We start from the raw sequence: 56,275 nt of genomic DNA, 5'->3' as shown, positions 1-56,275 counted from the left end.
GTAATCGGCTGGGGTGCAGTCGAATTCGCCGTTGACGCGTGTGGGCGGCGGCGGGTGCGCAGGAGTTCGTCGAGGGTGCGTTCGACCGCGACGCGTGGGGCCTGCGGGAGGATCTTCTGGCGCGGATTCTCGCCGGTCATGATCATTTCCAACTGGGCGGCACGGGCGGCGCGCAGCAGCAGCGGTTCGTTGAGGGTGGCGCCGCGGAAGCGGGCCAGGTCGAGGGTGATCTGGCGGGTGGTGAACAGGCCGTGGCGCAGGTGCAGGGTGGTGCCGTTGTCGAGCACGCGCAGGCCGAACCAGGTGGCGAGGTAGTGCGCGCACGCGGCCAGGCTCACCAACACCAGCGACAGCGCGGTCAGGCCGACGATGACGATGGCTACTCCGGCCACGCTGTTGTCGCCGAGGCCTTGCACCGCAGAGCTTTTCGAGATCATCTCGATGAACCCGTACTGTGCGGCCAGGCCCACGATCGGCGCGAAGATCGCCAGACCGGTCAGCGATAGCGGCGCGTATCGCACCCATGCCGCCTGCCAGTGCCCGATCTCGACACCGGTTTCTGTATTCGAATCATGAGGCATCCCAACAGATTCGACAGACTCGGGGCGGTGCTCGCTTGTGTGCGAGAGTAATTCGGATCGCAGCGCCGGGATGCGACTCTTGTCGAGCGCGTCGAGTTTGAATTCTTCCCCCTTGGCCGCCTGATTCCCGGTCCCGATCGCCAACACCGCCAACCCCAGAACCCGGTGCAGCACATCGGCTTCCACATCCACCGACCGAATGCGCGGCCGCGGCACCGACAGCGTCCGCCGCTGCACGATCCCGCTGCGCAACTGCACATGATCGGCGTCGATCCGATACGTCGTGGTGAACCAGCGCGCCACACCGAACGCCGCGACCAGCGTCACCGGGATCAGACTCCACAGCGGGTTACCGCTGGTCGTGCCGACGATGACTGTGCCGAGCAGCACCGGAATGTATTTCACGATCTCGGTGACCGGATACACCAGCAACATGCGCGGATCCAGACGCTGCCATTCCACGGGCTGGGTCACGTCGTGGGGCTGGGTCACGTCGCGTCCCCACGGTGCTGCGCCGCGATCGCGGTCAACCGCACCACCGTCTCCTCGGCGACCGGGCGATCCAGCGCACTGATCTTCACCGCCCCCGCCGACGACGCGGTGGTCACCGTGACCGTCGCCAATCCCAGCATCCGTTCCAACGGTCCACGCTCGGTGTCCACGGTCTGCACCCGCGAGATCGGCGCGACCCGCGACTCCTGATCCAGCCACCCCACCCGCGTGTACACGGCCTCATCGGTGACCTCCCAGCGATGCACAGCGAACCGCCACGCGGGAATCACGACCACGGCCACCACCGCCAGCGCCGCGGCAGCCAGCCCCGCGACCACCTGCCATTCACGGTGCGTGTCATCCAGCACCGCCCACACCGCCAGCGCCACGAACGCGATGACCACCCCGATCGCGTTCTCCAGCGCCCACAGCAGCTTGGCCTTGGAACTGGGACGCCAGGCCGGTTCGGCCAGGATGGTGGAGCGCGGCAACGACATGTGCCCATGGTTCCACGAGCGGGCGTGCGGTTCACGCTGTCGGGAATATGCGCGCTCGCGTGCGAGGTTGTGGTCGACGAGGACGCGCGCGACCAGCCGACCACACGTCCCGGGAAGAAGTAGCGCATGATCGACGGGGTGACCGACTTGCCGAAGCCGAGCGTTCCGATGCCGCCGCCGAATCCCGCCGCGATGCGTCGGGCCCTGCGCCGGGCCCGCGACGGCGTCACGTTGAATGTCGACGAGGCCACCGTGCTGCTGCACGCCACCGGCGACGACCTGGTCGATCTGTGCGCCAGCGCCGCCAGGGTGCGCGACGCCGGCCTGGAATCGGCGGGGCGCCCACGCACGATCAGCTACTCGCGCAATGTGTTCATCCCGCTGACCAAGCTGTGCCGGGACAAGTGCCACTACTGCACGTTCGTGACGGTGCCGGGCAAGCTGCGCGCCGACGGCAAGGGCATGTTCCTCGAACCCGACGAGGTGCTGGACATCGCCCGTCAGGGTGCCGCGCTGGGCTGCAAGGAGGCCCTGTTCACCCTCGGTGACCGGCCCGAAGACCGTTGGCCCGAGGCCGCGCAGTGGCTCGACGAACGCGGCTACGACTCCACTCTGGACTACCTGCGTGCCGTGTCCATCCTCGTGCTCGAGGAAACCGGCCTGCTGCCGCATCTGAACCCCGGCGTGATGAGCTGGAACGAGATCTCCCGGCTCAAGCCGGTCGCCCAGTCCATGGGCATGATGCTGGAAACCACCGCGACCCGGCTGTTCACCGACAAGGGCGAATGCCATTACGGCAGTCCCGACAAGGATCCGGCGGTGCGGCTGCGGTCGATCACCGACGCGGGCCGACTCTCGGTGCCGTACACCACCGGCATCCTGGTCGGCATCGGCGAGAATCTCACCGAACGTGCCGAGTCGATCATGGCGATTCGCAAGCAGCACAGGGAGTTCGGTCACATCCAGGAAGTGATCGTGCAGAACTTCCGGGCCAAGGACGACACCGCCATGCGCGATGTTCCCGACGCCGATGTCGCGGAGTTCTTGGCGACCGTGGCGGTGACGAGATTGCTTCTCGGACCCGATGTTCCGGTGCAGGCGCCGCCGAACCTGGTGTCGCACAGCGATTGCCGTGCGTTGATCGACGCGGGTATCGATGACTGGGGCGGGGTGTCGCCGGTGACGGTGGATCACGTCAATCCCGAACGGCCGTGGCCGAACCTGGACACCTTGCGTGAGATCACCGAGGCAGCCGGATTCGCCCTGGTGGAACGCACCTCCGCGCACCCGAAATACGTTCGCGCGGGCCATCCTTGGATCGACCCGCGGATCGGCGCCCACGTCGACGCGCTCACCGATCCCGCGACCGGTCTGGCCCGGCCGGACGCGATGCCGGTCGGCCTGCCGTGGCAGGAACCCGACGAGTCGTGGGACTCGGTCGGCCGCGTCGACCTCAACACCGCCATCGACACCGAGGGCCGAAACACCGACAGCCGCAGCGATTCCGGCCTCGGCCAGGAAGTAGTCGGCGCGTTCGGTGACTGGGAAACCATCCGCGAACACGCCCGCGACCTGGCCGTCGTCGCACCCGAGCGCCTGGATTCCGAAGTCCTCGACGCCCTGCGCGCCGCGGAAAAAGACCCGGCGGGCCTGTCCGACGACCAGTATCTCGCCCTGGCGACCGCCGACGGCGCGAACATGGAAGCCGTTGCGGCGCTGGCGGATTCACTGCGTCGCGAGGTCTCCGGCGACGACGTCACCTACGTGATCAACCGGAACATCAACTTCACCAACATCTGCTACACCGGATGCCGGTTCTGCGCCTTCGCCCAACGCAAGGGCGACGCCGACGCGTTCACCCTGAGCACCGACGAGGTCGCCGACCGGGCGTGGGAAGCCCACGTCGACGGCGCCACCGAGATCTGTATGCAGGGCGGCATCGACCCCGAACTGCCGGTCACCGGCTACGCCGACCTGGTCCGCGCCATCAAGGCCCGGGTCCCGGACATGCACGTGCACGCGTTCAGCCCGATGGAGATCGTCAACGGCGCCTCGCGCGGCGGTCAGAGCATCCACGAGTGGCTGTCGGCGCTGAAAGAAGCCGGACTGGGCTCGATCCCCGGCACCGCCGCGGAAATCCTCGACGACGAGGTCCGCTGGGTGCTCACCAAGGGCAAACTGCCCACCTCGGCCTGGATCGAGGTCATCACCACCGCGCACAAACTGGGCATCCCGTCGAGTTCGACGATGATGTACGGCCACGTCGACAACCCGAAACACTGGGTCGGTCACCTGCGCGTGCTGCGCGGAATCCAGGACGAGACAGGCGGTTTCACCGAATTCGTGCCGCTGCCGTTCGTGCACCAGAGCGCGCCGCTGTACCTGGCGGGCGCCGCGCGACCGGGCCCGACCAACCGCGACAACCGCGCCGTGCACGCCCTGGCCCGCATCATGCTGCACGGCCGCATCCACAACATCCAGACCAGCTGGGTGAAACTGGGAACCCTGGGTACCCAGGCCATGCTCACCGGCGGCGCCAACGACCTGGGCGGCACCCTGATGGAGGAAACCATCTCCCGCATGGCCGGATCCCAACACGGCTCCGCCAAAACCGTCGCCGAACTCACCGACATCGCCGCGGGCATCAACCGCCCGGTCCGCGAGCGCACGACCACCTACGGAGTGGTGGAATCCAGGCCCGCGCCACTGCCCTTGACGATCGGATGAGTTAGGGCAGGCTGACCTGGGAGTAATGTGGGCGGTCGGGATACTGTTTCGGGGGCGGAGTTACCCCGCAGGTGAGGACAGACTAGGAGAACGGCAGTGCCGTACATCATCGCTGAACCGTGCGTTGACGTGAAGGACAAGGCGTGCATCGAGGAATGCCCCGTGGATTGCATCTACGAGGGCGGTCGCATGCTCTACATCCAACCCGACGAGTGCGTGGACTGTGGTGCGTGTGAGCCGGTCTGCCCCGTGGAGGCGATCTTCTACGAGGACGACACTCCGGACCAGTGGAGCGGTTACATCAACGCCAACGTCGACTTCTTCAACGAACTGGGATCCCCCGGTGGCGCGACCAAGGTCGGTGTGGTCGATTTCGATCCCGCCTTCATCAAGGCGCTGCCCCCGATGGCCGAAGAGTGAGCGCGGGGGTGCCCACGCGTGGTCGTGTGAGCGGTCTGCTGCCTGATTTTCCGTGGGACACGATCGCCGCGGTGAAGCAGAAGGCGGCCGCGCATCCGGGTGGCCTGGTCGACCTGTCCGTCGGTACGCCGGTGGACCCGGTCGATCCGGTGATCCGGGCCGCCCTGAGTTCGGTGGCGGCTGTTCCCGGCTATCCGACCACGCACGGCACCCCTGAGCTGCGCGCCGCCGCCGTCGCCGCACTGGCGCGTCGGTTCGGCGTCACCGGCGTCGACCCGGCGGCCGTGCTGCCGGTGATCGGCACCAAAGAGCTGATCGCCGGACTGCCGCGGCTGCTGGGTCTGGGCCCCGACGATCTGGTGGTGATCCCCGAGATCGCCTACCCGACTTACGAAGTCGGCGCGCTGCTGGCGGGCGCGAAGCCTTGGCGCGCAGACGGTCTCACCCAGATCGGCCCGCAGAACCCGGCCCTGATCTTCGTGAACTCCCCGTCCAACCCCACCGGCAAGGTGCTGCCCATCGAGCACCTGCGCAAGGTGGTGGCGTTCGCCCGCGAGCGCGGCGCGATCATCGCCTCCGACGAGTGCTACCTGGGCCTGACCTGGGAAGGCGAGGCCGTCTCGATCCTGGACCCGCGCGTGAGCGACGGCGACCACACGGGACTGTTGGCCATCCACTCCCTGTCGAAGACCTCGAGCCTGGCCAGCTACCGCGCCGGCTTCGTCGCCGGTGATCCCGCGCTGGTCGCGGAACTCCTCGAGGTGCGCAAACACTCCGGCATGATCATGCCGTTCCCGATCCAGGCCGCCATGACCGCCGCCCTGAGCGACGACGTCCACGAGGCCGAACAGCGCGAGCGTTACCGCGCCCGCCGCGACATCCTGCGAAAAGCCTTGCAGCAGGCAGGTTTCCGCATCGACTTCTCCGAAGCCGGCCTCTACCTGTGGGCCACCCGCGGCGAACCCTGCCGCATCACCCTCGACTGGCTCGCCGAACGCGGAATCCTCGCCGCCCCAGGAGATTTCTACGGTCCGCGCTCGCCCGAACACGTCCGCATCGCACTGACCGCCACCGACGAACGCATCGCCGAGGCCGTCGAGCGGCTGTCCTGAGCTGCGCGTACTGTTGTCGCCCACCCGAACAGAGCCGTGGTGAGGGCCGTTAGTGCACATGACCGACCGTGCGGGCGCGTGCGGTGGTGCGGGTGATCAGGGGTAGGTAGCCGAGGTGCCCCGAACTGGAGCGGTGGCACGGCTTCGGCGCTGCGTAGCGCGGCCCAGGGGTGTAGCAGGCGCTGTGCGAGCTCGGTGTGCCGCGACGTCGTGTACTGACAGCTCGACCCGCCACAGTATCCGCGGCGCCCGGCCCGGTTAGGGTCATGCGATCGGCGCGAAATCGAAAGGCTGGCAACGCATGCACGGGGTGGAGTTCGCAGCGGGCACGGTGTTCGCCGGGTATCGGATCGACCGGCTGCTCGGCCGCGGCGGAATGGGCACCGTGTACTTGGCGGCGCACCCCCGCCTGCCGCGACGGGTCGCGCTGAAACTGCTGAACCGGGAACTGTATTCGGACCCGGAGGTGCGCGGCCGATTCGAGCGCGAGGCCGACGTCTCGGCGCACCTGGACCATCCCGGCATCGTGTCGGTGCTCGATCGCGGGGTCGAAGACGGCCTGATGTGGATCTCCATGCAGTACGTCGACGGCACCGACGCCTCGGTATTCCGCAGGGAGCCGATGGATCCCGCCCGCGCGATCGGCATCATCGCCCACACCGCCGAAGCACTCGACTACGCCCACGAACGCGGCGTCCTACACCGAGATGTGAAGCCCGCCAACATCTTGCTGGCCCCCGCCCGCACCGGTGACCGCGTGCTACTCACCGACTTCGGCATCGCCCGCCTGCGCGGCGACGCCCGCCAACTCACCCGCACCGGCGCCTTCCTCGCCACCCTGGCTTACGCGTCCCCCGAACAACTTTCGGGCACCGCCGTCGATCACCGCTCCGACCAGTACTCCCTCGCCTGCACCCTGTTCACCCTCCTCACCGGCGAAAGCCCTTTCCCCGCAGACAATCCCGGCGCAGTCGTCGCCGCCCACCTGACCAAACCCGTCCCGCGCGCATCGGCGACGATCAACAATCTGCCACCCGGAGTCGACGAGGTCATCGCTCGAGCAATGGCGAAGGATCCCGCCGAAAGATTCGACAGCTGTGCGGAATTCGCCCACGCGGCGATGACAGCCGCAGGACCTGCCTCGCGCGTTATCGCCAGTGGCCGGGTGACCCCACTGTCTCAGGGGCGGGCCGACATCGACGCTGCGGCAAGCGAATCCGGGCCTGTCGTTCAGGAACGCTGGTCGGCGCGCACGGAGGTCAGCGCACCCGGCCACACGCTCATTCGATCCGAACCGCTCGGCTCGGCCCATCGACCACAGCCTGCTGTTTCCTCGCGATGGCGGGTGCTCGCGGTGAGCCTGATCGTGCTCGCCATGGTCGCCGGTGTCGGCGTGATCGGTGTCGGTGCGATCTACTGGAAGTTCGTGCGCCCCAACAGGGTTGCACCCCCGCCGAACTGGGGCGGCCACGCGTCGGTCGCGTCGGGCTTCACCGATCTGATCCCGTCCGGCCCGACCGGACGCGGCTGGCGGGAAGCGAGTTGCTTCGCCACACCGTCGCTGGTCGTGTTGCCCGGTGATCCGGCCCCGGCACAGCAGATCACCTGCACCGACACCAACGGCGTCACCTCCTGGTACACCGAATTCCCGACAACCGCCGACGCCGACGCCTACCTCGCCCGGCACACCACCGAAGACGCCACCCGCCAACTCCCCGACACCACCGTCACCGCCCACCGCCCGCGCGACCCCGGCGCACCGTTCACCCTCGCGACCAGGGAACACGGCAACCCACTCAGCGCGAACACGGTGGTAGAGGTGTCGTGGCCGGGCCATTCCTTCGAGGAAACCCGCGACAACTGGTGGCAGCAAGCCCCGTTCTGAGCCGCCGACCGCTGCGTCCAGGATCGTTATCGCCGAGCACCGGCAACCGTGACACCATCGAAGGTGATGGACGACTTGGATGCCAAGCTGCGCCGAATCGGACAGCAGCCCTTCCGCGCGAAGTTCCGCCTCTACGGCCGGGACCGGGCGATCGTCGACCTGCGCGGCATCGTCACCGTCCGCAAACACGCCGAGGAACTGATCGGAACCCGCCTGGCCCCCGCCGAACCTCGCAACGACGGAAAGCAAACCCCCTACCGCGGCCACCCCGTGTTCGTGGCACAACACGCCACCGCGACCTGCTGCCGAACCTGCCTGTCGAAGTGGCACGACATCCCCGCAGGCCACGCCCTCACCGACCCCGAACGCACCTACGTCATCGACGTCATCACCCGCTGGATCACCCTCCAATACGCCCCCGGCGCGCCGCCCACCTAGGTGGACAATTGATCACCACGCTCTCAGCGTGGCGATTCGGACAAAACGCCGCGCTGAGAGCGTGGTGATCTTGATCGTCAGATGAGGGGCCGGCCCCGGCGTCGGCGGCGGCGCATGTCGGCGAGGGTGGCGTTGAAGGGGAAGTTGCGGATTATGCGGGGGGTGCGGCCCCAGAGGAGGCCGGTGGCACGTAGTAGGCGGTTCAGGCGGCGTTCGTCGGTGGGGGTCCAGGTCAGGCCCAGTTCGTCTCGAATGTGTTGGGGGAGTAGGCCTGTGGTGTACCAGCGGTGGAACGGGGCGAAGAGTACGCGTACGGGTGGGGTGACCATTTTCAGGTCGAGCAGCTTGTCGAAGTAGGCCTTGATCGTGGGGTCGACGCTGGTTCGTGGGAGGTTCTCGGTCCAGTAGGCGTCGAAGGCGGCGCGGTCGGCGGGCCACATGTCGCGGGGGACCTGCAGGGTGGTGCCCAGGTGGTGGGCGTAGTCGTAGAAGGTGTCGGCGGTGGTGTCGTCGACGGGGCCGTAGAGGCGGGTCATCACGTCGATCGAGCCCCAGTACAGGCAGGCCGCCACCCACAGTTGCAGGTTCTTGTCGAAGGCGTTGTACCGCACGGGGCTGTCGGCGGTGGAGTGGACGTGGCGGTGCGCGCCGTTGATGGCGGTGCGGTAGGCCGCGCGGTCGTCGTCGGTGCCCATCAGCGCCACCGACAGGTAGGTGAGCGTGGTGCGGGTGCGTTTGACCGGGTGCAACAGGATGCTGCCGCTGTGGACTGTCGATTCCGCGACGCCGTGGCCGACAGGGGGCAGGCTGAGCTGCATGATCACATTCGCGGTCGCGCCGTAGAAGGCGGCGGCGCCGTCGATGTAGTCGCGGATGTCGAAGGGTTCGGCCTTGCGGGAACGCGTGCGCGACAGGACGGTCATCGTTGACCCCGTTTTCGTTGGTGAGCACTCTCGCTGAGAGAGTTATACAAAGAATGTCTCATCACGTCGTCGGGGTGTCAATGGACCGGCGGCGCGCGGGACCGAATCCCGTCGCGTTAGCGTGGACGGATGCCTTACGGTCCGCCCCTGCTGCTCGCCTCGCTGAATCCGATCGCCGTCGCCGCCGGAGCTGACATCCCCGACGCCGTCACCATCGATGATGCCACCGTTTCGCGCAGTGATCTGCTGGGTGCGGCAACTTCGGTGGCGGAACGCATTTCCCGCGCCGACCGCGTCGCGATCCTGGCCGAACCGACCCTGCGAACGGTGATCGCGGTGGTCGGGTGTCTGATCGCGGGCGTGACGGTGATCCCGGTGCCGCCGGACTCGGGAACCGCTGAGCGCGAACACATTCTGCGCGATTCGGGTGCGCAGGCCTGGTTGGGTGTGGCGCCCGAGGGTACGGATCTGCCGGTGGTGCCCGTGCGATTGCACGCGCGTTCCTGGCACACCTACGCCGAGCCGGACCCGTCCGCGATCGCGTTCATCCTCTACACCTCGGGAACCACCGGCCCGCCGAAGGGCGTGATGCTCAGTCGCGGCGCGATCGCGGCCGGGCTCGACGCGCTCGCCGACGCGTGGGCCTGGACGTGGAAAGACACACTGGTACACGGACTTCCGCTGTTCCACGTGCACGGCCTGATTCTCGGATTGCTCGGTCCGCTGCGGGTCGGTAGTCCGGTAATTCACACCGGCAAGCCGACCCCCGAGGCGTATGCGGCGGCCGCGGGCAGTCTCTATTTCGGGGTGCCGACGGTGTGGTCGCGGATCGTCGAAAAGCCGGAACTGGCCAAGGAATTGAGTAAAGCCCGCTTGCTGGTGTCGGGAAGCGCCCCGCTGCCCGTGCCGGTGTTCGAGAAGCTGACCGAGCTCACCGGCCACGCGCCGATCGAGCGATACGGCATGAGCGAAACCATGATCACCCTGTCCACCCGGGCTGACGGCGAACGCAGGCCAGGCTGGGTCGGCACGCCGGTGCAGGGAGTGGAAACGCGCCTGCGCGACGAAGCCGACAACCCCGTTCCGCACGACGGCGAAAGCATTGGCGCCCTGCAGGTTCGGGGGCCGATGCTGTTCGCCGGCTATCTGAACCGCCCCGACACCGGCGACTGGACCGACGACGGCTGGTTCCGCACCGGCGACGTGGCCGTCATCGACGCCGAGAACTTCCACCGCATCGTCGGCCGCGAGTCCATCGACCTCATCAAATCCGGTGGCTTCCGCATCGGCGCGGGCGAGATCGAAACCGCCCTACTCGGCCACCCCGCCGTCGCCGAGGTCGCGGTAGTGGGCCTGCCCGACGACGATCTCGGCCAGCGCATCGTGGCCTTCATCGTCGCCCGCGACGGAAGTTCCGACGCGCTCGCCACAGAGCTGACCGCCTATGTAGGCGAACAACTTTCGGCCCATAAACGCCCGCGTGAAATCCGCTTCGTCGACACACTGCCACGCAATGCGATGGGCAAGGTCCAGAAGAAGCTGCTCGTCTGACTCGCAGGCGCCGGATTTCACTCGGTCGATTCGCGACTTCCTCGAGCACTCAATGCCCGGATCGGCCCGATCAACCGGTGATAAATCGGCCGCACCACCCGACCGGGCAAATACCGGTGCCGCTCCTCGTTCCACACACGCGCCCTCGCGTGCGCGGCCAACGGCGAGAACCGGTCGGGATCCGGCGGTGCGGAAGTATGAAAGTCGATGCGGCACAGGTGTTTTGTATTGACGAACCCATACTGACTCGGACTTACAAGCCGCACCGGCGCACCGTGGTCACTGGTCAGCGGTTCCCCGTCGAGCCGATCGGCAATGAGCACATCCTCGCCCAACGCATCTTCGAGCAGCGCAATCGACTGATACCCGTCGAGCCCTTCGAAGACAACGTGAGTGATCGAAACAGCCGGTGCGAGAAGCGGTTCCACCCTCAGTCGATAGAACGTCGCAAACGGAATCCCCTCCCACCGCAACCCGGTCGCAGACCACCCCGCCACACAGTGGAAGTCGGCTTTCAACTCCACCCGCGGCAACTCGGCCAGGTCGCCTGTAGTCAGGACGAAGGGCTCACTAACCGTCCCACCGACCTCGATCACCGGATCCGCGGGAACCTGCGGTGGCGGGTGATGCAGGTGCGTACCGAAGCGAGGAAAGCCATCGATCGCGCGCTGACCAGGGGGAAGTACCATGCCGAACCTCCAGATATACGGTTGCGTATATCTATCGAGCGTACGCCACGAGCACCACCTGCGACAGCCTCACAGCGAAAGGGCCCCGCACTCCGAAGAGCACGAGGCCTGTCGCTACAGCGAGCTGAAGATCAGGGCTGGCCGGTCAGGTACGCGACCACGGCTTCGCGGAACTCCTCGCCGCCCATCACATAGCCGCCGATGAACATGCCGGCGGGGATGGTGACGAACCACAGGAACGGGAAGAACAGGCCGATGACGCCGCCGACGATGATGCCGGGCATGTTCTTCTGGGTCTGGTACATGAAGCGGTCGTAGGCGCTGATGTCCTTCAGCTCCGCGACGTCGTGCAGCTTCACCGAATCCGCCGGTGCCATCGAGGCGGCCAGCTTCACGGCGCGGCCGTCCTGGCTGATCTCGGGGGTGACCGCGATCGGCAGGCCCGCGATCTCCTGGCGCAGCGAGACCTGGTCCACCGTGGCACCGTCGGCGCCCTTGAGCAGCACCGCGGCACCGTCGGCGGCGATCTCGAACTTGCCGCTGTCCACGGTCCAGGTGATGGCCTTGTCCACCGGGGAAACCGTCACGCCGGCCAGCGCCGCCGCGGGCTGCTCGATGGCGACGGCGGGCGCGCCGTGAGCGGTGCCCGCGGTGATGCCGACCGCGGCCACGGCCATGAATACAGCAGTACTGATTTTTCCGAACTTCATACTCTGTGAATCCCTCCGCATTCGCTGTCCCCGAACGGGACCGCGCACGGGAGGTAACGAAAACATAAAGTACTGCCGCACTTCAAGAGCTGAGCGATATTCAGTCGTTGGCGTGCAGCGCCGCGTTGAGTTCCACGCCGGTGCCCTTGCGCGGCACGACCTCGACCGCGCCGGTGGTGGAATTGCGGCGGAACAGCAGGTTGTTCTGCCCGGAAAGACTGGCGGCCTTCACCACAGTGCCGTCGGGGCCGGTGACCTTCGTGCCCGCGGTGACGTAGAGCCCGGCTTCGATCACGCAGTCATCGCCCAGCGAGATACCGAGGCCCGAGTTGGCGCCCAGCAGCGAACGCTCGCCGACCGAGATCACCTGCGTGCCACCGCCGGACAGCGTGCCCATGATGGACGCGCCGCCGCCGACATCGGAACCGTCGCCGACCACGACACCGGCCGAGATCCGACCCTCGACCATCGAGTTACCCAGCGTGCCCGCGTTGAAGTTGACGAAACCCTCGTGCATCACGGTGGTGCCCGCGGCCAGGTGCGCGCCGAGGCGAACCCGGTCGGCGTCGCCGATGCGCACACCGGTGGGGACCACGTAGTCGACCAGGCGGGGGAACTTGTCGATGCTGAGCACCGTCACCGGGCCGCGGGCGCGCAGCTTCAGGCGGGTCTGCTCGAAGCCGTCGACCGCGCACGGGCCGTGGTTGGTCCACACGACGTTGCTGAGCAGGCCGAACTGGCCGTCGAGGTTGAGGCCGTGCGGCTGCACGAGACGGTGCGAGAGCAGGTGCAGGCGCAGGTAGACGTCGTGCGCGTCGACCGGGGCGGCCGACAGGTCCGCGATCGTGGTGCGCACCGCGATCACCTCGACCCCGCGCGCCGCGTCGACACCGAGCAGCTCTGCGAACTCGGGCACCTCGCCGGCGTCGAGGCGCTTGGAGCCGGTTTCGGTGAACTCGCCCAGCTCGGGGCTGGGGTACCAGGTGTCGAGGACGGTGCCGTCCGAGGTCACATTGGCGATACCGACTGCAGTTGCTCCCTGAATACTCACGGCTCTATCTTGCCGGGCCGACGTCTGTGGGTGTTCCGCGGGTGTGGACTGGCGTCATCACGCACTTCGACCGTTTCCAGTCAGTTTTCTGACCGGAAGAAGCCGAATTGCGTGATTATGCCGGTCTGGCCTCGCCGTGCCGGACTCGTCACGTCCCTCTCGGTCCCGTACTAGTGTCGAGATGTGACCCTCGATTTGCGTGCCGACCCCATCCAGTTGACCGCCGCCCTCGTCGACGTGCCCAGCGTGTCGCGCGACGAGGCCAAGATCGCGGACATGGTCGAGCAGGCGTTACGCGAGCAGACCACCGGCTTCGAAGTGGTGCGGCACGGCAACGTGGTGCTGGCCCGCACGCAGCGCGGGTTGCCCACGCGAGTGATTCTGGCCGGGCATCTGGACACGGTGCCGATCGCCGACAACGTGCCGAGCCGACCCGACGAGGTCGACGGTGAACCGGTGCTGTTCGGTTGCGGCACAGTCGATATGAAGTCCGGCGACGCGGTGTTCCTGCACCTGGCCGCCACCATCGCCGACCCCGCCCACGACTTGACGTTGATCTTCTACGACGGCGAGGAGATCGCCGCGGAGTTCAACGGCCTCGGGCATATCGAGCGGGAACTGCCGGAATGGCTCGAAGGCGATCTGGCGATTCTCGGTGAGCCCTCGGCAGGTTGGATCGAAGCGGGCTGCCAGGGGACCTTGCGGGTGCGCTTGACCACCTCCGGCGTTCGAGCCCATTCGGCCCGAGCATGGTTGGGGGAGAACGCGATTCACGATCTCGCGGAAGTGTTGGCGCGGTTGTCGGCCTATGAGGCGCGGCAGGTCGATATCGACGGTTGCGTGTATCGCGAGGGACTGTCGGCCGTGCGGGTTTCGGGTGGTGTCGCGGGCAATGTGGTGCCCGATGTCGCCGAGGTCGATGTGAACTTCCGTTTCGCTCCCGATCGCAGCGTCGAACAGGCCATCGCGCACGTTCGCGAGGTCTTCGACGGGCTCGATGTGGCCTTCGAAGTCACCGACTTCTCACCCGGCGCGCTGCCCGGCCTCACCGCCCCCGCGGCCCGCACGCTCATCGACTCGGTCAATGCCCACGGCGGCGGCGGGGTGCGCGCCAAGTACGGCTGGACCGATGTGTCCCGGTTCGCCGCGCGCGGCATCCCCGCGGTCAACTTCGGCCCCGGCGACCCCAATCTCGCCCACAAACGCGACGAACACGTCCCGCTGAGCCAGATCACCGCCGTCACCGCCATGCTGCGGACCTACCTGTCGCGCCCCTGACGGAGCCTGCCCGCGACACAGTAGGTTGGGAGCATGTCTACCGATTCCGCTGATGAACAGGTTGGGAAGGTCAAACCGAAGTTCCGTGGGCCGGTGATGTTCCGTCGGGAGCGCAAGCCCGGCGTGCGGACCGCCGACCGGAACTTGCTCGACACGCGGCAGGACAGCGACTGGGTGCACACCGACCCGTGGCGCGTGCTGCGGATCCAGGCCGAGTTCGTCGAGGGGTTCGGCGCGCTGGCGGAGATCCCGCCCGCGGTGACGGTGTTCGGCTCGGCGCGTACCGGTCCCGATCATCCGGAGTACGCGGCGGGCATGGCGATCGGTGCCGCGCTCACCGAGGCCGGTTTCGCGGTGATCACCGGTGGTGGGCCGGGCGCGATGGAAGCGGCCAACCGGGGGTGCTCGGAGGCCGGCGGGTTCTCGATCGGGCTGGGGATCGAGCTGCCGTTCGAGCAGGGGCTCAACGAGTGGGTCGACCTCGGCATCAACTTCCGGTACTTCTTCGTGCGCAAGACGATGTTCGTGAAGTACTCGCAGGCGTTCGTGTGCCTGCCCGGCGGGTTCGGCACGCTCGACGAACTGTTCGAGGCGCTGACCCTGGTGCAGACCCGGAAGATCACCAGGTTTCCCATCATCCTGTTCGGCACCGCGTACTGGTCGGGTCTGGTCGACTGGATGCGCGACTCGCTGGCCGGTTCGGGCAAGATCTCGCCGCAGGATCTGGATCTGATCCAGCTCACCGACAGTGTCGACGAGGTCGTGCGGATCATCCAGGGCGAAATCGGCGACCAGGCCGACATCGAACGACTGGGTACCGAGGATCAGTGGTGAGCTACTCCGTCTGTGTCTACTGCTCCGCCAGCACCACCGATCCCGAACTGATCAGCCTGGCCGCGCGCGTCGGTACCGAAATCGCTCGGCGCGGTTGGCAATTGGTGTCCGGCGGCGGTCACGTGTCGATGATGGGTGCGGTGGCCACCGCGGCGCGCGCCGGTGGTGCGCACACCGTCGGCGTGATCCCGAAACACCTGGTGCACAAGGAAGTTGCCGATGTCGACGCCGACGAGCTGTTGGTCACCGACACCATGCGCCAACGCAAACAGCTCATGGAAGAACGCGCGGACGCCTTCCTGACCCTGCCCGGCGGTATCGGCACCCTGGAAGAACTGTTCGAGACCTGGACCGGCGGCTACCTCGGCGAACACGCCAAACCCGTTGTGCTGCTGGATGCCAACGGTTTCTACGACGGTCTGCTTCGCTGGATCGATGAATTGTCGCAGCGCGCGATTGTGCCGCAGCAGGCCCGTGACCGCCTTATCGTGACCACTGACCTGCCCGCCGCCTTCGCCGCGCTGGCACCGGCCGCGGCCGCACAGTAGGAGATCGACGTGAGCAACACTTCCCGCGACACGGTCAGCGTGTTCGACCTGGCCAAAGCCCTGCCCGGCATGGCACTGGACGCCCCCGGCATGTTGCGCAACGCGCGCGGAATGCTGGTGGGGCCCAAGGACAAAGCCTCCATTGGGCTGTATTTTCAGCGGGTCGCGCACCGCAGGCCCGACCGGGTGTTCCTGCGTTTCGAAGGCCGCTCGTATACCTACCGCGCCGCCAACAGTGAGGTGAACCGTTACGCCGCAGTGCTTTCCGAACGCGGTGTTTCTCGCGGTGACGTGGTCGGCGTGCTGATGACCAACCGGCCCGAAACATTGTTCACGGTGCTGGCTGTGCTCAAGCTCGGCGCCACTGTCGGCCTGCTCAACTACAACCAGCGCGATCAGGTTCTCGCACACAGTATTTCGTTGCTGGGCAGCGTGCTCAATATCGTGGGCGAGGAGTGCACTGAAGCGCTGGATTCGCTGCCCGAGCCTGCCGGCAACGTCCTGTCCGCCGAGGAACTGGCCGAATCCGCCCGCACCGCAACCGATTCCGACCCTGCCGTCTGTGAGAAGGTCAGGGCGGGGGAGCGGGCGTTCCTGATCTTCACCTCCGGCACCACCGGCATGCCCAAGGCCAGCGTCATGACCCACCAGCGCTGGACCAAGAGCATGGCCGGGCTCGGTGGGCTCGGCGTCCGGTTGCGCGCCGACGACGCCCTGTACTGCTGCCTGCCGCTCTATCACAACAACGCGCTCACGGTCGCGCTGTCGGCGGTGCTCGCGGGCGAATCGACCTACGTGCTCAGCCGCAAGTTCTCCGCCTCGAAATTCTGGGACGAGATCGCGCGCGAGCGAGCCACCGCGTTCATCTACATCGGCGAACTGTGCCGATACCTGATCAACCAGCCCGTGCGGCCCGCGGAGAAGGGCAACCGGGTGCGGCTGGCCGTGGGCAACGGGCTGCGGCCGGAACTGTGGGACGAGTTCCGCAGCCGGTTCGGGATCGGTCGGGTCGTGGAGTTCTACGGGTCCAGCGAGGCGCCGCTGGCGTTCGTCAACGCGTTCGGCGTCGACCGGACCGCCGGACTGTGCCCGCTGCCGTACGCGGTCGTGGAGTACGACGACGAGACCGGCCAGGCCCGCCGCGGACCCAACGGGAAACTGCGCAAGGTGCGGTCCGGCGGGGTCGGGCTGCTGCTGGCGAAGGTGAACGACCGCCAGCCCTTCGACGGGTACACCGACAAGAAGGCGTCGGAATCCAAACTCGTGCGCGACGGGTTCAAGAAGGGCGACTGCTGGTTCGACACCGGCGACCTCGTGCGCGATCAACACTTCTGGCACATCGCGTTCGTCGACCGGCTCGGCGACACCTTCCGGTGGAAGGGCGAGAACGTGGCCACCACCGAGGTCGAAGGGGCGCTGGGAGCCCACGACAGTGTCGACCAGGCCGTCGTGTTCGGTGTCGACATTCCGGGCACCGACGGCAAGGCCGGCATGGCGGCGATCAAGCTGGCCGACGACCACCCGTTCGACGGGAAGTCGCTGGCCGCGTCGGTCTACAGTCGGCTGCCGTTGTACGCGGTCCCGCTGTACGTGCGCGTGGTCGCCGAACTGGAACAGACCTCGACGTTCAAAAGCCGCAAGGTCGAACTGCGCAAACAGGGGTACGAGCCCGACTCCGACAGTCAGCTCTACGTGCTGTCGGGTCCGGTCGACGGCTACATCCCCGCTTACCCCGAATACGCCGCTGACGTTGCCGCCGGTGCGGCCCCGCGCTAGCGAAGGTAACGTCTGAATTCGTCTGGCCAGAAGTCGCGGAGGGGTGGGAAAGCACATGAGTAGCTCGTCGGCGCTTTCCACCTTCTGTGGGCGGCCGGTGGCCACCGACCGCGCCCTGGTGATGGCGATCGTGAACCGCACGCCCGATTCGTTCTACGACCGGGGCGCCACGTTCTCCGACGAGGCCGCGATGGAACGCGTCACCCGCGCGGTCGACGAGGGTGCCGACATGGTCGATATCGGTGGCGTGAAGGCCGGACCCGGTGTCAGCGTCGACGCGGCCGAGGAAACACTGCGCGTGGTGCCGTTCGTCGCGGCGATTCGGGCGAAGTATCCCGACCTGTTGATCAGTGTGGATACCTGGCGCAGCGAGGTCGCGCGCGCGGCGGTCGCCGAGGGCGCCGAGCTGATCAACGACACCTGGGCGGGCGCCGACCCGGACCTGGTGGCCGTCGCGGCGGAAACCGGCGCGGGCATCGTCTGCAGCCACACCGGCGGCGCGGTTCCGCGCACCCGCCCGCACCGGGTTCGGTACGCCGATGTGGTGGCCGAAGTGACCGCGACTCTGGTCGCCGCGGCCGAAAATGCCGCGGCTGCGGGCGTGCGAGCCGACGGCATCGTGATCGATCCCACCCACGATTTCGGAAAAAACACCTATCACGGGCTCGAGTTGTTGCGCGGAATCGACGGTCTTGTAAAAACCGGATGGCCAGTACTGATGGCACTGAGCAACAAGGATTTTATCGGGGAGACTCTAGGGGTAGGTCTTACCGAAAGGGTCGAGGGCACACTGGCGGCAACCGCATGGTCGGCCGCCGCAGGCGCTCGGATCTTCCGGGTTCACGAAGTCGCCGAGACCCGGCGGGTCGTGGACATGATCGCCGCGATCCAGGGCATCCGGCCCCCCGCACGAACTCTGCGAGGTCTGGCATGAAAATCCAACACCGCGAGCCCGCCTGGGCCACTACCCACAGCTGGGACACCCCTGATTGGACGGTGCGCGAACTCATCGCCGCCAAGGCGGGTCGCACCGTTTCGGTGGTGCTGCCCGCGCTCAACGAACAGGACACCGTCGCCGACGTCGTGGCCAGCATCGCACCCTTGCTGGGCACCCTGGTCGACGAACTGATCGTGCTCGACTCCGGGTCCACCGACGCCACCGCCGAACGCGCACGCGCCGCCGGAGCGCAGGTGTTCACCCGCGAGGAAGCGGTTCCCGAACTCGAACCGGTCCCCGGCAAGGGCGAGGTCCTGTGGCGCTCCCTGGCCTGCACCACCGGCGACCTGATCGCCTTCGTCGACTCCGACCTGATCGACCCCGACCCCGACTTCGTGCCCAAACTCCTCGGCCCGCTGCTGATGATGGAAGGCACCCACCTGTCCAAGGCCTACTACCGTCGCCCGTTGCGCCAGGGAGAGTCCGTAGACGCCAACGGCGGCGGCCGAGTCACCGAACTCGTCGCCCGCCCGCTCCTGGCCGCCCTGCGCCCCGAACTGGCCCAGGTCATCCAGCCACTCGGCGGCGAATACGCCGGCACCCGCGAACTACTCACCTCGGTCCCGTTCGCCTCCGGGTACGGCGTTGAAATCGGTCTGCTGTTGGACACCTACGACGCCATGGGCATGGACGCGATCACCCAGGTCAACCTAGGCGTGCGCACCCACCGCAACCGCCCGCTGTCGGACCTCGGCGTCATGAGTCGCCAAATCCTCGGCACCGCCTTACGTCGCAGCGGAGTCCCCGACTCCGGCGCCCCCCTGACCCAATTCCCTTTGATAGAGGGCGAATTCATCGCCCACACCACCGCGGTCTCCCTCGAAGACCGCCCCCCGATGAAAACCCTTCGCCCAGAACAAGTCGCAGCGTAGAACGCTCGAAAGGGCACCTTGTCACTCCTCGACGAGGTGCCCTTTTCGCTGTCGTCGGATAGACGACGTCACACACATAGTCGCCCGACTGATCCCGCTGCCTTTGCTGCGGGTTGCAGGCGTAGACGGTGGTCCGTACTGTTCGTCGGTTCTGGTGAATCACGGTGCGGGAGAAGAAGATCGATGATGGACGAGTTTCCCTTCGATGGTGTCCGGTGTCGGATTTGCGGGGCCTCACCCGCGATCGACGTAGACCTCGTCGGTCATTGGGGGCTGCTGATCTTTCGAGTGGAAACTACCGAGGCGGGGCCGTTCTGCCGGGACTGTGGGTTGGCGACGTACCGCGAGATCACCGTCACCAGTGCGTGGTTCGGGTGGTGGGGCATCCAATCACTGATTTACAACCTGGGCGGTTTCGTCGTCAACGCGATGACCCGGCGTCGGCTCGCGGCACTCCCCACACCCGAAACCTACTGGGGTCACACCCCGATGGACCCTGGTAAGCCGCTGTTTCGTCGCCTCGGTGCCCTCGGATTCGGCTTGCCGTTCGCCGTCGTGTTCGGGGTCGTCTCCCTGTTCTACCTTGCCGACCAGATCGCCATCGATGAATCGATGCAGCGGGTGACGTCGGGACAGTGTGTGGGGCGGGTGGAGGTCGGATGGTTCGGCAACGAGGTGCGTCTACAGAAGGTCGCGTGCGCTGACCCCGCGGCGATGGGGCGCGTGTTGCTGAAGGTGGTCGGTTCGCCGGATCGGCCGAGTGGTGTGCAGGACTGTGCGGGAATTCCATCCACGCAGTTCACGCACTCCGAGCGGGGGTTCATTCTGTGCGTCGGCCCGCAGAACTGAGTCAGATGCGGGTGGTCACCCTGGCCGTTTGCGGGACCGCTCATAGGTGATTTGCGGGGTCAGCGGCGGTGGATCGGGCCCGTCAGGGTGGTGAGGGGTTGGGCGGTGGCGGCACCTCGGTCTGCGAGGATTTGGGCGAGGATGGAGATGGCGGTTTCTTCGGGGGTGTGGGCGGCGATGTCGAGGCCGAGAGGGCTTCGGACGCGGGCTATTTCGAGTTTTGTGAAGCCTGCTTCCTGCAGGCGGGTGGTGCGGTCGGTGTGGGCTCGGCGGGAGCCCAGGGCGCCGATGAAGCCGACTTGGGGGAGGCGTAGGGCTGAAGACAGTAGGGGGACATCGAATTTGGGGTCGTGGGTGAGGACGCAGACTACTGTGCGGGCGTCGATGCGGGCTGCGGCTTGTTCCGCTTCCAGGTAGCGGTGGGGCCAGTCGACGACTACTTCGTGGGCGGCCGGGAAACGGGTTGGGGTGGTGAAGGTTTCGCGGGCGTCTACGACGGTGACGTGGTAGCCGAGGGTGGTGGCGGCGGCGGAGAGGGCTCGGGTGTAGTCGTTGGCGCCGGCCAGGATCATGCGGGCGGGGGTGTGGAAGACCTGGACGAAGGTTCGGGGGCGGTCGGCTGCGGCGGGGGTGCAGTCTTGGGCGCCGATGAGGCCGTTGTGGCCTGCGGTGAGTAGGGCTGCGGCGTCTTGGTCGAGGCCTCGCCAGGGGTGGGAGTCGCCGGGGTGCAGGAGTTTTCGGTCGGGGGTCGACTCGAGAGTGGTGGCGTAGGCGACGGGGTGGTGGGCTGCGAGTGCGGTGTGGAGGGCTCGCAGGCGGGGGAGGTCGGTGTGGTCCAGGCGTTCTACGAAGACTTCGATCTCGCCACCGCAGGGTAGGCCTACGGCGAGTTCGTCGGCGGCGGCGAAGCGTTCTAGGCAGGCCTGGCCGTCGATCAGTACCTGGTGGGCGGTGGTGAGCACCGCTGATTCGACACAACCGCCTGACAGTGAGCCGAGCACGCGGCCGTCGGCGGTCACGACCATCGCGGCTCCGGTCTCGCGTGGTCCCGCGCCTGTCCGGTCGACGATCCTGGCCAGCGCGACCGCCTGATCGGGAAGCAGTTCGAGCACCTGCCCGAGCAGATCACGCATCACGCACCGGCCTCTCCCGGCCACCCATCGACACGGTGTGACCTTCTGACCAGCCTAGCTATCTCCGAGCATTCCCGCGCGCCGAGCGAATCCAGCCGAGAAACCGCTAGTCGAGAATCTCGCGCTGCTGCAGACCGGCGGGAATCGCCCCGTCATGGAAGAAATCGCGGAAGATCTCCACCGCGTTGTCGGCGGTGAACACCTCCTCGGGATACACGTACGTGTCCTCGTCGCCGTGCGGCAGGTACACCGTCGGCAGCCCGAGCCGCCCGCCGGGGAACCCGAGCGTGAACCGCCGGGTGACGTGGTCGACCGTCGTGCGCAGCTGCAGCGTCATCGCGTCGGCCGAACCGGCGCACCCCAGCGAGAGGTCGCCGCGCGCGGAACTCACCGATGTGGTGACCTCGGTGGCGGGGACCGGCTCGGGTAGCACGGTCAGATCGAGCGAATACCGCTGATGACCGTCCATCCGGCGCAACGGGCGCAGAAAACTGTCCACGTCCTCGTGCGGGCCGATGAAGACCTTCAAACGGTCGCTGTAGGTCACGCGATGGGTGGTGACGATGACGTCGCCGGTGGTCGGCTGCGCGTCGAAGGGGGGAACTGGTCGTGGATGGACCGCGGCACGCACGGGCAGAACCCGGCATGCGCTGGCCTCGGGAGACGAGAACATGTGATGCTCACCTACTCACACTCGGTTACTCGCTAGCAATCTAACCATCGCGGACGGACTGTGATCCATAACAGTACAGTGATGCAGATCACTAAGCACGGCGAGTTTAGAGCCGACTATGGCCGAACCCGGGTCGTAGCCAACTTTGGGTCCGTTTCATGGCGGTAGACCGGGGTGAGAAGGTCCGCGTCGACGGGTTCGCCGGTGGCGCGGTCGTACCGGACAGCGATGAGAACCGAGAACAAATGACTGCTCGCGCGCTCGTGCAGGGTCGCCAGCCGGGTCGCCAGCAACCGGATCGCACCCAGTGAGCCGGGCGGGTGCAGCCCGTCGATCAGCATGATGCTGCCGCGCCGGTCGGGGCGGGGCAGGCGGGCGAGGTAGGCGATGTCGTGGGGTTCGGTGCCGCCGGGACGGTAGACCCGACGCGCGGCCCGGTCTTCGATGCCGCGTCGGGTGTCGCCCGCCCGCGTGACCGTTCGGCGCAGACGGGGATCGGCCACGACGAGCTGACGCAGGCTGGGCGACAGTTCGGGCCCGCCGAGGACCACGAGACCGTCGCGATTGAGGTCGATCGGCCTGCCGGGCAGGAACGTCTCGACGTTCGCGGCGAAACCCAGCTGTCGCAGCAGCTCGGCCATGCGCTGGGCGGCCTGCGGGTCGGGCGCGCCCAGTAGCCTGCCCGCGCGGACTTCCGGGGCGAGCACGGTCAGTGTGCCGTGTCCGAAGAACAGTCCTTCGGGCACCGGACCCTGGGTGCTCACCTGGTGGATGCGCGCACGCGACAATCCGGCGGCGGCGCCGATCCTGGCGAACGTCCAGCCGTCGGCATGGAGTTCTCGGATCACGGCCCGCCGGATCCTGGTGAGTTCGTTGATGGTCTGCTGTGCAGCCGCCACCCCGTCGGTGGCTGCTTTGAGTCTCTCGACCTTGTCCTCGATCGCGAAAACTCGTGCCACGTCATCGGCCGACATGTGCGAAGTCTAGACAGCTGAACACCGTTGTGTGTCTGTAACTGTTGACATCGAACTGTCTTGCGCGGCAACGATCTCGGCCCGCGGTTTTCGGCAATCCCGGACTCGCCAGGTCGTTGCCGCATAGCGCCGCCCACGCGATCTCGCAGCAAATGCCGACCGTGCGGTGTGTTTACGTCGCGTCGTAGTCGACCGGCGGCCGCTCGTTGCGTTCCAGCGACTTCTGCGGGGCGGGCGTGGCGGGCATGCCGCTGTTGGTGCCGAACAGCTGTTGCTTGTCGGGCACGGCCTTCTCGAGATCGCGCAGCACCGAATCGTCACCGCCGAGCAGATGCTTGGTGACCACCGCCCGCGGGCTCATCCCGCGCAGCTCGTTCAGTTCGGCCAGCGGCTTGCGCAGGTCGTCGAACTCCGGGCCCAGTTCCTGTTTCAGCTGCGTGGTGGCGCCGCTGGCGTAGTCGCGGGCCTGGCGCAGCGCACCGGTGGTCCAGCGGACAGCTCCGGGCAGACGCTCCGGGCCGAGGATCACGAGGGCGGCGACGAGCAGGATCATCATCTCGCTCCACCCGATGCTACTGAACACAGATCCAGGTTACCCGGCCCGCGCCACCGCAGGTCAGTCGGATTCGAGGGTGACCGGCACGTCCACCTGCCTGCCATCGCGGATCAACTGCACGTTCACCCGGTCGCCGATTTTGTGCTGCTGCACGGCGACCACCAGCTCGTCGGGTCCGGTGACTTCACGGTCGCCGATCTTCACGACCACGTCACCTTCGACGATGCCTGCCTTGTCGGCGGGGCTGCCCGGCACCACGTCGGCCACGGCGGCGCCGCTCATCACCTCGTTGGCCACGGTCTTGGTGCGCGCGCTCAGGCCGATCACCGGGTGGTGCATCTGGCCGTCGCGGATCAGCGTCTGGGTGACCGTGGTCATCACGTCGACCGGGATCGCGAAGCCGAGACCCACCGAACCGCCGGTCTCGCTGCGGATGGCGGTGTTGATGCCGACCACCCGGCCCTGCATGTCGACCAGCGCGCCACCGGAGTTACCGGGGTTGATGGCGGCGTCGGTCTGCACGGCGTCGATCACGGCGTTGGTGTCGCTGCCTTCGCCGGCGAGCTTCACGGGGCGGTGCAGGGCGCTGACGATGCCGGAGGTGACGGTCTTGCTCAGGCCCAGCGGCGAACCGACGGCCAGCACGTCGTCGCCGACCTGCACGTCGGCGGATTTGCCGAGATCGGCCACGGTGAGGTTCTTCGCCTCCACCTTCAGTACCGCCAGGTCGGTTTTGGGGTCGCGCCCGACGATCTGCGCGGGCACCCGGTTGCCGTCGGAGAACTGCACCTGGATCGCGGCCCGGTTGGACTTGTCGGTGGCGGCCATCGAGATCACGTGGTTGTTGGTGACCACGTAACCGCCGCCGTCGATCACCACGCCGGAACCGGTCGCGCCGTTGTCGCCGACGGTGACCCGGATCGAAACCACCGACGGCAGAACAGCATTGGCCACCGCGGCGATCTGGCTGTGCGGGGTTTCCACGCCGGCGCTCTGATCCAGGGTGACCTTGCGGGAGGTCAGGTCCGATGCGGTCTCGGCGGTGATCCGCCCGACCAGCCCGCCCACGACCGCGATACCGAGCGCGAGCGCGGCCAACACCGCGAGAGCCTTGGGTGCCACGCGCGAACCGAACAGCACCTCGCGGGCACTCAGCTTCGAAGCGACCGGCAGCCGGGCAGGAGGCGGAGTTTCGACGGCGGGCGAACCGAGCCGGGCCGCGGCGTCGGGATCACGCCACGGATCCACAGGACCCGCGATCACCGTCTTGGGTTCATCGGCGCCGGGTTCGCGCTGCAGCAGTTCCGACGAACCGTCGGGGCGCGCGAAGGCCTCGGCGAGCACGCCGTCCGGCGGACGCTGGGTCATGCCCTCGTCGGCGCCGTTCTGGGTGGCCCGGTGCGGGTCGTGCGGTGCGAACGAGCCCGCCTGTCCGCTCGGGCGGCGGAACGCGCGGGCGGTGTGGCTGTCGATGTGCGGCCGCAGGACCGGGCGCGGACCCAGTGTCGGTGCGTCGGTGGGACGCAGATTGCCCCGAGTGTCAGCCCCCGAATCCGAGTGGTCGGCCGATCCGGTATTCGTCGATTCGCCAGTCACGTCGCAGACTCTACTTGCGCCGCCGCGTTGTCCACCGGGTCGCGGTGAAGGAATCTGTGATGAATCCGAGAAACGCCTCGTTACGGCGGGGCGGAGTGGGTGCGTTGCCGGGTAGATCGGCCAGCGGGATGCGCGACAGGCTGTCGTGCAGGCTGCGCGGAATCGCGACTTCGGCCGCCCGACGCAACGCGATCCGCGCCTGCTGCTGGGCATCGACCTCGTCCGCGCATTCGGGACAGACCGAAAGATGCTGGGCGGCACGCAGATACGCGTTCATCCGCAATTCGCCGTCGACGAACGCCGCGACCGCCTCGCTGGCCAGATGCTCGGTGGGCTGAAAGCGCGGAGAACGACCTGAGGCTGTGGGGTCCACGCTCATTCGCGATTCTTCCTTCCGACCGACATCAACTGAAAGCGCCCCGTGATGACGTTCGAACTCGATCACATCAGGTGGGCTTCAGCGGAGTACCGCTGCTCACTTCCATTATGCGCAAGGTACTCGCGCAGTGCCGCCCGGCCGCGATGGATCCTGCTGCGCACGGTGCCCAGCTTCACGCCCAGCGTCGCGCCGATCTCCTCGTAGGACAGGCCCTCGATGTCACACAGGACCACCGCGGCACGGAACTCCGGTGCCAGCGAATCCAGTGCTTTCTGCAGGTCGGGGTCCAGGCGCGCGTCGTGGTAGGCGTCCTCGGGAGTGGGGCCCTCGGCGGGCACCCGGTCGTAATCCTCGGGCAGCGCCTCCATGCGGATGCGGTTGCGGCGGCGGACCATGTCCAGGAACAGGTTGGTGGTGATGCGGTGCAGCCAGCCTTCGAAGGTGCCGGGCTGGTAGTTCTGCAGCGAACGGAACACTCGGATGAAGGTGTCCTGGGTGAGGTCCTCGGCGTCCTGGGCGTCGCCGGACAGGCGGTAGGCCAGGCGGTAGACGCGATCGGCGTGCTCGCGGACCAGTTCGTCCCAGGAGGGCATGGTGGCGCGATCGCCGGTGGCGTCGAAGACAGCGGTGCCGGTGAGTTCGGCGTCGAGTAATTCGGCTTCTGCCGCGAGGAGCTGGGCGGACAGAGTCTGGTCGGTGGCGTCTGGACGCGCCGTGTCTACCATCGGGATGGGACACCTCCTACTCGGGACCGCTGGCACGAAACCTGGCTGGTTCGGATCAGCGAACCTTGCTAACCGGAATCAACCAGCAACTGTGTGTGGTTGTTCCCGCGCCTCGTACCCGCCGCGATCGGCTGGCCTTGCTGGCCTTGTGTAGGGCAACTATTTCCTGTCCCGATATGGGCCAGGTGTGGAGATCCTGAGCGTGACCTGAGAATTCTTCCCACACCCGACCCTAAACCCGGCCGCGACGGGAAACCAGCTGTCCAGACGTGGTTGTGACCGATCCGCAAACTGTGGGCAAATGTTGGGGATCTGTACGACGACTTGGAAGACACAGTGCCGAATCGGTCCCTTCGCTGAATACACAGACCGCTCCGGTGGCCTAGCCTCTTAGCTGTGGCATCGAACGTGGAGCGGAATCTGGCCTATGTGGAGGAATCCGTCGTCGAGGACGAGGTTCTTCTCGAAGCGCGCGAGCGGGCCACCGAGTTGGGTGCCGCGCCGGTGCCCCCGTCGGTCGGCGCGCTGCTGACCATGTACGCGCAGATGCTGGGTGCGCGCGCGGTCGTGGAGGTCGGGACCGGGGCAGGCGTGAGCGGGCTGTGGTTGCTCGACGGGATGCGTGAGGACGGGACGCTGACCACCATCGACTCCGAACCCGAGCACCAACGCGCGGCCAAGGAGGCGTTCCGGGCCGCGCAGATCACGCCGTCGCGCACGCGGTTGATCAACGGGCGGGCGCTGGACGTGCTGCCGAGGTTGGCCGAGGGCTCGTACGACCTGGTCTTCATCGACGCGGCGCCGATGGAACACCCGCATTACGTGGAACAGGGTGTGCGGTTGTTGCGCGAGGGTGGGGCGTTCATTCTCAACAACGCGCTGCTGGGCGGGCGGGTTCCTGATCCCGAACAGCGGGATCCGGCGACGCAGGCGGTGCGGGCGGCGACTCGCGCGATCGCGGAGAATCCCGAGCTGACCAGTGTGTTGATCCCGATCGGCGACGGATTGCTCTGCGCTTCGCGGGGGTGAATTTTTGGGGGTCTACCCGACCCAAATTCCCTTGCCGACGGTGACGACTCCGCCGTTGCTGACGGCGAAACGTTCGCGGTCGCGGTCCAGGTCGAGGCCGATGATCTCGCCCTCGCCGACCACCACGTTCTTGTCCAGGATCGCGTGCCGCACCACCGCGCCGCGCCCGATCCGCACGCCCGGCATCAATACGCTGCCCTCGACCGTGGCGCCGTCCTCGATCACCACGTTCGAACTCAGCACCGAATTGCGGACCGTGGCCGCGGACAGGATCGAGCCCGCCCCCACGATCGATTCCTGGGCCAGCCCGCCCTGCGCGAACTTCGCCGGTGGCAGGTTCTCGGCGGCGCCGCGGATGGGCCAGTGCCGGTTGTAGAGGTTGAACACCGGGTGCACCGAGACCAGGTCCATGTGCGCCTCGTAGAAGGCGTCGATGGTGCCCACGTCGCGCCAGTAGCCACGGTCGCGTTCGGTGGCGCCGGGGACCTCGTTGTCGGCGAAGTCGTACACATTGGCGACACCCTCGGCGACCAACTTCGGGATGATGTCGCCGCCCATGTCGTGGTCGGAGTCGGAGTTCTCGGCGTCGGCGCGGATCGCGTCGACGAGCACGCGGGTGGTGAACACGTAATTGCCCATCGACGCGAACGTCACGTTCGGGTCGTCGGGGGTGCCCGGTGGATGCGCGGGCTTTTCCAGGAACTGGGTGATCTTGCCGGACTCGTCGGTGTCTATGCAGCCGAAGGCGCTCGCCTCCGCGCGCGGCACCCGGATCCCCGCGACCGTGACGCCCGCGCCCGACGCGATGTGGCTGGCCACCATCTGCTCCGGGTCCATCCGGTACACGTGGTCGGCGCCGAACACCACGATGTAATCGGGGTCCTCGTCGTAGATCAGGTTGAGCGACTGCATGATCGCGTCGGCGCTGCCGGTGTACCAGCGCGGCCCGAGACGCTGCTGCGCGGGCACCGGGGTGATGTACTCGCCGGTGAAACCCGACAGCCGCCACGTCTGCGAGATATGGCGATCCAGCGAATGCGACTTGTACTGGGTGAGCACGCACAGGCGCAGGTATCCCGCGTTGACGAGGTTGCTGAGAACGAAGTCGATCAGTCGATACGCCCCACCGAACGGGACCGCGGGCTTGGCGCGGTCGGCCGTGAGCGGAAACAGTCGTTTGCCCTCGCCACCGGCGAGCACGATCCCGAGTACGTGCGGCTGGCTCCTCACTCTGCTCAAAGTACAGTGCCAGCGCCGTTACGGTGGCCCATGTCGACCGCAGGGGCTAATTTGAGACGGTGAGTGATGGTGACGCCGGCGGGCGGACGCAGGCGGAACCGCTGCGAGTCGCCATGCTGACCCGGGAGTATCCGCCGGAGGTGTACGGCGGTGCGGGAGTGCACGTCACCGAGCTGACCGGCCGATTGCGCCAGCTGTGCGAGGTGACCGTGCACTGCATGGGCGCGCCGCGCAACGGTGCGGTGGTGCACAGTCCCGACCCCGAGTTGTATGCCGCCAATCCCGCTTTGCAGATGATGTCGGCGCAGTTGCGCATGGCCGATGCGGCGGGCGGTGTGGAGGTGGTGCATTCGCACACCTGGTACGCGGGGTTGGCCGGGCATCTGGCGTCGATGCTGTACGGGATTCCGCACGTGCTCACGGCGCATTCGCTGGAACCGCGCAGGCCGTGGAAGGCCGAACAGTTGGGCGGGGGGTATCGGCTGTCGTCGTGGTCGGAGCGCAATGCCATGGAGCAGGCCGACGCGGTGATCGCGGTGAGCGAGGGGATGCGGCACGACGTGCTCGACGCGTATCCCGCGATCGACCCCGATCGAGTTCATGTGGTGCACAACGGGATCGATGCGCAGGTGTGGCATCCGGGACCGCCCGTCGGTGATCAGGTGCCGGTGCTCGAGCGGCTGGGGGTGCGGGCTGATCTGCCGATCGTGTCGTTCGTCGGGCGGATCACGCGGCAGAAGGGGGTCGGGCATCTGCTCGCCGCGGCGGCTTCGTTCGACCCGGATATTCAGTTGGTGTTGTGCGCGGGGGCGGCCGATACCAAGGAGCTCGAGGCGGAGGTCGCTGCCGCCGTGGATGGGTTGCAGCGGCAGCGAGGGAACGTGTTCTGGGTCAAGGAGATGTTGCCTACCGAGCAGGTGCGCCAAATCCTTTCGGCGTCTTCGGTATTCGTGTGTCCGTCGGTGTACGAACCGCTGGGCATCGTGAACCTCGAGGCGATGGCGTGTGCGACGGCGGTTGTGGCTTCGGATGTCGGGGGGATTCCCGAGGTGGTCGATGACGGGGTCACCGGGCGGTTGGTGCACTACGACCCCGAGGCGACGGGGGAGTACGAGCGGGCGCTGGCGGCGGCGGTGAACGAGGTCGCGGGGGATTCGGTGTTGGCGGCTCGTTATGGGGAGGCCGGGCGGGCGCGGGCGATCGCGGAGTTCGACTGGGGGCAGATCGCGCAGCGCACGCTCGAGGTCTATCGGAGTGTGCAGCGGTAGCGAGTGCTGCGGTCAGGCGTTCGACAGGTACGTCGAGACCGTCACCGATGCGGTGACTTCGGTGATGACGGGTAGCGCCGCGATGCGCGGATCGTCGGCGGGGGTGCCGTGGAAGGCCGACGGGCCCATCGCGACGACGTTGGTGACGTCGGTGCGTGACAGTTTCATCGGGAATTCGACGAGGGTGTGCTCGGCGCGGGTGAAGGTGTCCGACAGTGAGTCGGCCAGGCGGCGGTCTTTGTCCGGGTCGACGCTGACCATGCCGAGGGGGCCGATCAGCTCGCCGAGATGACGTGCCGTGGGGGTGACGATGACGAAGCGGCCGCCGGGGGCCAGGACGCGGACGACTTCGGCGGGGTTGCGCGGGGCGAACACTGACAGCACCCCGATGACGGTGTCGTCGCGCAAGGGCAGGCCGCGCCAGGCGTCGGCCAGCACGGAGGCAAGGCGGGGGTGGGCGCGTGCGGCTCTGCGGGCGGCGGGCTTGGCCACGTCCAAGGCGATGCCGAGGAGAGTGGGATCCGCGTCGAGGACCGCAGCCAGGTAGTAACCCGTACCGGCGCCGATTTCGAGCACAGCGGCATCGGGTGGGGTTTCAGACGGTGACTGCGCGTCCGCGGGAAGCTGAGTGTCGGCTCGGTGAGCCTGCGTGCTCACGGCCGGGGTCCCGACGTCGCGCGCCGCGGTCTGCTGGTCGCTGACGCGCGTAGCGAAGGCGCGCGCCACCGCCGCGGCGATCGGGGCGAAATGGCCCGCGCCCTGGAAAGCGGCGCGGGCGTCGAGCATGTCGGCGGTGTCGCCGGTCATTTTCGTCGATGCGCCGGTCAGCAGCCCGACATAACCCTGACGGGCGATGTCGAAGCTGTGGCCGGTGCCGCATCGCAACGCACGATCGTGCGGTTGCAGTTGGTCGCCGCACTCCGGACAGGCCAGGAGTGCGGCGACCTCGGTCAGCGCATTCAGCTGGTGACGCTTTTCAGTTCGTCACCGAGCGCCGCAGCCTCGTCCGGTGTGAGTTCGACGACCAGACGCCCGCCACCCTCGAGTGGAACCCGCATGACGATTCCACGACCTTCCTTGGTTGCTTCGAGGGGACCGTCCCCGGTACGGGGCTTCATGGCCGCCATCCTCTGCTCCCTCCAGATCTGCGCGGTGGTTCTGCGCACTGTTCTTCTCGTCTGCCGGTTGTCGCCAACCAGCGGGCTCGCCGGGTGTTCGGCGGGCCACACCGGTCCTATTCTTCCCTATTGCCGTCGCGGGCGGACACCTGAGTGCGAAATGTGACTGCTGAGTCGGTTCCGTCCGGCACCGCGTTCACCCAGCAAACATCCAGGTGGTCGTCCACCATGCCGGTTGCCTGCATGAGGGCATACGCCGTCGTCGGGCCCACGAACGCGAACCCGAGACGCTTCAATTCCTTTGCCAGAGCAATGGATTCGGGTGTGGTGGCGGGCACATTCGCGATCGAGGTGGGCCGTGGGCGTGGCGCGGGTGCGAACGACCACACCAGCTCGTCCAGGCTGCCCGGCAGGTCGCGAGCAACCTGCGCGTTGTTGATCACCGCGTCGATCTTGGCGCGGTTGCGCACGATGCCGGCGTCGGCCAGCAGGCGCGCGCGGTCGCGATCGTCGAACTGGGCGACCTTCGCGATCTCGAAGTCGGCGAACGCGGCGCGGAAGGCTGGCCGTTTCCGCAGCACGGTGATCCAGGCCAGACCGGACTGGAAGGCCTCGAGGCACAGCCGTTCGAACATGGCGTCGTCGCCGTGCAGGGGCTTGCCCCATTCGGTGTCGTGGTAATCGCGGTACAGCTGGGAGCCGGTGGCCCAGTCGCAGCGGACCAGGCCGTCGTCGGCGAGGTCACTCACCCGCGTTCCTGCCCCGCCACCACCTGTGCCTGCCACTGTCGTGCCTGCGCTAACTCGAACTCGAGCTCGTCGATCCGCAGTGCCAGCCTGCTCAGCGCCCAGTCGACCTCACCGGCCTTGTACCCGCGCACCACCTGCTGGAACCGCAGCGCGCGCACGTCGGCCCCGGTGACGCCGTCGGCGGGCAGCACGGTGGCGGTGGTCCCGTCGGGCAGGGGCCCTAACTCTTCGGACCGTCCGAAAACCGCACTGGCGACGAGAAAGAGCATCGCCGCAACCAACCCGACGATGAGCACGTATAGAAGCAGCGTCAGCATACGAGCAGCCTAGGAGAACCCACTGACAAGTTGTTCCGCCTCCCCTGCACTCCAGGCCAGACCTGGGCGCGAGGAGGTTCGACCTTGGCTGCCAGATGGCGATCGTGCCTGGTCAGCCCGTGCCGGTGCGCAGCGGTACGCAGAGCCTTGTGTCTGGCGAAGACCACGCCCCCGGCCGTGTTCACCCGCCATCCGGGACCGACGTCTTACAGGTGTCGGGTCGTATCGATGCCCAGGGACATTCCAGCCAGACCCCGCTTGCGGACGGCGAGTTTGTCGGCGATGCCGAGCAGCGCGACCGCGGCCGGGTTCTCCGGGTCCGCCAGCACGATCGGGTTGCCGTCGTCGCCACCTTCGCGCAACGCCTGTTCGATCGGGACCTGACCCAGCAGCGGCACATTCGACCCCACCGCACGGGTGAGGCGGTCGGCCACGACCTGGCCGCCGCCGGAGCCGTACAGCTCCATGCGCGAACCGTCGGGCAGGTCCAGCCAGGACATGTTCTCGACCACGCCCGCGATCCGCTGACGGGTCTGCAGGGCGATCGCGCCCGCGCGTTCGGCCACCTCGGCGGCGGCGATCTGCGGGGTGGTCACGACCAGGATCTCGGCGCTGGGGATGAGCTGCGCGAGGGAGATCGCCACGTCGCCGGTGCCGGGCGGCAGGTCCAGCAGCAGCACGTCCAGGTCGCCCCAGAAGACGTCGGCGAGGAACTGCTGCAGCGCGCGGTGCAGCATCGGGCCGCGCCACACGACAGGGGTGTTGCCCTGGGTGAACTGCGCGATCGAGATCATCTTCACGTCGTGCGCGACCGGCGGCATGATCATCCGCTCGACCTGCGTGGGCTTGGCGTCGGAGCCGAGCATGCGCGGGATGGAGTGGCCGTAGATGTCGGCGTCGAGCACGCCGACCGACAGGCCACGCTGCGCCAGCGCCACGGCCAGGTTCGCGGTGACGCTGGACTTGCCCACACCACCTTTACCGGAGGCGACTGCGTACACACGGGTGAGCGATCCGGGCTGGGCGAACGGGATGACCGGCTCGGCCGAATCCCCGCGCAGCGACTTGCGCAGCTCGGTGCGCTGCTCGTCGTTCATCACGTCGAGGTCGACCGTTACCGCACCCGCGCCGTTGACATCGGACACAGCCGCGGTGACCCGCTGGATGATCTCGGTGCGCAGCGGGCACCCCGAGGTGGTCAGGTAGATCTCGATGTGCACATCACCGCTGTCGGCGATAGCAACCGACTTGACCATCCCCAATTCGGTGATCGGTTTGCGGATCTCCGGATCGTCGACCTTCGCGAGCGCCGCCCGCACATCCGCTTCCGTAATCACTGACATGCGCCCGATGTTAATCCCTAGTGGATGCGCGGCAGGTCCTTGGGCTGTGGAGCGAGCCCGCTCGAGTACGACCCGGACCATGCCATGACGTTGGCGACATAGGCCATCGAGTTGTTGTAGCGCAGGATCGCCTTCGACTGTTGTGACAGATCGCGCATGTTCAGCCCGCCGTCGCACAGGTACCGGCCGGCGGTGAGCGCGGCGTCGAACAGGTTCTGCGGATCGGCGATGCCGTCGGCATTGCCGTCGGCGGCGTAGCGGTGCCAGGTCTCGGGCAGGAACTGCATCGGCCCGATGGCACGGTCGTACCCGCCGAGGCCGTCGAGCTCGCCGCCGTCGCTGTCGTGGATGACGTTGTTGCCCGACAGGCTGCCGTCCAGGACGGGCCCGTAGACCGCCTTGATCGGGTTGCCCTGCGCGTCGGCCTTGCCGTAGGCGTGCGTGGATTCCACGCGACCGATGCCGGCCAGCAGCGACCAGGACATGCCGCAGTGCGGATTCTCCACGCCCAGTTGCTGTTCGGCGGTCTGATAGGCGGCCACGGCGATACCGGGAATGCCCAGCGGGCCCGACGGCAGATCGGCGGACTCGCGATCGTCGGCCAGCGCAACGGTTTTCACCACCGGGGTGGCCGAGGGGGACTGCCGTGCTTCCGCGTGCGCGATCTCCGCGATGTCGGCCTGAGGTGCCGCGACCAGGTCGCCTTCGGCCGCGGGCAGCACGTCGTGTTCGACGGCCGCGTTGGGTGCGGTGGTCGCTTCGGTGGCGGCCGCGGTAACGGCCACCAACCCTGCGGGGACCAAGCCGGTCAATGCGATCAGCGAGCTACGGCGAACCGTCGTAGCAGCCTGTTTCCGATGACGACCCACTGTGTGGTGCCCTCCTCAACCGTGTTGGATGAGAAGAGATTACCGCACCCGAGACCTTTTTGTTACCCCTCCGTGATGTGAATTCGCGTTTGATTTCTAGGGCGCGGTGGGGGCGGGCGGCAGCGGGATCACGATGCCGAACGGCAGTGTGATGGCGGGCGGCGCAATCGGTTCCACCGGGGCGGGCTCGACGGGGGCGGGCTCCTCGGTGGGCGCGATGCCGGGTTCCGGCGTCTTCACCGGAGCGGGTGCCGGTGCGGCTTCGGGATTCGGCGCGACCGCGGCCGGGCTGCACGCGGCGGGCGCGATCGCGGGCGTGTCGGGATCCTTCGGCGCCACGGCACCATAGGTCTGCTCGACAGGCTTGTCGACGGGCGGCTGTCCGGGTTCCACCGGCTTCAGTGGATCCACGGCCAACGGTTCGCCCACGCACACCTCGGGCGGTGCCACCGGCAACGGGCAGAAGATCCCGCACGGAATCGGCGGCAGCCCGGGCAGGTTGATCATCACCGGAGTCGGCGTAGTGAACTTGGGCGCGGTCGGCGCGGGTGTGGTGGTCGGCGTATTGGTCGCCGCGGCCAGCACATTGGGCGCGGACTGCGGGCTGCTGCCGGGCGGGATGATGTGCGGCGAGATGGCCGCCTGGCTCGGTACGCCGCCGGTCCGGTACGCCGCCGACCAGCTCAGCACGTCGGCCGCGTAGGACATGGAGTTGTTGTAGCGCAGCACCGCCCGCAGTTCCTGGGCCGCCTCGCGCAGGTTCATCCCGCCCGAGCACAGGTACTTGCCCGCGGCCAGCGCCGCGTCGAACACGTTGTGCGGGTCCGCGGCGCCGTCGCCGTTGCCGTCGGCGGCATAGTGCACCCAGGTGGTCGGCAGGAACTGCATGGGCCCCATGGCCCGCATGTAGCCGCCGTCGGCTTCCTTGATGATCTCGTTGCCCGGCAGCGTGCCGTCCAGCGCCGGTCCGAAGATCGGGGTGGTGGTGGTGCCGGCGGGGTCGGTGCGGCCGCTGCTGGCGTGTCCGGATTCGATCCGGCCGATGCCGGCGAGCAGGTTCCAGGTGACCCCGCAGCCCGGCTGCGCGGATTCCAGGGCGAGTTCGGCGTTGCGGTAGGCCGCGAGCACGATCTGCGGAATGCCGAGCGCGCCACTGCCGGTGGGCAGCGAAATGTTGCGCAGCGGGACGGTTCCCGCGAACGGCGCGGCACCGTTGGCGCCGGGTGACAGGGCGCGCAAGCGGCGCGGTGCCTCCTGCGTGATCGGCAGCAGGCCGACGATCTCGGACGGGTCGGCGTCGGCGGAGTCGTCGGTGGTGCTGGCCGTCGCGGCCAGCAGCGCCTCCGGTGCGGTCGGCGCGACGCTGGGATTGCTGGAATGCGCCGCCGATCCCGAAGCGACAAATCCTGCGACTACCAAGGCCGACATCGTTATCGGAGCAGAGATTCGCACGGCCACACCCAACCCTTTACCTCGAACACGGCGGCACCGCTTCAGTCCCCATCCGGCCCGCCCGGAACAACGTGATCCAGGTTACCTACCGGTCAGGTAGTTATTGAGCATTTCCGGTTACGCGTCTGGAGTACCCGGTGCAATCGAGGGGGAAGAGGGGGTTTGACCGGAGGTTTTCTTGCGGACGGCTTTTCGCTTTTTGTCCGCCTTCGGCGCGCCGTCGGGCGTGGTGACCGCGTCGATGCGGTCGAGCATGTCCTTGATCTCCTCGAGTTCGCGGCGCAGGTAGTCGCGGGTGGCCACCTCGCCCACGGCCAGTCGCAGCGACGCGAGTTCGCGGGCGAGGAACTCGGTGTCGGCCTTGGTCTGCGCGGCCCTGGTGCGATCTTCTTCGAGGGAGACCTTGTCGCGGTTGTCCTGGCGGTTCTGCGCCAACAGGATCAGCGGCGCGGCGTAGGCGGCCTGGGTGGAAAACGCCAGGTTGAGCAGGATGAACGGGTACGGGTCCCAGCGCAACCACACCACGAACACGTTGAGCACGATCCACACGATCACTATCACCGTCTGGATCGCCAGGTACCGCCCGGTGCCCAGGAATCGGGCGACCCGTTCGCTGGTGCGCGCGAAAGCGTCGGAGTCCCAGTCGAGTTTGAACCGCGAGCCGACGGGGGTTTCCAGTCGCTGCCTTGCCGGATTCTTCTCGCTCACACCGCACCGCCGTTGGGCAGCAGCGGCTCGACCCTGGTCAATCCGGGTGGTTCTTCCTCGCGCCAGTCCTCGGGCAGCAGATGATCGAGCACGTCGTCGACGGTCACCGCGCCCAGCAGGTGGTTCTCCGCGTCGACCACCGGTCCGCAGACCAGGTTGTAGGTGGCGAAGTACCGGGTCACCGCCGACAGCGGCATGTCCGGTGACAGCGGTGCCAGGTCGGTGTCCACGATCCCGCCCACCAGGTGCGCGGGCGGTTCCCGCAGCAACTGCTGGATGTGCACGCAGCCCAGATAGCGGCCGGTGGGGGTGGCGGTGGGCGGTCGCACGACGAACGCCATCGAGGCCAGCGCCGGCGTGAGGTCGGGGTCGCGCACGCGGGCCAGCGCCTCGGCGACGGTGGTGGCGGGGCCGAGCACGATCGGTTTCGGGGTCATCAGACCGCCCGCGGTGTCGGGGGAGTGCGCCAGCAGACGGCGCACCGGCTCGGATTCCTCGGGATCCATCAGTGCCAGCAGCGATTCGGCTTCGCTTTCGGACAGTTCGCCCAGCAGGTCGGCGGCGTCGTCGGGGTCCATCGCCTCGAGCACGTCGGCGGCGCGGCGGACTTCGAGGTGGCCGAGCAGGTCGACCTGGTCGTCGTCGGGCAGTTCCTGGACCACGTCGGCCAGGCGTTCGTCGTTCAGGGCCACGGCCACCTCGAGGCGGCGTTTCTCGGGCAGTTCACGCAACCGGTGCGCGACGTCGGCCGCGCGCAGGCCTTCGAACTCGGTGAGCAGCGACGTCACGTCCTGGCCCGGCCGGTCCACCTCGGCGGGGGTCAATCCCTCGACCTGCGACCAATCCACCACGTGCACAGCGCGCCTGCGCCCCAGTCGTCGATGCCCGCGCACCGCGACGCGACCCACGATCCAGTCCCTGGTCCGCGTCTGTTCGATGCCCAGATCGGCGACGAACACATCGACGCCGTCCAGGTCGGGCAGGTCGGGATCGTTGACACGCACCTGCGAATCCACGATCTGCGCCATGGCCAGCAGTTCGCCCGGCCGCTGGGCGAAACGCCGCAGGCTCACCGTGCCGGTATTGAGCGTGACCATCCCGGGCTCGATCGCGGTGACCCGCAGCATCGGCACGAAAATCCTTCGCCGGGTGAGCAATTCGACGACGAGTCCGTGCACGCGCGCGGGTTGGCGCCCCTGCCGGACGGCCACGACGACGTCGCGGACGCGGCCGATAGACTCCCCGTCCGGACCCAACACCGTCAGGCCGGCGAGCCGGGCGACGTAGACCCTGGTGGTTGCCATGATCACCAGGCTATCGGTCGGAACCGGCCGCACCAGTCAAGGAGTCGTTGTTGTCGAAGCCACGCCGATCGGTGCTCGCCGTGCCGGGCAGCAATCCGAAGATGATCGCCAAGGCGAAGACCCTGCCCGTGGACGAGGTGTTCCTCGATCTCGAGGACGCGGTGGCGCCCGGTGCCAAGGCCGCGGCGCGCGCGAACATCGTGGCCGCGCTCAACGAACCGGGCTGGGGTTCGCAGCTGCGGGTGGTGCGGGTCAACGACTGGTCCACCGAGTGGACCTACGCCGATGTGATCAGCGTGGTCGAAGGCGCGGGTCGCTGGTTGGAAGCCATCCTGTTGCCCAAGGTCACCGACGCCGGTCAGGTGCAAGCCCTTGACCTGCTGCTGACCCAGTTGGAGAAGGCCTCCGGCCTCGAGGTCGGCCGGATCGGCATCGAACCGCAGATCGAGAACGCGCTGGGCCTGCGCAATATCGACGCGATCGCCACCGCGAGCCCGCGCGTGCAGGCGCTGGTGTTCGGGCCCGCCGATTTCATGGCCAGTATCAATATGCGCACGCTGGTGGTCGGCGAGCAGCCCGAAGGCTATGACACCGGCGATGCCTACCACCACATCCTGATGACGATCCTGCTCACCGCCCGCGCGCACGGCCTGCAGGCCATCGACGGCCCCTACCTGCAGATTCGCGACGTCGACGGTTTCCGTCGGGCCGCGGGCCGCACCGCGGCACTGGGTTTCGACGGCAAATGGGTCCTGCACCCCGGCCAGATCGACGCCTGCAATGAGATCTTCAGCCCGCGCCAGGCCGACTACGACCGCGCCGAGTTGATCTTGGAGACGTACGCCTTCCACACCTCCGAGGCGGGCGGCGCGCGTGGTGCGGTGATGCTGGGAGATGAGATGATCGACGAGGCCAGCGCCAAAATGGCCCAGGTTATCGCCGACAAAGGTCGAGCTGCCGGGATGACGAGAACACCCGCTCGAGCGCAGTGAGCGGAGTCGACACGTCGCACTTCGGCACAGTCGGCCGACGAATAGCAGAATAGGACTATGACGAATCCCTTGGGCAACTCGAATCGCGGGCGGCAGGCGTTGCCGACGCCGCCGTCGGGCTGGCCGGTCGGCTCGTATCCGACCTACGCCGAGGCGCAGCGCGCGGTGGACTACCTGGCCGACGGGCAGTTCCCGGTGCAGGATGTGACCATCGTCGGTGTCGATCTGATGCAGGTCGAGCGGGTGCTGTACCGGCTTACGTGGGGCAAGGTCATCGGCGGCGGCGTGGTGTCGGGCGCGTGGTTGGGTCTGTTCCTGGGTCTGCTGCTGAGCCTGTTCACCACCACCGGCGGCGCGATCGGCCCGCTGGTCGTGGGCTTGCTGGGCGGCATCGTATTCGGCGTGATCACCACCTCGATTCCCTACGCGGCCACCAAGGGTCAGCGCGACTTCGCCTCGACCATGCAGTTGGTCGCGGGCCGGTACGACGTGCTGTGTGACCCGAAGTCCGCCGAACGCGCCCGCGATTCGCTGGCCCGATTGGCGCTGTAGCGCAATGGATGTGGAGAACACGGTCCGCGCCGCGGTGCTGGACCACTTCGAACTCGAACGCGCACAGGTCGATTCGGCGTCGCTGACTTTCCTCGGGCTGGAACCCATTGAGATCCTGCGCATTCCGGGTGACGGTGCGGTGCACTACGCGACGCTGGGCGGGTCACGTCATCCGATGGGCGACCCGTCCGATCTACTGGCCGACCCGGTGCGCGGGCCACGCGCGGAGCTGGTGCTGACCTTGCTGATGGGCGCGGACCAGCAGGTCGGGGTCGCCAAATCGCTGGGCATCCTGATCGCGTCACCGTCGGTGGAAGGTGTTGTGCTGCAAGCCGATGCGTTGATCGACCTCGGAGAACCGTTGTGGCGCAACGCGAAATTCTCCGCGGTGGTGCTGGGCGACAGCGACATCGCGCCGATCCCGCTGCCCGACCCCGCCGATCCGGTGCGCTACCTCAGTGTCACCCCGGTGACCGCCACCGAGGCCGCCTGGGTGCGCCTGCGCGGTGCGCAAGCCCTACGCGACGCGTGGGCCGAGGCAGGCATCGACGTGCGCGATCCCGAACGCGGTGCGGTGAGTCTCTAGAGCCACCCGTTACGCCGGAAACTGCGGTAGAGGAACAGGCAGATCACCACCATGGTCCCCAGCACCGCGGGATAACCCCACACCTGGTGCAGTTCCCACATGTGGTCGAAGTTCATGCCGTAGATACCGGCGATCGCCGTGGGTACCGCCGCCATCGCCGCCCAGGCCGAGATCTTGCGCATGTCGGTGTTCTGCTGGACGCTGATCTTGGCCAGCGCCGCGTTGACCAGCCCACTGAGCGCCTCGTCGAAGTACGAGATGTGGTCGGACACGCTGGTGTGGTGGTCGGCGACATCGCGCATGTACCGGCGGATCTCCGTCGGAATCGGTAGATCGGGGTCGGTGGTCAGCTTCGCCAGCGGAATCGCCAGTGGCGACACCGCGCTGCGTAGTTGCACGACTTCGCGTTTGAGCTGGTAGATCGACCCGAGGCCGACTTTGGAGGTGGGGGTGAACACCTCCTCCTCCATCTCGTCGATATCGCCGCCGATGAACTCGGTGACCTCGACATAGGTGTCGACCACGTGGTCGGCCACCGCGTGCAGCACCGAGGTCGGGCCGAGTTTCAGCTGGTCGGGGTGCCTTTCCAGCTTGTGGCGCACGCTGGACAGATGGGTGTGTTCCCCGTGGCGCACGGTGATGGCGAACTTCGGCCCGGTGAACACCATGATGTCGCCGGTCTCGACGATCTCGCTGATCGAGTCGATGTCGTGGTCGATGTAGCAGACCGTGCGCATCACCAGGAACAGCATGTCTCCGTAGCGTTCGAGCTTGGGACGCTGGCGGCCCTCCACCGCGTCCTCCACCGCCAGCGGGTGCAGTTCGAAGGTCGAGGCGATGTCGTTCATCTGGGTGCTGTCGGGGTCGTGCAGGCCGATCCACACGAAGCCCGAATCGGACTTGCTCGCCTCGATTTTGGCCTGTTGCGGCGTGAAATGGCCCGGTACGCGCTTGCCGTCGACGTACACCCCGCAGTCCACGATCGCCCGCGCGGTCGGCACGGGCACGGTCGCGGGCGCGGCCTTCGCCTTGCGGCGTGGCCCGTGGAACGACGACATCGGCGAGAGGGAGGGCACCAGCCCGACCCTACGGGCAGGCACCGACCATGCCCAGGAACGCGCGGGAGCCGAGACCGCACTGTAAGACTGAGGGTGTGCGCATCGACTTGCATACCCATTCCACCGCCTCCGACGGCACCGACACCCCCGCCCAGCTGGTGCGTCATGCCGCCGCGGCCGGTCTCGACGTCGTCGCGATCACCGACCACGACACCACCGGCGGCTGGGCCGAAGCCGAAGCGGCGCGCCCGCCCGGTCTCACGCTGGTGCGTGGCATGGAGATGTCGTGCACGGGCATGGGCGAGGACGGCTTTCCGGTGCCCGTGCATCTGCTGGCGTACCTGTTCGACCCCACCGACCGTGGCTTCGCGCTGGAACGCGAGCGGTTGCGCGGCGAGCGCGTGGCCAGGGTGCGCGCGATGGCGGAGAAGATGGCCGCCGACGGGCTGCCGATCGATCCGGTCGAGGTGATGGCGACCGCGGGTCCGGCGGTGGGCAGGCCGCATCTGGGGCAGGCGTTGGTGGCAGCCGGGGTAGTCGAGAGTGTGAACGAGGCGTTCGTCGATCTGCTGGCCCCGCACGGTCGGTACTACGCCGAGAAGGCGGACACCCCGCTGACCAGGGCCGTGCAGTTGATCGCCGACGCGGGCGGGGTCAGCGTGATCGCCCACGCCCGCGCCCGCAGACGCGGCAGACTGCTCGCGCTGGACGAGATCCGAAACCTGGCCTCGCTCGGTCTCACCGGCCTCGAGATCGACCACCCCGATCACAGCGACGCCGATCGTGGTGTGCTGGGCGACCTTTCGCGCGAACTCGGCCTGGTGCGAACGGGTTCCTCGGACTATCACGGCAGCAACAAGACGACCGCGATCGGCGCGTGCGGCACCGACCCCGATCAGTACGAAGCCCTGATCGACCAGGCGAGCGGAACGCCGGTGATCGCCCCGTGACCCTGGTGCGCACCGTCAGCGGTGTGGTCGCGGGCGGGGTGGTGGTGCTGTTGTGCGTGGTGATCGGCGCCGCGGTGGTCGGGCAGAGCCGGAACTTTCCCGGGCCGGGCGCGGAGTCGCTGGGCTGGCATTGCGTGGCCGCGGTGGTGGTGATCGTGGCGCAGGTCTTCGCCGATCGTCGCCGTGGAATGTCGGCTGTGTTCGGATCGGCCGTCGTCATGATCACGGCCGGTGTATTGCTTTGGACACAATGGTGGGGTTGACGGCCGCGTAGTGGTTGCGGTCGGGTGAACTGTGCCCGAACATTTCTCTTTGTGACCGGTATCGAAACGGATGTCCTGATCCTCGGCGGTGGACCCGCCGGGCTCTGGGCCGCCGTCTCGGCCGCGGCCGCCGGCGCGCGCGTGGTGCTGGTGGACAAGAGTCGCTGCGGATCCAGCGGCCCCACCGTGTACGGCACGACCCTGCTGTGGGACCTCGCGCCCGGTCCGGACCGCGCCGACGCGGTCGACAGCGCGTTCACCGCGGGCGGCGGCCTGGGGGATCGGGCCTGGTTGCACCGTGTCGCCGACGAATCCCACCGCCGCCTGCAGACCTGGTCGGGCACCCGACACCGCGTCCCCGACCGCGACGCCACCTGCGCGCGCTTCGACGGCGCGAGCTACCTGCGCCGCCTGCGCCGCGGCGCACTCGAGGCGGGCGTGCGCATCCTCGACCATCACCCGGCCCTGCAACTGCTCGTCGACCCGGCGGGCACGGTCGTGGGCGCGGCGGGCATCCAGCGCCACAACAAGTTTCGGCCGTGGACCATCAGGGCGGGCGCGGTCGTGATCGCCACCGGTGGGTGCGCGTTCCTGTCCGGCGGCGCGGGCACCGAGGTGAACACCGGCGAGGGCCTGCTGATGGCAGTCGAGGCCGGTGCCGAACTGGCGGGCATGGAATTCTCCAGCGCCTACGGCCTGGCCCCGGTGCTGTCGCGCGTGCAGCCGCACCCGGTCGTGGCACCCGGCCTATCGGTGCATTTCGCCGCGCTCTACGACGAAGCAGGCACCGAACTGCCCGGCCGGTACCCCGCGGCACTGACCGCGATCGCCGACGGCAGAAGGGTTTTCGCGTCCCTGCACGAAGTACCCGACACCGTCCGACACTGGCTGAGCAGGCACGGCGCGATCGACGCCGCGGGCCGGTTACCCGTGCGCGCGGTCTTGGAGGGCACCATCCGCGGCGCGGGCGGACTGGCACTGGCCGATCGCGCCTGCGCGACCAGCGTGCGCGGGCTGTTCGCCGCGGGCGACGCCGCCGGACGCGAGGTCGTGGCCGGAGCAGCGGGCCGAATCGGCGGCTTGCGCGGGGCGTGGGCGCTGGCGTCGGGCAGCTGGGCCGGTGCGGGCGCGGCCGCGTTCGCCCGTGCCACCGACCGCACCGCGTTCGCCCGCGCTGTCCCCGGCGCGGGACTGGGCCCGCACGCCCACATCGACCCGCGTTCGGTGATCGGCCTGGTCCAGGAGCACACCCTGCCGCTGCGCCGCAGCTACCGGCGCAGCGCGGGCAGCCTGGCCGACAGCATCGCAGAACTCGACGCCATGTGGCCCGGTGCCCAATTCGAACTGGGCGGCATCGGCGTCGGGCAGGTGCGGGCCAGGCAGGCCGCGGCCCTGCTCGCGGTCGCGCGCTGGGCCGGTTACAGCGCGCTCGAGCGCACCGAGAGCCGCGGCATCCACCGTCGCATCGACCATCCCGACGCGCGGTCGGACTGGCGGGTGCGGTTGCGCTGTGGTGGCCTGGACGACGTGTGGGTGCGCCGCGAACAAGCCCCGCAGCCGCGCGACGGCGAGCTCACCGCGGGCACCCCCGCCGCGGTATGACTGTTCACCGGATGTTCGGCCCCAACTGCGAGTTTTCGCTAACGCCACCGCAATTGCGCGGGTTTACCCTCGACGGATGACGCGGTTTGGCAACACCTACGCCGTGCTGGCAGAATGTTGCGGATTCCCTTCCCTTGCCACCGCCGGGATCGGGGACCTTGGAGACCTTCCGTTTCGCGACGCACCTTCGCGGACAGGGCCGACCCGTTTTGCTCGCCCGGACACACCCGTTCGGTTCCGCTGCACGGATCAGTGCCGCGCCATGCGTACCGGTTCCTACCGGGCAACGCGTGCGACCGCGCACCCGCGCAGTGTCCTATAAACCTCAGTTCCGATATACCCGGCGGTAACCGTCCCCCGGTTGAGCCCGACTCGAGCAGGAGTGAAATCGTGTCACCTGTGACTGACGCACCGAATGCCACCGCGGCGCCCAAGGCCGATGACGCAGCGAGCCTCGCTGCCATCACCGATGACGAGATCTTCGCGGGTCACCTCGGCGGCAAGCTGTCGGTCGAGCTGGCCGCGCCGCTCGAGACCCAGCGCGATCTGTCCATCGCCTACACCCCCGGTGTCGCCCAGGTCAGCCGCGCGATCGCCGAGGATCCCGCGCTCACCAAGCGCTACACCTGGACCGACCGCCTCGTGGTCGTGGTCAGCGACGGCACCGCCGTGCTGGGCCTCGGTGACATCGGCCCGCGCGCCTCGCTGCCGGTGATGGAGGGCAAGGCCGCGCTGTTCAAGAAGTTCGCGGGCCTGAACTCGATCCCGCTGGTGCTGGACACCACCGACCCCGACGAGATCGTCCAGACCCTGATCCACCTGCGCCCCAGCTTCGGCGCGGTGAACCTGGAAGACATCTCCGCCCCCCGCTGCTTCGAAATCGAACGCCGCGTCATCGAGGCGCTGGACTGCCCGGTCATGCACGACGACCAGCACGGCACCGCCATCGTGGTGCTGGCCGCCCTCAAGGGCGCGGCCGCGGTGCAGGGCCGTGACATGTCCGCGCTCAAGGTGGTCGTGTCCGGCGCCGGTGCGGCCGGCGTGGCCTGCTCGAACATCCTGCTCGCCGCCGGTATCCCGGACGTGGTCGTGCTCGACTCGAAGGGCATCGTCAGCACCGGTCGCGACGGCCTCAACGGTGTCAAGGCCGACCTGGCCGCCCGCTCCAACCCGCGCGGCCTGACCGGCGGCCCCGCCGACGCGCTGGCCGGTGCCGACGTGTTCCTCGGCCTGTCCGCGGGCAAGATCGGTGAGGAGCTCATCGCCTCGATGGCCCCCGAGGCGATCGTGTTCGCGATGTCCAACCCGGACCCCGAGATCCACCCCGACGTGGCCGCCAAGTACGTGGCCATCGTGGCCACGGGTCGCAGCGACTTCCCGAACCAGATCAACAACGTGCTCGCGTTCCCCGGCGTGTTCAAGGGTGCCCTGGATGCCGGCGCCCGCCGCATCACCGAGGGCATGAAGGTCGCCGCCGCGAACGCGATCTTCGGTGTGGTCGCCGACGAGCTCGCGGTCGACAAGATCATCCCGAGCCCCCTCGACCCGCGCGTGGCTCCGGCCGTCGCCGAGGCCGTGGCGGAAGCGGCGCGCGCCGAGGGCGTCGCCTAGTTTCTCCGTCGACAGCGCCCTCGTTCCCACCGGAGCGGGGGCGCTGTCGTGTTGTCTGGGATCATCGGATGATGACCACGATCACCGTGCAGCTACCCGACGAGGTCTACGAACAGCTGGCAGCCGGGGCCGAGGCTGACGGTGTGTCGGTGAATGTGGCGATGGTGTTGGCCGCCCAGGAATGGATCCACGCGCAAGCCCAGCGTTCGCTCGGTCGCGCCAGGATGCAGGAGGTGCTGGCCGACGACCCGCACCTGCGCGCACTTCTCGGCGACGACTGACCCTGCGGGACCGGCGAAATCGTACAATCGGGCCTCGAAAAATCAGTTTTCTGATTATTTCGTCGCGTTTTGTACGATTACGCCGGTGTCCGCCGGTCGCGTGACCCGGCCGGACCCTGGCGCGCTGGCCCACACCGCCACCGCGAGCAGCCCGTCGAGTACCAACGCCAGGATCGCGACCAACAGCGCGCCGACCAACACCAGGTCGTACCGGTACAGGCCGATCCCGTCGAAGATGTACCGACCCAGCCCGCCGAGGTTCACGTACGCCGCGATCGTCGCGGTGGCCACGACTTGCAAAGTGGCACTGCGCAACCCGCCCAGCAGCACCGGCATCGCATTGGGCACCTCGACCCGGAACAGGATCTGACTCTCCGTCATCCCCATCGCCCGCGAGGCGTCCACCACATCGGTGGGCACGTTCGCGATCCCCGCATAGGCCCCCGCCAGCAGCGGTGGAATGCCGACGGTGATCAACGCCAGCAGCGGCGGAATCAACCCCAGGCCCAGCCCGAGCACCAGAAACGTCAGCAGACCCAACGTCGGCAGCGCCCGCATCGCATTGGCGAACCCGACCATCACCGCACTACCGCGCCGCGTGTGCCCGATGAGCAGACCCAACGGCACCGCGACCACCGCCGACAACGCCACCGCGAGGAAGCTGTACCAAAGATGTTGCAGCAGGCGGTGTTCGATCCCGGTGGGTCCGCCCCAGTTCGCACCGTCGCTGAGGTAGTTCCAGGCTTCGAGGAAAAGGTTCACGAGCGTGCCCCTTTCGCGCGGGCGTCCGCACGGGTCCACGGGGTGGCGAGTTTGCCGAGCAGGAACACCAGCCGGTCGAAGATCAGTGCCAGCACCAGCGTGACGATGATGCCCGCGATGATCTGGTCGGGGTAGTCACGTTGGTAGCCCTGCGTGAACAGTTTGCCCAGACCGCCGACCCCGATCAGCGCACCCACCGACACCATCGCGATATTGGTGACCACCACCACGCGCAGGGATGCCGTGAAAACCGGTAGCGCCAACGGCATATCGACGGTGACAGTTCGTCGGAGTCTGCCGAACCCGATCGCATCGGCGGCATCGATCACGCTGACGGGCACGGTATCGAGCGCTGTCGGCACCGCGATCAACAGCAGCGCGGTCGAATACACGGTGAGTGCGATGATCACATTGAGTGGGTCGATCATCGAGATGCCGATCATCGGGGGAATGATCACGAACAGCGCGAGCGAGGGAGTCGTGTAGGCCAGGCTCGAAACCGTCGTGGTAATCCTTCTGGCCCAACGATTTCCGTGCACCAACGCACCCACCGGAATCGCGATCACCAAGCCCAGCAGTAATGGAACCAGCGCCAATATCAGGTGGGTGCGAGTGATCGTCATGATGTCGGCGAAGTTGTCGATCAGGTACCTCACGGCGCGCCCTGGATAAAGAACTCCCGGTTGCGCTCGGTGTCTTCGGCGACCCGCTGTTCGGCGAGCTGGGTCAGCACATCGGTGGCGAGCAGTCCGCCGCGCACCGCCCCGGTTTCGTCGACGGCGACGCCGACGCCCGAGGGGGAGGAGATGGCCGCGTCCAAGGCCTGGCGCAGGTCGCCGTCCGGGGTGAACAGCGAGCCACCGGCAGAAACGCTGGCGTCCAGGGGTTTTCCAGCGCGCACACCCTCGACGCCGGTCACGTCGATCCAGCCGCCAGGCTTCCCGTCGCCATCGACAATGAGCGCCCATTCGCCCTGTGTGAGTCGCAATCCGGGGATGTCCCCGGCTTCAACCGTTCGAATCGGCGCCAGCACAACAGCATCCGCGTTGCGAAACGACAGCCCCCGATAACCGCGATCCCTGCCGACGAACCCGGCGACGAAATCCGTTGCGGGCTGCGCCAATACACGCTCAGGTGTGTCGTACTGCTGCAGCACCCCACCGCGACCGAACACCGCGATCTTGTCGCCGAGCGTGATCGCCTCGTCGATATCGTGCGTCACGAACACAATCGTTTTCTGCAGTTCCGCCTGCAGCCGCTGCATCTCCGACTGTAATTCCGCCCGCACCACCGGGTCGACCGCACTGAACGGCTCGTCCATCAACAGCACCGGCGGATCCGCGGCCAACGCCCGCGCCACCCCCACCCGCTGTTGCTGGCCACCCGACAGTTGCGACGGATACCGTTCCGCCAGACTGCGATCCAGCCCGACCCGGTCCATCACCTCGAGCGCCGCGGCCCGCGCGGCATTGCGCGACTGCCCCAGCAGCATCGGCACGGTCGCCACATTGTCGATCACCTTGCGGTTGGGCAGCAGCCCGCCGCTCTGGATCACGTAGCCGATGCCCAGGCGCAGTTTCACCGGGTCCACGGTCGCGATGTCGCGGCCGTCGATGGTGATGGTGCCCGCGGTGGGATCGACCATCCGGTTGATCATGCGCATCGACGTGGTCTTGCCGCACCCCGACGGGCCGACGAATACGGTGAACGAACCCGATTCGATATTCAGATTCAGGTCGCGTACCGCGTGCGTGCCGTTCGGATAGGTCTTGTCGATCCCGCGGAATTCGATGTCGGACAACGGTTACTCCTAACGGCGAGTACGCCTAGAGGACGCTGTTGGCTAGGCCATCCGAAGACGCGCATGGCGCTGCGAAGGCCTACGCCTAGCCGATGGGGGAGTTCAAACCCTGTGCGGTGATCCAGGCCAGTGCCGCGGCTTTCGGTTCGATCTTGCTGTCACCGGAGACCGCGGTGTTGAGCGAAATGAGTTCGGCGGTGGTCAGTTTCGCCGACACCGCATCCAATACCGCCACGGCTTTGTCGGTCTTCTTCGCGGAATTGAACAGCGGCACCACATTCTGTGCCGCGAAATTGTGTTTCGGATCGGTGAGTACGACCAGGTTGTTCTGTGCGATCGCCTGCGAGGTGGTGAAGATATCGGCCGCGTTCACCTGTCCGTCTACCAGGGCGCGCACCGTCGCGGGCCCGCCGCCGTCGGCGATCGGCACGAAATTGCCCGCGCTGATATCCAGGCCGTAGATCTTCTTCAAACCGGGCAGCCCGCCCGGACGCTCCGCGAATTCGGCCATCGCAGCGAATTTCACCTCCGCAGAATGCGGTGCCAGGTCCTCGATGGAGGTCAGGCTCCACTTGTCGGCGGTGGCGCGGGTGACGACCACGGCGTCGGAATCCTCGCCGGGGGCGGGCGTAGCGATGGCCAGGTCCTCGCCCAGCGCCTTGGTCAGCGCCGCGTTCACCTCGGGGGCGGCGGTGGCGGTGGCGTCTTTGTCCAGGTATTGCAGCAGGTTGCCGGTGTATTCCGGGATCAGTGAGATCGCGCATTGGCGCAGCGCCGGAATGTAGGCCTCGCGGCTGCCGATATCGAACTTCGTGTCGACCTTGAAGCCGTTGATCCGCAGCACTTCGGTGTAGATGTTGGCCACGGTCTCGGATTCGGGGAAATTGGCCGACCCGACGATCAACGCGTCACTGGTGCAATCCCCCTTGGCAGCAAGCGGATCGGAGTTGCCGCAGGCGGACACGATCATGGCGGCGGCCAGTGCGACGGCCGCGGCGAGCACCCGGCCCGCCCGCACGGCGAGGCGGCGTGCCGGTCGACGTTGTCGGGATGACGAGCAGGCGTTGGCGGTTTTCACTGGTGTCCTTCCGGCAAAGGCGGGCAGTGCGCTGTGCGTGCGACGCGGGCGCCACAGGTACATTCTGATTGTTCATACTGCCCGCCGTCGGGCCGAATTGCGCGGGTTGACGGCAAATACGGAAAGTTGGTGTCGCCGGATGCTGTCGGCCGTAGCGCGCAGAACCGCCACCGTCATCCTTGCCGCCACCTGCGTTTTCACCACCGTTTCCTGCACTTCCGATCAGGCACGACCGGTGGTCGCGGTAGGCGCGGATTCCTCCACGGAATCAGTTCTACTCGCGCAGATCTATTCCCAAGCCCTGGCCCGAACCGGCACCCCCACGACCGTGATCACCGGATTGCCCACGCCGCTGGCCGATCTCGACGCAGGCACCATCGCGGTCCTACCCGCCCGCAACGGCGCCCTCCTCGACCGCTGGAACCCCACCTCACCCGCCCGCAAACCCGACGAGGTCACCACGGCGGTCAATGCCGCCCTCCCACAAGGCCTTTCGGTAACAGACGCAGCAGACGGCACCAGCCCCACCAACACCCCCCGCGCCGAAAACATCCTCGCCGTCTACCGCTCCGGCATCTTCAACCGCCAACAGCTCAAAAAACTCAACTACGTAGCAGGCGAACTGACCACCGAAGCCCTGACCGAGTCGCTCCACCAGATCAACACCGGCACCACCCCCGCCGACGCCGCCCGCACCTGGCTGGACGCCCACGCCCTCTGACAGTCCCGTGCGGAGCCGGGGATTCCGAATGACCTTGTGCGGCAACCCACAACGTCGAAAGGCGGGAGGCATCGATCCCATGAACGCTCGCACCCCCTGGGCTATCCATCCCGCCGACCCACATTCCCCCGCGGCCGCCGCCCTGCTCCGCCACTACCTGGCCGAGATGATCACCCGCTACTACGCCCGCCCCACCGACGACGCGGAAATCGACCACCACCTCGCCACCGGCCACCACAGCAACGACCTGACCCCACCCACCGGCCTATTGCTGCTGGCCCACCGAGACGAACACCCCGTCGGCTGCGCAGGCATCCGCCGCCTGACCCCCCACACCTGGGAACTGACCCGCATGTACGTCCACCCCCGAGCCCGCGGCACAGGCCTGTCCACCGCCCTACTCCACACAGCCGAAACCGCCGCCCACCACCTGGGCGCCCACACACTCCGCCTCAACACCCGCAAAGACCTCCTCGAGGCCCGCGCCCTGTACGCGAGGCACGGCTACACCGAAATCCCGCCCTACGGCGACGACCCCTTGGCGGATCACTGGTTCGAAAGGTCGCTGGTCTGACCGGACCTGAGCTGGACGGTTGATCACCAGGCGATCACGCAAACATCGCCCGAGAAGAAAAATCCACCATGGCCTGGTGATCGGCTGTCCAGGTCGGGGCTCGGCGTGTTGGGGCGCCGAGGTGGGGGTGATCTTGCCAAGGGGGGTTTCGCTCCGTATATTCCTAGTGGAATATTTGGCGTGGAGTATGGAGGTTCTGTGGTGGCGCAGCCTGGGCGGAATGCGATGACGCCGTTGGCTATCGCTGTGCTGGCGTTGCTCGATGAGCGGCCTATGCATCCGTACGAGATGTATCAGCTGTTGATCGCTCGGCGGGAGGATCTGCTGGTCAAGGTGCGGCCGGGTTCGCTGTATCACGTGGTGGCGCGGTTGGCCGATGACGAGATGGTGGTGGCCGAGGGGATCGGGCGGGCGGGGAATCGGCCCGAGCGCACGACCTATCGGATTGCCGAGTCGGGGCGAAATGCGTTGCGGGGCAGGATCGCCGAGTTGTTGCGCGCGCCTGTGCAGGAGTACCCGATCTTTCGGTTGGCGTTGGCCGAGGCGCACACGCTGCCGCTGGAGCAGGTGATGGCGTTGCTCGACGAGCGGGTGGAGCACCTGACGCGCGAGCAGGCTGACCTGGACGCGCTGCTGGACTGGACCCGCAACAGGGCCGTGCCGCGCCGCTATTTCGTTGTCCTGGAATACATTCGCGCCACCCTCCACGCCGAACTGACCTGGATCGCGGCCTTCGCCGCCGAGTTGGGCAGCGGCGCGGTGCCGTGGGAACAGTTCGACCCCGAGACCGGCGAACGCGTCCACGACGAGCACAAGCATCACTGGCCGGCCGGGGATCACCCCGGTGCCGCGACCGAGCCCCGCCGGGCTGCCCGCAAGTGACCCCTCCGCAGATGGGAACGAATTCGATGACCACCCAACGTAATCCGTGGCTGGCGCTGTTCGCGCTGGTGGTCGGGTTCTTCATGATCCTGCTGGACATGACGATCGTGGCGGTCGCCAACCCGGCGATCATGACCGAGCTGCACACCGACATCTCCAGCGTCATCTGGGTCACCAGCGCCTACCTGCTCACCTACGCGGTGCCGCTGCTGGTCACCGGCCGCCTCGGCGACAAATTCGGGCCGAAGAACATCTATCTGATCGGCCTCGCGGTGTTCACCGCCGCCTCGCTGTGGTGCGGACTGTCGGGCAGCATCGGCATGTTGATCGCCGCGCGCGCCGCCCAGGGCATCGGCGCCGCGCTGATGACACCGCAGACCATGGCCGTGATCACCCGCACCTTCGCGCCGGACAAGCGCGGCGCCGCGATGGGCCTGTGGGGTGGGGTGGCCGGGCTGGCGACGCTGATCGGCCCGATCATGGGCGGCGTGCTGGTGGACAACCTCGGCTGGGAATGGATCTTCATCGTCAACGTGCCGGTCGGCATCATCGCGTTCGGGCTGGCCGTGTGGTTGGTGCCGTCGCTGCCGACCAGCGACCACAAGTTCGACATCGTCGGCGTGGTCCTGAGCGGCATCGGCATGCTCGCGTTGGTTTTCGGTATCCAGGAAGGCAATTCGCAGGATTGGTCGCTGCGGATCTGGCTGCTGATCGGGTTCGGTGTGGTGATGCTGATCGTGTTCGTGATCAACCAGTCGCGCAACAAGGGTGAGCCGCTGGTGCCGCTGAGTCTGTTCCGCGACCGCAATTTCGCGCTGTCGAACCTGGCGATCGCCGCGATGGGCGCCGCGGTCACCTCGATGATGGTGCCGTCGTACTTCTACCTGCAGGCCGTACGGGAGATGTCACCGACCATGTCCGCGCTGATCTTCGCGCCGATGGCGATCATCACCGGGATCACCGCGCCGTTCATCGGCAAGGTCTCCGACCGCCTGCCCCCACGTCTGCTGCCGACCGTCGGTTTCGTGCTGTTCGCCGGTTCCGTGGCCTCGTTCGGCCTGCTCATGAGCCCCGATTCGTCGGTCGTGTGGTTCCTGATCGCGGCCGGCGTCGGTGGCCTGGCCAGCTCCTGCATCTGGGCCCCGCTGGCCTCCACCGCCACCCACAACCTGCCGGTCGCCCAGGCCGGTGCGGGCGCGGGCATCTACAACACCACCCGCCAGGTCGGCGCGGTCCTGGGCAGCGCCGCGATCAGCGCGCTGATCGCCGCCCGCCTCACCGCCAACGGCCTGAGCGAAGGCGGCCCCGTCGGCGAAGGCACCGCCACCGGCCCGCTGCCACCGCACGTCCTCGACGAATTCAGCACCTCGCTGGCCCAGTCGATGATCCTGCCCGCCGCGATCCTGGTGATCGGCATCGTCGCGTCGGCGTTGTTCGTCGGCCACGGGAAGTCCGGTGCGCGCAAGCCCGAGACGCAGGACGCCGATCCGGCCGGTGCGTATGTGGGCGGTAGACCGGCGTAATCGCCCACTTCGCACGATTTCGATCAGTTTTCTGACTGAACGGGCACGAAGTGGGCGATTACGCCGGTTTCAACTCACCTGGATGGTGAGGGTGGGGTAGCCCGTCGCACCGTCGGGGACGACGTCCTGGGAGACGGCGGTTTGGGGGCCGGCGGGGTCGAAGGTGCGGGCGCGCACGGTGTGTTGGCCGGGGGTGGCGTCCCAGTCGTAGGTCCATTGGCGCCAGGTGTCGATGGTGACCTCGGTGGACAGGCGGGCAGGCCGCCAGTCGCCGTTGTCGATCTGCACTTCGACGCCGGTGACGCCGCGATGCTGCGCCCAGGCGACACCGGCGATCACGGTGCGGCCCTGGGGAATTCGGCTGCGCGGCGTATCGATGCGGGTGCCGGTTTTGATGGGGCCGTGCGCCGACCACCCGCGGCGGGTCCAGTAGGCGGTGGCCTTGTCGAAACGGGTGACCTCGAGTTCGGTGACCCACTTGGTGGCGGACACGTAGCCGAACAGACCGGGCACGACCAACCGTGCCGGATAACCGTGCTGGATCGGGAGGGGTTCGCCGTTCATGCCGATGGCGAGCAGGGCGTCGCGCCCATCGGTGAGAACAGACAGCGGACTGCCCGCCGTCCAGCCGTCCTTGCTGTGGGACAGGACCATGTCGGCGTCGGGGAGCGGGCGCGCTTCGGCGAGGAGTTCGTCGAGGCGATAGCCGAGCCAGCGGGCGTTGCCGATGAGGTCGCCGTTGATCGGATTGGAGACGCAGGCGAGGGTGACCAGGCGCTCGACCGGGGTGCGACGCAGCAGGTCGTCCCAGGTGAGAGTGATTTCCTGTTCGACCATGCCGTGGATGCGCAGCGTCCAGGAGTCTGTGGAGACCTGGGGAACGATCAGCGCGGTGTCGATGCGGTAGAAGTCGCTGTTGGGGGTGATGTAGGAGGTGAGCCCGGGGACTCGCAGATCGGCGTCGGCCGGAAGGGCGGGTAACGGTGTTGCGGCCCTTGGCAATTCGACGGTTTCGCGCTCGGCTGTCACGTCACGTCGGGCCCCACCGAGTAAGCGCCCCGCGAGCCCGGCCCCGATGGCCAACACCCCGGCCGCCGCGATCCCACCGAGCACTCGCCGTCGACCGGCCTTCGCGACGAGTGCCTCGCCGGGCCTGTCCGTGACGTCGGCAGCCGATTCCGACGGTGCGGATGCCGCGTCGATCCGACGGGTCAGCCCACGCAACGCGAGAATGCCGGCAGCGGTACCGATCAGTGCGGGCAGCGCACCGGAGAATCCGCCGATTCGCCCGGCACCGATGACTGCCGCGGCCACCCCGAAAATCGCGAACGCGACAGATCCGACCGGCCGGGCTGTCCGCTCGAACACTCCGGAGATGCCCGCGACGACAACCGCGACAACGCCCATGCACGCGAACAACACGGCCTTGTCGCTGGTCCCGAAGGTCGAAATGGCCCACTCCCGAACACCGTCGGGCGTGTGGTCGACCACCGTGGCCCCGATCGCGTACGCGGGCGCACTACCGGCCCCGGCGAACGCCGCGACCAATTCCGCCACCCCGAGCACCACCGCGGCAGCCACAATCCCGGCCACCGCCCGCAAAACCACCATGAACCGAGCCTACGTCGCGATCAGGATGCCTTTCGGTCCAGTAGAACGGCCGGGCTTTCGGCGCGCCGGTGGCGAAGACGCTGGTGGGAGGGATCGGTCGGTATTCTGCGCGGCATGACAGCACGTTCTCTCAGCCGATTCGTGTCTGCAGTGTTCTTGGCAGCCGCGATTCCTCTGGTATCGCCCACTTCCTCTCTGGCCGCGCCCTGTTCGGATATCGAGGTGGTGTTCGCTCGTGGCACCGCTGAACCGGGTGGGGGGCTCGGGCTTACCGGTACGTCGTTTGTCGAGGCGGTGCGGTTGAACGCCGGCGGGCGGTCGGTGTCCTCGTACGGGGTCGACTACCCGGCCAGCGGTGACTTCGCGGACCGACTTGCCTTCGCGCACACCGTGTTGCAGGGGATCAACGACGCGCAGCGCAGGGTCGAGTACATCGCGACCACCTGCCCTGGCACCCGGATCATTCTCGGTGGGTATTCGCAGGGTGCGGCGGTGGCGGGGTTCGCCACCGATGGTGATGTGCCGGAAGGGGTTCCGGCGGAGTACCGGTCGTATCTGCCCGAGCCGATGGCGCCGGAGGTGGCCGAGCATGTCGCGGCGGTCGCGCTGTTCGGGAAGCCGTCGGATCGGTTCATGCGCGACGCGGAGGCGCCCCCGGTGACGCTGGGCGCGGACTACACGGCCAAGACCATCGACCTGTGCATCCCGTCCGACAACATCTGCGACGGTTCCCCTCTGGCCCAACCCAATGCGCTGCACACCCTCTACGGCATCAACGGAATGACCCTGACCGCAGCACAATTCGCACTGCAACGAGTGTAGAAAGCCGAAAGGCCGGTTGCGACAAAGCAACCGGCCCTTCGAACTGAACGGACTAGGAGTAGATCTTGTCTACTTCGCCCGCGTACTGCTTCATCACCACGGCGCGCTTGAGCGACATCTTCGGGGTGAGCTCACCCGTTTCCTGGGTCCAGTCGACCGGCAGGATGCGGATCTTCTTGATCGCCTCGGCCTTGGAGACCTTGCTGTTGGTCTCGTCGATCGCGGCCTGCACCTCGGCCACCAGGGCCTCGTTCTCGATCAGGGTCTCGATCGCGGTGTCCGCGGCCACGCCGTTGCGGTCCTTCCAGCCCGGCAGGGCTTCGGGATCCAGCGTGATCAGGGCGCCGATGAACGGCTGACCGTCACCCACGACCATGACCTGGCTGATCAGCGGGTGCGCGCGCAGGGAATCCTCGAGGATCGCGGGGGAGACGTTCTTGCCGCCCGCGGTGACCAGGATTTCCTTCTTGCGACCGGTGATGGTGACGAAGCCGTCGGCGTCGATGGCACCCAGGTCGCCGGTCTTGAACCACCCGTCGACGAAGGATTCCTCGGTGGCCTCGGCGTTGCCCCAGTAGCCGTCGAACACGACCGAGCCCTTGAGCAGCAGCTCGCCGTCTTCGGCGATCTTGGCCGCGTGGCCCTGGATCGGGCGACCGACCGAGCCGACGCGGATGAACTGCGGGGTGTTCACGGTGAACGCGGCGGTGGTCTCGGTCAGACCGTAGCCTTCGTAGATCGTGACGCCCGCACCACGGAAGAAGTGGCCCAGACGCGCGCCCAGCGGGCCGCCACCGGAGACAGCGGCCAGGCACTGACCACCAAGCGCCGCGCGCAGCTTGCTGTAGACCAGCTTGTCGAACACGAAGTGCTTGACCTTCAGCGCCAGGCTCGGGCCGCCCGGGGTCTCGAGCGCGGTGCTGTAGGCGATCGACACGTCGGCG

At 67.5% G+C, this 56,275-nt stretch carries 58 protein-coding genes (2 of these 58 only partly in view); 28 read left to right on the top strand and 30 right to left on the bottom strand.

Annotated elements, in window-relative coordinates; genetic code table 11:
• Both ACFWU5_RS04880 and ACFWU5_RS04875 read right to left on the bottom strand, forming a co-directional pair.
• Positions 1-1,016: the 5' portion of a PH domain-containing protein gene (locus tag ACFWU5_RS04880; RefSeq protein WP_379266225.1), read on the bottom strand. 481 nt of this gene lie to the left of the window's left edge; the window shows 1,016 of its 1,497 coding nt (coding positions 1-1,016); the start codon lies at positions 1,014-1,016; its stop codon lies off the left edge, out of view.
• Positions 1,017-1,069: 53 nt separating this feature from the next.
• Positions 1,070-1,570, bottom strand: coding sequence for a PH domain-containing protein (locus ACFWU5_RS04875; RefSeq protein ID WP_379266184.1), 501 nt, complete (start codon positions 1,568-1,570; stop codon positions 1,070-1,072).
• A gap of 126 nt (positions 1,571-1,696) precedes the next feature.
• Here ACFWU5_RS04875 and ACFWU5_RS04870 point away from each other — a divergent pair, with 126 nt between their 5' ends.
• The 5 genes from ACFWU5_RS04870 to ACFWU5_RS04850 all read left to right on the top strand — a co-directional run bounded on the left by ACFWU5_RS04870 (position 1,697) and on the right by ACFWU5_RS04850 (position 8,152).
• Positions 1,697-4,297, top strand: coding sequence for a bifunctional FO biosynthesis protein CofGH (locus tag ACFWU5_RS04870; RefSeq protein WP_379266183.1), 2,601 nt, complete (start codon positions 1,697-1,699; stop codon positions 4,295-4,297).
• A 96-nt stretch (positions 4,298-4,393) separates the two neighbouring features.
• Positions 4,394-4,717: a ferredoxin gene (gene fdxA, locus ACFWU5_RS04865; protein ID WP_056813450.1), complete on the top strand. Its 324-nt coding sequence runs from the start codon at positions 4,394-4,396 to the stop codon at positions 4,715-4,717.
• A gap of 26 nt (positions 4,718-4,743) precedes the next feature.
• Entirely contained in the window at positions 4,744-5,829 is a 1,086-nt protein-coding gene (gene dapC / locus ACFWU5_RS04860; RefSeq protein ID WP_379266182.1) for a succinyldiaminopimelate transaminase, read from the top strand.
• Positions 5,830-6,130: 301 nt separating this feature from the next.
• Positions 6,131-7,714 carry a serine/threonine-protein kinase gene (locus tag ACFWU5_RS04855; RefSeq protein ID WP_379266181.1) on the top strand — a complete coding sequence of 528 codons (1,584 nt, stop codon included), beginning with the start codon at positions 6,131-6,133 and terminating at the stop codon, positions 7,712-7,714.
• A gap of 66 nt (positions 7,715-7,780) precedes the next feature.
• A complete protein-coding gene (locus tag ACFWU5_RS04850; protein WP_379266180.1) occupies positions 7,781-8,152 on the top strand; it encodes a DUF4186 domain-containing protein in 372 nt (123 codons plus the stop codon).
• A 77-nt stretch (positions 8,153-8,229) separates the two neighbouring features.
• Here the strand turns inward: ACFWU5_RS04850 and ACFWU5_RS04845 are convergent, their stop codons facing one another.
• Positions 8,230-9,075, bottom strand: coding sequence for an oxygenase MpaB family protein (locus ACFWU5_RS04845; RefSeq protein WP_379266179.1), 846 nt, complete (start codon positions 9,073-9,075; stop codon positions 8,230-8,232).
• A 129-nt stretch (positions 9,076-9,204) separates the two neighbouring features.
• On the opposite strand from ACFWU5_RS04845, the gene ACFWU5_RS04840 reads away from it, so the two are divergent.
• On the top strand, positions 9,205-10,626 hold the full coding sequence (locus ACFWU5_RS04840; RefSeq protein ID WP_379266178.1) for an acyl-CoA synthetase: 1,422 nt from the start codon (positions 9,205-9,207) through the stop codon (positions 10,624-10,626).
• A 17-nt stretch (positions 10,627-10,643) separates the two neighbouring features.
• On the opposite strand, the gene ACFWU5_RS04835 is transcribed toward ACFWU5_RS04840, so the two are convergent.
• The 3 genes from ACFWU5_RS04835 to dapD all read right to left on the bottom strand — a co-directional run bounded on the left by ACFWU5_RS04835 (position 10,644) and on the right by dapD (position 13,076).
• Positions 10,644-11,315, bottom strand: a complete 672-nt coding sequence (locus ACFWU5_RS04835; protein ID WP_379266177.1) for a molybdopterin-dependent oxidoreductase — start codon at positions 11,313-11,315, stop codon at positions 10,644-10,646.
• A gap of 131 nt (positions 11,316-11,446) precedes the next feature.
• Positions 11,447-12,025: a hypothetical protein gene (locus ACFWU5_RS04830; protein WP_379266176.1), complete on the bottom strand. Its 579-nt coding sequence runs from the start codon at positions 12,023-12,025 to the stop codon at positions 11,447-11,449.
• Between the two features lie 100 nt (positions 12,026-12,125).
• Positions 12,126-13,076, bottom strand: coding sequence for a 2,3,4,5-tetrahydropyridine-2,6-dicarboxylate N-succinyltransferase (dapD, locus tag ACFWU5_RS04825; RefSeq protein WP_379266175.1), 951 nt, complete (start codon positions 13,074-13,076; stop codon positions 12,126-12,128).
• Between the two features lie 183 nt (positions 13,077-13,259).
• Here dapD and dapE point away from each other — a divergent pair, with 183 nt between their 5' ends.
• The 7 genes from dapE to ACFWU5_RS04790 all read left to right on the top strand — a co-directional run bounded on the left by dapE (position 13,260) and on the right by ACFWU5_RS04790 (position 20,230).
• A complete protein-coding gene (dapE, locus tag ACFWU5_RS04820) occupies positions 13,260-14,354 on the top strand; it encodes a succinyl-diaminopimelate desuccinylase (protein ID WP_379266174.1) in 1,095 nt (364 codons plus the stop codon).
• Between the two features lie 33 nt (positions 14,355-14,387).
• Positions 14,388-15,188, top strand: a complete 801-nt coding sequence (locus tag ACFWU5_RS04815; protein WP_379240039.1) for a TIGR00730 family Rossman fold protein — start codon at positions 14,388-14,390, stop codon at positions 15,186-15,188.
• Positions 15,185-15,736 (top strand): TIGR00730 family Rossman fold protein, encoded by a 552-nt coding sequence (locus ACFWU5_RS04810; RefSeq protein ID WP_379240040.1) that lies wholly within the window; start codon positions 15,185-15,187, stop codon positions 15,734-15,736. The genes ACFWU5_RS04815 and ACFWU5_RS04810 overlap by 4 nt, the downstream gene beginning before the upstream one ends.
• A 9-nt stretch (positions 15,737-15,745) precedes the next feature.
• Positions 15,746-17,512, top strand: coding sequence for a long-chain-acyl-CoA synthetase (locus ACFWU5_RS04805; RefSeq protein ID WP_379266173.1), 1,767 nt, complete (start codon positions 15,746-15,748; stop codon positions 17,510-17,512).
• A gap of 55 nt (positions 17,513-17,567) precedes the next feature.
• Positions 17,568-18,446, top strand: a complete 879-nt coding sequence (gene folP / locus ACFWU5_RS04800) for a dihydropteroate synthase (RefSeq protein WP_379266172.1) — start codon at positions 17,568-17,570, stop codon at positions 18,444-18,446.
• On the top strand, positions 18,443-19,381 hold the full coding sequence (locus ACFWU5_RS04795; protein ID WP_379240043.1) for a glucosyl-3-phosphoglycerate synthase: 939 nt from the start codon (positions 18,443-18,445) through the stop codon (positions 19,379-19,381). Before folP ends, ACFWU5_RS04795 begins: the two co-directional genes overlap by 4 nt.
• 288 nt (positions 19,382-19,669) lie before the next feature.
• The gene (locus tag ACFWU5_RS04790) at positions 19,670-20,230 is read left to right on the top strand and encodes a hypothetical protein (RefSeq protein WP_379266171.1); all 561 of its coding nucleotides are present in this window, start codon (positions 19,670-19,672) and stop codon (positions 20,228-20,230) included.
• Positions 20,231-20,289: 59 nt separating this feature from the next.
• Here ACFWU5_RS04790 and ACFWU5_RS04785 read toward each other — a convergent pair whose 3' ends face one another.
• The 7 genes from ACFWU5_RS04785 to sigE all read right to left on the bottom strand — a co-directional run bounded on the left by ACFWU5_RS04785 (position 20,290) and on the right by sigE (position 26,266).
• A complete protein-coding gene (locus tag ACFWU5_RS04785) occupies positions 20,290-21,363 on the bottom strand; it encodes an XdhC family protein (protein ID WP_379266170.1) in 1,074 nt (357 codons plus the stop codon).
• Positions 21,364-21,469: 106 nt separating this feature from the next.
• Complete coding sequence (locus ACFWU5_RS04780; RefSeq protein ID WP_379240046.1) at positions 21,470-22,036, bottom strand: hypothetical protein; 567 nt, start codon at positions 22,034-22,036, stop codon at positions 21,470-21,472.
• Between the two features lie 116 nt (positions 22,037-22,152).
• Positions 22,153-23,010 (bottom strand): hypothetical protein, encoded by an 858-nt coding sequence (locus ACFWU5_RS04775; RefSeq protein WP_379240047.1) that lies wholly within the window; start codon positions 23,008-23,010, stop codon positions 22,153-22,155.
• Positions 23,011-23,182: 172 nt separating this feature from the next.
• Positions 23,183-23,593 carry a Sec-independent protein translocase protein TatB gene (gene tatB / locus ACFWU5_RS04770; protein WP_379240048.1) on the bottom strand — a complete coding sequence of 137 codons (411 nt, stop codon included), beginning with the start codon at positions 23,591-23,593 and terminating at the stop codon, positions 23,183-23,185.
• Positions 23,594-23,626: 33 nt separating this feature from the next.
• Positions 23,627-25,162 carry a S1C family serine protease gene (locus ACFWU5_RS04765; RefSeq protein ID WP_379240049.1) on the bottom strand — a complete coding sequence of 512 codons (1,536 nt, stop codon included), beginning with the start codon at positions 25,160-25,162 and terminating at the stop codon, positions 23,627-23,629.
• A 10-nt stretch (positions 25,163-25,172) separates the two neighbouring features.
• Complete coding sequence (locus ACFWU5_RS04760) at positions 25,173-25,541, bottom strand: hypothetical protein (RefSeq protein ID WP_379240050.1); 369 nt, start codon at positions 25,539-25,541, stop codon at positions 25,173-25,175.
• 62 nt (positions 25,542-25,603) lie between these two features.
• On the bottom strand, positions 25,604-26,266 hold the full coding sequence (gene sigE, locus ACFWU5_RS04755) for an RNA polymerase sigma factor SigE (RefSeq protein WP_379240051.1): 663 nt from the start codon (positions 26,264-26,266) through the stop codon (positions 25,604-25,606).
• Positions 26,267-26,662: 396 nt separating this feature from the next.
• Between sigE and ACFWU5_RS04750 the strand changes: the two genes are divergently transcribed.
• The gene (locus ACFWU5_RS04750; RefSeq protein ID WP_379240053.1) at positions 26,663-27,295 is read left to right on the top strand and encodes an O-methyltransferase; all 633 of its coding nucleotides are present in this window, start codon (positions 26,663-26,665) and stop codon (positions 27,293-27,295) included.
• Positions 27,296-27,307: 12 nt separating this feature from the next.
• On the opposite strand, the gene glgC is transcribed toward ACFWU5_RS04750, so the two are convergent.
• On the bottom strand, positions 27,308-28,525 hold the full coding sequence (gene glgC, locus ACFWU5_RS04745; RefSeq protein ID WP_379240054.1) for a glucose-1-phosphate adenylyltransferase: 1,218 nt from the start codon (positions 28,523-28,525) through the stop codon (positions 27,308-27,310).
• 110 nt (positions 28,526-28,635) lie between these two features.
• On the opposite strand from glgC, the gene glgA reads away from it, so the two are divergent.
• Entirely contained in the window at positions 28,636-29,802 is a 1,167-nt protein-coding gene (gene glgA / locus ACFWU5_RS04740) for a glycogen synthase (protein ID WP_379266224.1), read from the top strand.
• Positions 29,803-29,814: 12 nt separating this feature from the next.
• On the opposite strand, the gene ACFWU5_RS04735 is transcribed toward glgA, so the two are convergent.
• The 9 genes from ACFWU5_RS04735 to ACFWU5_RS04695 form a co-directional block, all read right to left on the bottom strand.
• Positions 29,815-30,765: a putative RNA methyltransferase gene (locus ACFWU5_RS04735; RefSeq protein WP_379266223.1), complete on the bottom strand. Its 951-nt coding sequence runs from the start codon at positions 30,763-30,765 to the stop codon at positions 29,815-29,817.
• Positions 30,762-30,929: a DUF3117 domain-containing protein gene (locus ACFWU5_RS04730; RefSeq protein ID WP_011211259.1), complete on the bottom strand. Its 168-nt coding sequence runs from the start codon at positions 30,927-30,929 to the stop codon at positions 30,762-30,764. The genes ACFWU5_RS04735 and ACFWU5_RS04730 overlap by 4 nt, the downstream gene beginning before the upstream one ends.
• Before the next feature lie 107 nt (positions 30,930-31,036).
• Positions 31,037-31,669 (bottom strand): DNA-3-methyladenine glycosylase I, encoded by a 633-nt coding sequence (locus ACFWU5_RS04725; RefSeq protein ID WP_379266169.1) that lies wholly within the window; start codon positions 31,667-31,669, stop codon positions 31,037-31,039.
• Positions 31,666-31,986, bottom strand: coding sequence for a DivIVA domain-containing protein (locus ACFWU5_RS04720; RefSeq protein ID WP_379240057.1), 321 nt, complete (start codon positions 31,984-31,986; stop codon positions 31,666-31,668). The genes ACFWU5_RS04725 and ACFWU5_RS04720 overlap by 4 nt, the downstream gene beginning before the upstream one ends.
• Before the next feature lie 206 nt (positions 31,987-32,192).
• Complete coding sequence (locus ACFWU5_RS04715; protein WP_379266168.1) at positions 32,193-33,329, bottom strand: Mrp/NBP35 family ATP-binding protein; 1,137 nt, start codon at positions 33,327-33,329, stop codon at positions 32,193-32,195.
• Between the two features lie 17 nt (positions 33,330-33,346).
• Positions 33,347-34,198 (bottom strand): lytic transglycosylase domain-containing protein, encoded by an 852-nt coding sequence (locus tag ACFWU5_RS04710; protein WP_379266167.1) that lies wholly within the window; start codon positions 34,196-34,198, stop codon positions 33,347-33,349.
• A 96-nt stretch (positions 34,199-34,294) separates the two neighbouring features.
• Entirely contained in the window at positions 34,295-35,626 is a 1,332-nt protein-coding gene (locus tag ACFWU5_RS04705; protein WP_379266222.1) for a lytic murein transglycosylase, read from the bottom strand.
• 141 nt (positions 35,627-35,767) lie between these two features.
• Positions 35,768-36,358, bottom strand: coding sequence for a DUF1003 domain-containing protein (locus ACFWU5_RS04700; RefSeq protein ID WP_379266166.1), 591 nt, complete (start codon positions 36,356-36,358; stop codon positions 35,768-35,770).
• A complete protein-coding gene (locus ACFWU5_RS04695; RefSeq protein WP_379240060.1) occupies positions 36,355-37,662 on the bottom strand; it encodes a magnesium transporter MgtE N-terminal domain-containing protein in 1,308 nt (435 codons plus the stop codon). The genes ACFWU5_RS04700 and ACFWU5_RS04695 overlap by 4 nt, the downstream gene beginning before the upstream one ends.
• Before the next feature lie 47 nt (positions 37,663-37,709).
• Here ACFWU5_RS04695 and ACFWU5_RS04690 point away from each other — a divergent pair, with 47 nt between their 5' ends.
• Genes ACFWU5_RS04690 through ACFWU5_RS04680 form a run of 3 tightly spaced genes read left to right on the top strand, consistent with a single transcriptional unit; the run spans position 37,710 to position 39,792 of the window.
• On the top strand, positions 37,710-38,654 hold the full coding sequence (locus ACFWU5_RS04690; protein ID WP_379266165.1) for an HpcH/HpaI aldolase/citrate lyase family protein: 945 nt from the start codon (positions 37,710-37,712) through the stop codon (positions 38,652-38,654).
• Between the two features lie 57 nt (positions 38,655-38,711).
• Positions 38,712-39,206: a general stress protein gene (locus ACFWU5_RS04685; protein ID WP_378609102.1), complete on the top strand. Its 495-nt coding sequence runs from the start codon at positions 38,712-38,714 to the stop codon at positions 39,204-39,206.
• Between the two features lie 4 nt (positions 39,207-39,210).
• The gene (locus tag ACFWU5_RS04680; RefSeq protein ID WP_379266164.1) at positions 39,211-39,792 is read left to right on the top strand and encodes a suppressor of fused domain protein; all 582 of its coding nucleotides are present in this window, start codon (positions 39,211-39,213) and stop codon (positions 39,790-39,792) included.
• Here the strand turns inward: ACFWU5_RS04680 and ACFWU5_RS04675 are convergent.
• Positions 39,789-40,850, bottom strand: coding sequence for a magnesium and cobalt transport protein CorA (locus ACFWU5_RS04675; RefSeq protein ID WP_379266221.1), 1,062 nt, complete (start codon positions 40,848-40,850; stop codon positions 39,789-39,791). The genes ACFWU5_RS04680 and ACFWU5_RS04675 overlap by 4 nt on opposite strands.
• A gap of 95 nt (positions 40,851-40,945) precedes the next feature.
• On the opposite strand from ACFWU5_RS04675, the gene ACFWU5_RS04670 reads away from it, so the two are divergent.
• From ACFWU5_RS04670 to ACFWU5_RS04650, 5 genes are all read left to right on the top strand, one after another.
• On the top strand, positions 40,946-41,800 hold the full coding sequence (locus tag ACFWU5_RS04670; protein WP_379266163.1) for a PHP domain-containing protein: 855 nt from the start codon (positions 40,946-40,948) through the stop codon (positions 41,798-41,800).
• A complete protein-coding gene (locus ACFWU5_RS04665) occupies positions 41,797-42,063 on the top strand; it encodes a hypothetical protein (RefSeq protein ID WP_379266162.1) in 267 nt (88 codons plus the stop codon). Before ACFWU5_RS04670 ends, ACFWU5_RS04665 begins: the two co-directional genes overlap by 4 nt.
• Positions 42,064-42,114: 51 nt before the next feature.
• Positions 42,115-43,665, top strand: coding sequence for an FAD-binding protein (locus tag ACFWU5_RS04660; protein ID WP_379266161.1), 1,551 nt, complete (start codon positions 42,115-42,117; stop codon positions 43,663-43,665).
• A 390-nt stretch (positions 43,666-44,055) separates the two neighbouring features.
• Positions 44,056-45,276 (top strand): NADP-dependent malic enzyme, encoded by a 1,221-nt coding sequence (locus ACFWU5_RS04655; protein ID WP_379266160.1) that lies wholly within the window; start codon positions 44,056-44,058, stop codon positions 45,274-45,276.
• A gap of 71 nt (positions 45,277-45,347) precedes the next feature.
• Complete coding sequence (locus ACFWU5_RS04650; protein ID WP_379240067.1) at positions 45,348-45,557, top strand: hypothetical protein; 210 nt, start codon at positions 45,348-45,350, stop codon at positions 45,555-45,557.
• A 54-nt stretch (positions 45,558-45,611) separates the two neighbouring features.
• Here the strand turns inward: ACFWU5_RS04650 and ACFWU5_RS04645 are convergent, their stop codons facing one another.
• The 4 genes from ACFWU5_RS04645 to ACFWU5_RS04630 form a co-directional block, all read right to left on the bottom strand.
• Complete coding sequence (locus ACFWU5_RS04645) at positions 45,612-46,319, bottom strand: ABC transporter permease (RefSeq protein WP_379266159.1); 708 nt, start codon at positions 46,317-46,319, stop codon at positions 45,612-45,614.
• Positions 46,316-46,975, bottom strand: a complete 660-nt coding sequence (locus ACFWU5_RS04640; protein WP_379266158.1) for an ABC transporter permease — start codon at positions 46,973-46,975, stop codon at positions 46,316-46,318. Before ACFWU5_RS04640 ends, ACFWU5_RS04645 begins: the two co-directional genes overlap by 4 nt.
• Positions 46,972-48,120, bottom strand: coding sequence for an ABC transporter ATP-binding protein (locus ACFWU5_RS04635; protein WP_379266157.1), 1,149 nt, complete (start codon positions 48,118-48,120; stop codon positions 46,972-46,974). The genes ACFWU5_RS04640 and ACFWU5_RS04635 overlap by 4 nt, the downstream gene beginning before the upstream one ends.
• Positions 48,121-48,205: 85 nt before the next feature.
• Complete coding sequence (locus ACFWU5_RS04630) at positions 48,206-49,090, bottom strand: ABC transporter substrate-binding protein (RefSeq protein WP_379266220.1); 885 nt, start codon at positions 49,088-49,090, stop codon at positions 48,206-48,208.
• A 247-nt stretch (positions 49,091-49,337) separates the two neighbouring features.
• Here ACFWU5_RS04630 and ACFWU5_RS04625 point away from each other — a divergent pair, with 247 nt between their 5' ends.
• The 4 genes from ACFWU5_RS04625 (at position 49,338) to ACFWU5_RS04610 (ending at position 52,898) form a co-directional block, all read left to right on the top strand.
• Positions 49,338-49,919, top strand: coding sequence for a hypothetical protein (locus ACFWU5_RS04625; RefSeq protein ID WP_379266156.1), 582 nt, complete (start codon positions 49,338-49,340; stop codon positions 49,917-49,919).
• Between the two features lie 79 nt (positions 49,920-49,998).
• Positions 49,999-50,493 (top strand): GNAT family N-acetyltransferase, encoded by a 495-nt coding sequence (locus ACFWU5_RS04620; protein ID WP_379266155.1) that lies wholly within the window; start codon positions 49,999-50,001, stop codon positions 50,491-50,493.
• Positions 50,494-50,691: 198 nt separating this feature from the next.
• Entirely contained in the window at positions 50,692-51,375 is a 684-nt protein-coding gene (locus tag ACFWU5_RS04615) for a PadR family transcriptional regulator (RefSeq protein ID WP_379266154.1), read from the top strand.
• 26 nt (positions 51,376-51,401) lie between these two features.
• Positions 51,402-52,898, top strand: coding sequence for a DHA2 family efflux MFS transporter permease subunit (locus ACFWU5_RS04610; protein WP_379266153.1), 1,497 nt, complete (start codon positions 51,402-51,404; stop codon positions 52,896-52,898).
• 69 nt (positions 52,899-52,967) lie between these two features.
• Here the strand turns inward: ACFWU5_RS04610 and ACFWU5_RS04605 are convergent, their stop codons facing one another.
• Positions 52,968-54,509 carry a molybdopterin-dependent oxidoreductase gene (locus tag ACFWU5_RS04605; protein ID WP_379266152.1) on the bottom strand — a complete coding sequence of 514 codons (1,542 nt, stop codon included), beginning with the start codon at positions 54,507-54,509 and terminating at the stop codon, positions 52,968-52,970.
• Positions 54,510-54,623: 114 nt separating this feature from the next.
• Here ACFWU5_RS04605 and ACFWU5_RS04600 point away from each other — a divergent pair, with 114 nt between their 5' ends.
• Positions 54,624-55,331 (top strand): cutinase family protein, encoded by a 708-nt coding sequence (locus ACFWU5_RS04600; RefSeq protein WP_379266151.1) that lies wholly within the window; start codon positions 54,624-54,626, stop codon positions 55,329-55,331.
• A gap of 52 nt (positions 55,332-55,383) precedes the next feature.
• Here the strand turns inward: ACFWU5_RS04600 and ACFWU5_RS04595 are convergent, their stop codons facing one another.
• Positions 55,384-56,275, bottom strand: partial view of an AMP-dependent synthetase/ligase gene (locus ACFWU5_RS04595; protein WP_379240079.1) — the end only. The gene runs 905 nt beyond the window's last position; 892 of the gene's 1,797 nt are visible here — the last part of the coding sequence; the start codon falls outside the window, past its right edge; it ends in the stop codon at positions 55,384-55,386.

This window comes from Nocardia sp. NPDC058640 (genome assembly GCF_042716995.1).
Lineage (GTDB): Bacteria > Actinomycetota > Actinomycetes > Mycobacteriales > Mycobacteriaceae > Nocardia.
Note: the sequence above shows the minus strand (reverse complement) of the source record. Positions and strands in the feature narration are given on the sequence as shown.

Excerpts from the sequence above, each read along its gene's own strand:
- ACFWU5_RS04875 (WP_379266184.1), bottom strand. The coding sequence starts at position 1,570 with ATGTCGTTGCCGCGCTCCACCATCCTGGCCGAACCGGCCTGGCGTCCC.
- ACFWU5_RS04870 (WP_379266183.1), top strand. The coding sequence starts at position 1,697 with ATGATCGACGGGGTGACCGACTTGCCGAAGCCGAGCGTTCCGATGCCG.
- ACFWU5_RS04855 (WP_379266181.1), top strand. The coding sequence starts at position 6,131 with ATGCACGGGGTGGAGTTCGCAGCGGGCACGGTGTTCGCCGGGTATCGG.
- ACFWU5_RS04850 (WP_379266180.1), top strand. The coding sequence starts at position 7,781 with ATGGACGACTTGGATGCCAAGCTGCGCCGAATCGGACAGCAGCCCTTC.
- ACFWU5_RS04845 (WP_379266179.1), bottom strand. The coding sequence starts at position 9,075 with ATGACCGTCCTGTCGCGCACGCGTTCCCGCAAGGCCGAACCCTTCGAC.
- ACFWU5_RS04840 (WP_379266178.1), top strand. The coding sequence starts at position 9,205 with ATGCCTTACGGTCCGCCCCTGCTGCTCGCCTCGCTGAATCCGATCGCC.
- ACFWU5_RS04835 (WP_379266177.1), bottom strand. The coding sequence starts at position 11,315 with ATGGTACTTCCCCCTGGTCAGCGCGCGATCGATGGCTTTCCTCGCTTC.
- ACFWU5_RS04830 (WP_379266176.1), bottom strand. The coding sequence starts at position 12,025 with ATGAAGTTCGGAAAAATCAGTACTGCTGTATTCATGGCCGTGGCCGCG.
- ACFWU5_RS04815 (WP_379240039.1), top strand. The coding sequence starts at position 14,388 with ATGTCTACCGATTCCGCTGATGAACAGGTTGGGAAGGTCAAACCGAAG.
- folP (WP_379266172.1), top strand. The coding sequence starts at position 17,568 with ATGAGTAGCTCGTCGGCGCTTTCCACCTTCTGTGGGCGGCCGGTGGCC.
- ACFWU5_RS04795 (WP_379240043.1), top strand. The coding sequence starts at position 18,443 with ATGAAAATCCAACACCGCGAGCCCGCCTGGGCCACTACCCACAGCTGG.
- ACFWU5_RS04785 (WP_379266170.1), bottom strand. The coding sequence starts at position 21,363 with ATGCGTGATCTGCTCGGGCAGGTGCTCGAACTGCTTCCCGATCAGGCG.
- ACFWU5_RS04780 (WP_379240046.1), bottom strand. The coding sequence starts at position 22,036 with ATGTTCTCGTCTCCCGAGGCCAGCGCATGCCGGGTTCTGCCCGTGCGT.
- ACFWU5_RS04775 (WP_379240047.1), bottom strand. The coding sequence starts at position 23,010 with ATGTCGGCCGATGACGTGGCACGAGTTTTCGCGATCGAGGACAAGGTC.
- ACFWU5_RS04760 (WP_379240050.1), bottom strand. The coding sequence starts at position 25,541 with ATGAGCGTGGACCCCACAGCCTCAGGTCGTTCTCCGCGCTTTCAGCCC.
- sigE (WP_379240051.1), bottom strand. The coding sequence starts at position 26,266 with ATGGTAGACACGGCGCGTCCAGACGCCACCGACCAGACTCTGTCCGCC.
- ACFWU5_RS04730 (WP_011211259.1), bottom strand. The coding sequence starts at position 30,929 with ATGGCGGCCATGAAGCCCCGTACCGGGGACGGTCCCCTCGAAGCAACC.
- ACFWU5_RS04720 (WP_379240057.1), bottom strand. The coding sequence starts at position 31,986 with ATGCTGACGCTGCTTCTATACGTGCTCATCGTCGGGTTGGTTGCGGCG.
- ACFWU5_RS04715 (WP_379266168.1), bottom strand. The coding sequence starts at position 33,329 with ATGTCAGTGATTACGGAAGCGGATGTGCGGGCGGCGCTCGCGAAGGTC.
- ACFWU5_RS04705 (WP_379266222.1), bottom strand. The coding sequence starts at position 35,626 with ATGTCGGCCTTGGTAGTCGCAGGATTTGTCGCTTCGGGATCGGCGGCG.
- ACFWU5_RS04695 (WP_379240060.1), bottom strand. The coding sequence starts at position 37,662 with ATGGCAACCACCAGGGTCTACGTCGCCCGGCTCGCCGGCCTGACGGTG.
- ACFWU5_RS04685 (WP_378609102.1), top strand. The coding sequence starts at position 38,712 with ATGACGAATCCCTTGGGCAACTCGAATCGCGGGCGGCAGGCGTTGCCG.
- ACFWU5_RS04680 (WP_379266164.1), top strand. The coding sequence starts at position 39,211 with ATGGATGTGGAGAACACGGTCCGCGCCGCGGTGCTGGACCACTTCGAA.
- ACFWU5_RS04675 (WP_379266221.1), bottom strand. The coding sequence starts at position 40,850 with ATGTCGTCGTTCCACGGGCCACGCCGCAAGGCGAAGGCCGCGCCCGCG.
- ACFWU5_RS04650 (WP_379240067.1), top strand. The coding sequence starts at position 45,348 with ATGACCACGATCACCGTGCAGCTACCCGACGAGGTCTACGAACAGCTG.
- ACFWU5_RS04630 (WP_379266220.1), bottom strand. The coding sequence starts at position 49,090 with ATGATCGTGTCCGCCTGCGGCAACTCCGATCCGCTTGCTGCCAAGGGG.
- ACFWU5_RS04625 (WP_379266156.1), top strand. The coding sequence starts at position 49,338 with ATGCTGTCGGCCGTAGCGCGCAGAACCGCCACCGTCATCCTTGCCGCC.
- ACFWU5_RS04620 (WP_379266155.1), top strand. The coding sequence starts at position 49,999 with ATGAACGCTCGCACCCCCTGGGCTATCCATCCCGCCGACCCACATTCC.
- ACFWU5_RS04610 (WP_379266153.1), top strand. The coding sequence starts at position 51,402 with ATGACCACCCAACGTAATCCGTGGCTGGCGCTGTTCGCGCTGGTGGTC.
- ACFWU5_RS04605 (WP_379266152.1), bottom strand. The coding sequence starts at position 54,509 with ATGGTGGTTTTGCGGGCGGTGGCCGGGATTGTGGCTGCCGCGGTGGTG.
- ACFWU5_RS04600 (WP_379266151.1), top strand. The coding sequence starts at position 54,624 with ATGACAGCACGTTCTCTCAGCCGATTCGTGTCTGCAGTGTTCTTGGCA.